The sequence below is a fragment of the Acinetobacter sp. RIT698 genome (assembly GCF_009668065.1).
In the GTDB taxonomy this organism is placed as follows: Bacteria; Pseudomonadota; Gammaproteobacteria; order Pseudomonadales; family Moraxellaceae; genus Acinetobacter; species Acinetobacter guillouiae.
This window is the reverse complement of sequence record NZ_WJYH01000013.1, coordinates 1-57671: the sequence shown is the minus strand read 5'-3', so window position 1 is coordinate 57671 and position 57671 is coordinate 1. Positions and strand designations below refer to the sequence as shown.

The following is a 57671-nucleotide window of genomic DNA, read 5'->3' as shown; positions in this document are numbered from 1 at the left end:
TTGGGAAAAATGGGCAACTTGAGATTAAGTGCCCTTCTACCACAACGCATTTAAATACGATTTTGATGCAAGAAGTTCCAGATGAACACATCCCACAAATCACTTGGCAATTGGCCTGCACTCGTCGTGAGTGGTGTGATTTTGTGAGTTACGATCCACGACTTCCTGAGCATTTGCAGCTTTTCATTAAGCGTATTTATGCGAAAGATTTGGATATTACAGGCATTGAGATGTCAGTGATTAATTTTAATCAATCTATCTACGAAGCTATGCGACAACTGGAATTAAAGGAGCTCGCAGCATGACCCTCCTAAAACTTTACTTTCAACTTTGGCAAATGGCGTGGTGGTTGTGATGGATATTAATAAAGAACGTGAATCTTTTGAAAAGCTACAGAATCCAAAATTTTTTAAACGTGCAGTCTACTTGGATAATTCCAATGCTTATGTTGTAAATGACGATTATAGAGATGATTTATTTTCACTCGAATGGGTCCTCGAAATTAATTATGGATGGTTAATGTGGCAAGCAGCCAAAGCCATCCCTGAAGGGTTTGTATTAATGCCAATGGTTCCGAGCGAAAGAATGGTTGTAGCTGTACGACATTGTTACGAGGGTGAATCATACTTGCCATATAGCTTGTATAGCGAATTTGTTAATCAAGCAATGATTGAAGCACAGGAGCAAAGTCATGACTAAGAAATGCGTGAACAATGGCAACTGGTTAAATATGTGTGAATCTTTAAAAGAAGTAACTACCCATCATTACGGTGATATTGAAGCGAACGTCATGACAACCAGTGATCGAAAATCCTCTCGTCTTGAAGTTGTGGCAGGTCGATTTAAGAAAAATCGCGTTGCTTTGAATTATTGCCCTTTCTGTGGTGTGAATATTGTGACTCAACACAAGGAGCCTAATCATGACAATTCAAACTGAAGAAATCCTTGAAACGGCTCATGAAATTGCAGATCAGTTAGCACCCTTTGTGATTAGTGGTGATGAAACAACTTTGAAGTTAAGTAAAAAGCAAGTTGATGATTTATACCACATTGCTATGAATTTCATCGTGATCAATGAAGTGAATGATTTACCAAGTGAAGTGGTTAAGAGTTTAGGAGAAGTGGCGTGATCGACTTCATTAGTGATGTTGAGTGGCAATATGAAAAATATTGCGACATAGCTGAAGAACATGGGTTCTTAGATCGAAATTCGGCAAAAACTGGGTTCAGATGCACAACCAAATCAAGCGAATTTAATGCGGGCTGGATAGCATTTACGGGTGCTGTGACAGCCCTACGAAATGAGTTTCATAAACTAAGAAACGAAAACGAGGCATTAAAGAAAAAGTTAGAAGAAAAGGAGGAAGGTTGAATGACAGGTGAACAATATTTAAGTGCAGCTCAACTTTGCGAAAAGTTTGGGAACATTTCAAAGCGCACTTTATTAAGATGGCAGGAAAAGAGAAACTTTCCAGCCCCAACAATCAGCTATCGGGGTGGTGCAAATTTATGGACTTTATCCGATGTTTTAGAGTGGGAGATTTCTCTTAAAAAACAGGATAAGGCGCAACAATCTCTTGAAGCCTAGTTATCCATTTTTGCAATGCTTCCCTTTGTTCTTCAATATAATCATGATGGTCATACACTCTAAACATTATAGGTAGTGCATGACCAATCATAATTTCTGCAATATGTGGTTCAGTCAATTTAGACATGTTAGTTCGCATAGTTCTTCGAATGTCATGTAGTGACCAGTGATCAATCTTTATATCTTCTTCTCTCGCTAAATATTCTGTTAAATCATAAGGTAGGCTAATTAGCGCACCACGACTTAAAGGCTGATTTTTGTTTTTACCACTGACAAATAAATAATTAGAATCATTTAATGTGGCAGCCAATTCAAATAGCTGTAAAGTCTCTTTAGTTAAAGGCCTTAGTAAAGGCTTGCCACTTTTTAAACCTGTTTTATGATTTTCAGCTGGAATGGTCCAAATCATTTTATCTTTATCAATATGAGATTTTTCAGCTACTCGAAGCTCACCGGATCTACAACCATACACAAAACATAATTGAACAAAAATTCTGTTGCGAATGAACATCCTACTTCTCATCAAAGATCGCCAAATGCTAGCAAGCTCAGGATCAGATAAAGTTCTATCATTGGGCACATATTCAATATGCAAATCAACTTTGGGATTAATATCTGCGAGAGGATTGTTTATGCAAACTTGACGCCTTACCGCCCAACTCATCATTTGCTTACCATTCGATACTATTCTCTCAGCAATAAAAGGCACTTGTTCAGCTAATGGTTCGAGCAAATCAAGCCAATGTTGCATGCTTATTCTATCTGCTGGCAAGTCACCAATCTTAGGGAAAACATGTAATTCAAAACTTCTAGTAATTTCTTGAGCACTCTTCTTATTTTTGAATAGATATTTTTCAGCCCAAGACTCATACAATTCTTTAAGGGTTAAATTTTGTGCAGTACTCTTATGCTTTTGAATTTTTCTCTCAAGTCTTGGATCTAAACCTTTTTCTATTTGTGCGCGAAGTTCTTGTGATTTTTCTCGAGCATCTTTAAGCGAGACATTTGGATAAGTACCAATATCAATTCGTGCTGCTTTGCCTTCCATTCTAAATCTTAACTGGAAGGTGATTTTACCTTTAGCAGACACTCTTACACTCATTGCATCCCTATCAGCAAACTCTTCTACTTTATCTCGTGCCTTATTGTAATTAGCTTTGAGCCATGTTTCGGTAATAGCCATGTGTACATAATCCAAATATCCTGTGTACATTGTGATTTATGTACACGAATTTGTACATAATGAGGCTGGCTATTTTTAGTAGTTAGGTGTCTTAACTTGTCGCATGTTTTATTATTAAATTAAAAGGCTTATAAATAAAAAGGCCTGCACTTGGCAGACCTTAGATTAAGTTGTCTTTAGATTAATTATCCATGTTATCAATGATTGCTTGACCAAATTCAGAACATCGAAGCAAAGTTGCACCTGGCATCAATCGCTCAAAGTCGTAGGTAACAGTTTTCGCAGCAATCGCTCCCGATACACCCTGAATAATCAAATCAGCAGCTTCAATCCACCCCATATCACGAAGCATCATTTCCGCAGAAAGAATAATAGAACCTGGATTTACTTTATCCTGGCCTGCATATTTCGGTGCCGTACCGTGAGTCGCTTCATACACAGAAATTGCACCACCAATATTTGCACCCGGCGCAATTCCAATACCACCTACTTCAGCTGCCAACGCATCAGAAATATAGTCACCATTTAAGTTAAGTGTCGCAATCACAGAATATTCAGAAGGACGCATTAAGATTTGCTGCAGAAAGGCATCTGCAATCACATCTTTAATAATGATCTCTTTACCCGTTCTTGGATTTTTAATTTTTACCCACGGGCCACCATCAATCAGCTCGCCACCAAAACGATCAATTGCCAGTTCATAACCCCATTCTTTGAATGCACCTTCGGTATATTTCATGATGTTGCCTTTATGCACTAAAGTTACACTTGGCTTATCATTATCAATCGCAAACTGGATCGCCTTACGCACTAAACGCTGAGTACCTTCTTTCGATACAGGTTTAATACCAATCCCACAATTATCTTCAAAACGAATCTTGGTTACACCCATTTCTTCTTTTAAGAATTTAATGACTTTTTTCGCTTCAGGAGAGTCCGCTTTCCATTCGATACCTGCATAAATATCTTCGGAATTTTCACGGAAAATCACCATGTCAGTCAATTCAGGGTGTTGAACAGGTGACGGTACTCCTTCAAACCAACGTACAGGGCGTACACAAACATAAAGGTCGAGTTCTTGGCGTAAAGCGACATTCAATGAACGAATACCACCGCCCACAGGCGTAGTTAATGGACCCTTAATCGAAACCACAAATTCTCGCAGCGCCTCAAAAGTTTCTTCAGGCATATAGGTACCGTAGATTTTATCTGCCTTTTCACCACAGTAAACTTCCATCCATTCGATCGAACGTTTACCACCATAAGCTTTTTGAATTGCGGCATCTACAACAGCTTTCATGGCAGGTGTAATATCAACACCAATACCATCCCCTTCAATAAAAGGAATGATTGGATGATTTGGAACATTCAGTGACAAGTCTGCATTTACAGTAATTTTGCTACCATCAGCAGGCACTACGATCTTCTGATAACCCATTGTTGAGGTTCTCCCTTTTATTATAGTTGGCAAATCCAAAATAATTGCCAAATAGACAATACTTCTAACCATTCTTAACGCATATCAGTCTAGTCTAATTCGTACATTTTTTGAGATTTATACGAGGAATAACAACATTTCTCTACTGAATAAAGCACAATGTTCCATTATTTAATGTCATTTAACCCATCATTTTTTATATAAATCAATATTCTCAATCATTCCTAATGCTTAAAAATAAAAGTATTAGCTATGCTTTTCCACACAAAGAAGTTTTCCAAGAGTCAGATCTTTTCCATGTTTCACACTGTAAACACAAGTAGTTAATTCTTATTTTTTAAATGATAATTACTCTATCCAACATATCAGCCGCCAAAATAACTACAAACTCACCCAATCAGATCTTTAAAAGTGAGAGTTAATATACGTTTTCACTATAAGCTTTATTTCCAATTTTTTGATTTGATATTCGCCATTTAATTTAAAAATCTATAACATTTTGACAATAGATTGATGACCAAACCAGTCACCTTAAAACCACAATATATTCATATATTTCATTGCATTAAATTATGCACCACAATAGATCACAAACAAAAAAACGTAATTTTATTTTTATTATTGGTGTTTTTTGCCATTGCTTTATATTTTAAAAAAATAATTTTCACAAAACCACAATCAAGTTAAGATTAATTACAAAAGTAATTCACTTTTACTATATGTTTTCACATGAATTTTAATGAAAAAATAAATCAAAATTCATTTTTTAATTCCTTCTGCCTATCCTATGGCCTCCAATCAAATTAACCATCTTTGCAATTATTATTTAGTCTTAAAATCTTTAACATTATTCCTGTTTTTTAAATCGTAATGAATTTTGAATTTATTGTGATTCAACCTATCTCATGGATGTAAATAATGGATAAAACTTACACTAAAGAAGAGAAGCGAGGCCGTATACGCGGTATCGTCGGCGCAGCTTCAGGAAACTTAGTAGAATGGTTTGATTTTTATATTTATGCTGTGTTTGCGGCATATTTCACTAAAGCATTAACTGCACCTGATATGGACTCCGGTACTCAAGCAATTTATGTATGGGGTGTCTTTGCAGCCAGCTTCTTTATGCGACCAATTGGTAGCTGGGTTTTCGGACGAATTGCCGATAAACATGGCCGTAAAAAATCAATGGTCATTTCCATCTGTCTTATGGCAGTAAGCTCTTTCTTATTTGCCGCACTCCCAACCTATGAACAAGTAGGAATGGCAGCGCCTTTCCTACTTTTACTTGTTCGCCTGCTACAGGGTTTATCTGTAGGTGGTGAATATGGTGCTGTAGCAACCTATATGAGTGAGCTTGGCTTAAAGGGTCAACGAGGCTTTTTTGCTTCTTTCCAATATGTCACTTTGTCAGGTGGTCAATTATTAGCAAGCTTGCTCGGTGTTATTATGTTGGCATTCCTATCAGAGCAGCAATTGCTTGATGGTGGCTGGCGTATTCCTTTTGTCATTGGTGGTATTGCTGCAATTATCTCCCTACTTGCACGTAGCCGTTTGGAAGAAACATTATCTAGCGAAGACAGTGATAAAGAAGAATCTGGAAGCTTAAGTGAACTGTTTAAAAATCACTGGAAAACCTTTTTATTGGTTGTAGGTTATACCTCTGCGGGTTCCCTCACCTTCTATGTGATTACAGTATATTCAAAGACCTACCTCACCAATATGGGTGTAGATAGTAAAACTGTCGGATTCATTATGACAGCTTCACTCTTTATCTTTATGCTTGCACAACCTGTATTTGGTGCTATTTCTGACCGCATTGGCCGTCGTGCTGCAATGCTTGCGTTCAGTGGTACTATGGCGATTTTCATCTATCCAGTCATGGTGATCTGGATGCCACATTTCAGTTATTCACCATTGATGGTTGCTCTGTTACTTATTTTCCTCATGATGTTGCTTAGCTTCTATACCTCTATCAGTGGATTGGTTAAGGCAGAAATGTTCCCACCACATGTTCGCGCATTGGGTGTTGGTTTCTCTTATGCTGTGGGTAATGCAATCTTTGGTGGTTCTGCACCATCTGTTGCACTACAGTTCAAAGCAGCGGGTATTGAAAGCACCTTCTTCCTTTATGTGATTGTCATGTTAGTGATCTGTTTCTTATGTAGTTTTAAATTACCGAAAGAACCGGAATATCTAAAACATGACCACTAAATAACATGGTTAAGCCCTTATTAATAGCTTGTGGTCACTGAATTTGAGATCTACGCTATTCAAAAAAGCTGTACTACCCAAAGGTGGTACAGCTTTTTTATTATAAGGCTTAGCTTCAATAGATGCTGTTTTCAAGTTGCCTATCTCAATTTCACGCAATGGTAAATTCTAGCAAGATAAAACCACCAATCCCCCCGCCTAAGAAAAATGTATTTACAACTCAGCCTTGGTAAATAAATAAAGTTGAAGAATACAAAGCGTAATCTGATATAGTAGCGCACATATCGTAGTCTTTATCTTTACCCAACTCTCTTCAAACGGGTAACTTTATCAAACTCAAAAATTTTATTGATATTTATTAGTGGTCTAAAGTGAAAATTGTCATTCTTAATAAACCTTATGACGTCCTCTCCCAGTTTCGTAAAGACGAAGCACATATGACGATGTCTGACTTCGTAGATGACTCGACTTTGCGTTTGGCGGGTCGTCTCGATATGGACTCTGAAGGTTTAGTTTTTTTAACTGATCATGGTGGTTTAAATCAATACATTACCAATCCTGCCAATAAGAAATTTAAAACTTATTTGGTGCAAGTTGATGGTGATGTGACTGAAGAAGCCCTAGAACAGTTGCGTAAAGGTGTTGAGCTAAAAGATGGTATGACTTTACCTGCTCAAGCGAATAAAGTTGAACAACCTGAATGGTTATGGGATCGTGATCCACCAGTACGTTTCCGTGCCAATATTCCAACATCTTGGATTGAAATTTCTATTTGTGAAGGCCGTAACCGTCAAGTCCGTCGTATGACTTCGGCTGTTGGTTTTCCAACTTTACGTTTGATCCGCACCAAGATTGGTGCAATTGATTTGGTTCAAATGGGTTTACAACCTGGTGAAACCAAAGAAATTGAACCATTACTTTATCCAGACTTCCAAAATATTCCAGCAGACGAACCTTATCGCTCACGCTCTTATGTGAAGAAACCTGGCGGTACAGGCGGAAAACCCATCGTTCGTAAGAATAAAGATGGTTCAACAAAGAAATCTGGAACTAAACGTATCTGGCAAATGGAAGATGGTGAAAAACCACGTCGTAAGACCAATGGTACCACCCGCCCAAATACCAAAGCACCACGTGGTCGTGGACGTAATAGTCGCTAGGATTTAGTCCTTCTAAGCTATAAAGCAATTGCCGCTTATTGTAAAAATGCCCAATGAATTTCATTGGGCGTTTTTATTTTATAACTAAAAAACTCAAGACCAATTAAAACCAATCGCCCCCTCATCATTTAAATTGATTCATGCGTAAACTTGCAAATAAATAACTTAAACAAAGATTTACTCCCTCAATAAAAAAGCCGATGCGTATGCATCGGCTTTTCTCACCAACAAGATCGTCGGTTTATAGCATTTAAAACTTAAACAGTTGCAAGTGTAGCGTTAAGCGTCGCACTTGGACGCATTACAGCTTCAACCTTAGCGGTATCAACTGCATAGTAACCACCAATATCCGCTGGCTTACCTTGAACAGCTGCAAGCTCAGCAAGGATTTTATCTTCGTTCTCATCCAATGCTTTTGCAAGTGGTGCAAACTTGGCTTTTAATTCAGCATCGTCATTTTGTGCAGCAAGTGCTTCAGCCCAGAACTTCGCAAGGTAGAAATGGCTACCACGGTTGTCAAGCTCACCTGTACGGCGTGATGGAGACTTGTCGTTATCCAACAATTGACCAGTTGCTTGATCCAATGTTTTCGCCAATAACTTAGCACGCGCATTGTCTTCTTTAATACCTAGCTCTTCTAAAGAAACAGCCAAGGCCAAGAATTCACCAAGAGAGTCCCAACGCAAGTGGTTTTCTTCTACAAGCTGTTGTACGTGTTTAGGTGCTGAACCACCCGCACCTGTTTCGTACATACCGCCACCCGCCATTAACGGAACGATAGACAACATTTTCGCAGAAGTACCCAATTCCATGATTGGGAACAAGTCAGTTAAGTAATCACGTAAAATGTTACCAGTCACTGAAATTGTATCTAAACCACGAGCAACACGTTCAAGCGTATAACGCATTGCACGTACTTGTGACATGATTTGGATATCAAGACCTGCTGTATCATGATCTTTCAAGTATTTTTGTACTTTCTTGATCAATTCATTTTCATGTGGACGGTATGGGTCAAGCCAGAAGATTGCTGGCATACCTGAGTTACGCGCACGCGTTACCGCAAGTTTTACCCAGTCACGAATCGGTGCGTCTTTCACCTGACACATACGCCAGATATCGCCTTCCTCAACGTTTTGTGACATCAACACTTCACCAGTTTCAAGATCTGTGATGTTTGCAACACCCGCTTCAGTGATCTCAAAAGTTTTGTCATGTGAACCGTATTCTTCAGCTTTTTGCGCCATCAAACCAACGTTTGGCACAGTACCCATAGTACGTGGGTCAAAGTTACCATTCCACTTACAGAAATTAATCATTTCTTGGTAGATACGTGCGAATGTTGACTCTGGCATAACAGCTTTACAATCATACTGCTTACCATCAGCACCCCACATTTTACCGCCACCACGAATCATCGCAGGCATAGATGCATCTACAATCACATCATTTGGTGAATGGAAGTTAGTAATACCTTTCGCTGAATCCACCATTGCAAGTGCAGGACGGTGTTCTTGGCAAGCATGAAGATCTTCAATGATCTCTTCACGTAATGATGTTGGTAAAGTTGCAATCTTCTCGTAAAGACCAGCCATACCGTTATTGACGTTAATACCTAACTCATCAAATAACTTAGCATGCTTTTCAAATGCTTCTTTATAGTAAATTTTTACACAGTGACCGAATACAATCGGGTGTGAAACTTTCATCATGGTTGCTTTTACATGCAACGAAAATAAAATGCCCGCTTCACGGCAATCATCAAGTTCTTTCTCATAGAAATCGCAAAGCGCTTTCTTGCTCATAAACATTGAATCGATGATTTCGCCATCAAGTAATGCAACTTTTGGCTTAAGCACAATGCTCTCACCATTTTTGGTGATAAGTTCCATTTTTACGTTACGCGCACGGTCAAGTGTCATTGACTTTTCACCGTGATAGAAATCGCCCTCATCCATATGCGAAACATGTGTTTGTGACCACTGTTTCCATTCGCTCATTGAATGTGGATGTTTCTTCGCATAGTTTTTCACTGCTGCAGGTGCACGACGGTCAGAGTTACCTTCACGTAACACTGGATTCACCGCTGAACCAAGGCACTTGCTATAACGTACCTTAATTGCTTTTTCTTCTTCAGTTGTTGGATTTTCAGGATAGTCTGGGATTGCATAACCCTTTGACTGAAGTTCCTTAATACATGCGCTCAACTGAGCAACAGATGCACTGATATTTGGGAGTTTGATAATGTTAGTGTCTGGATCTTGAGTAAGACGCCCTAAATGCGCAAGGTTGTCAGATACTTTCTGTTCATCGCTTAAGTATTCCGCGAATTCTGCAAGAACACGAGCAGCTACAGAAATATCAGTTTTGACAATCTCTACGCCAGCTGGCTTAGTAAAGGTCTCAATGATCGGCAGTAGCGAATAAGTCGCCAACAATGGCGCCTCGTCAGTCAGTGTGTAAATGATTGTTGACTTTCCACCAGCCATATATAGCCCCTTGCTTTAAATTGTGTTTTGAGAACCGAGCTTGTGACCCAGCCCTTACGAACCGACTTGCTTAAATTTAACCCCAAGAGTATCAGCCTTCCTGGTATTACAGTCAACGTAAGATCTGTGATAACGACATTTCGTAAAAAAATGGTACATCACAAATATTGCATTAATATCAATGTTTGCACAAAAATTAAGCATTTTCTTGTAAAAATAGCCATTCCGACCAAGAGCAACAACAATCCATGCCGTCTTCTGCTTTATTGTTTTAAACATTAAAAATTTTATCTTGCTGATTCTTACAGACTGAGCAGCAAATTGAAAGCCATTGAAAACAGATCGACGCGCTTCAGCGACATAAAACAAGCCAAACAGCACAAACAAAAATTAGCTAAATACTATTTAAATTTTAAATCATTCAAGTCTGCCTTAAGGTGAATGAGCAAATGAATGGAAAATTATTTATTCCCCTAATGCGCTGGTCACGATATGACAATAAATATTATTTGGTTAACTTATACTCACAAAACAACAATACTTTTACCTTGAATAGTAAGTCAAAAAATCGTTATTAATAAATTACATGTTTAATTTTCCATCACATCATTGATGGAAGAATAACCTTCAATGATGTATTTCCGATCCCAAAATTAATATTAAAACTGTAGAGGTAATATGTTAATGCTATTACTCATCGTAATACTTATTCAAATCATCTCACTCTGGGCCGTTTTCTTTTTTGCACTTCATCGAACAGTCGGAAGTATCACTACGATTGTCATTGCAATTCTGAGCGCTGTGATCAGCCCGTGGTCTCTCATCCTTGGTCTTCCGCTTATTCTCATCAGTTTAGTGTTACTGATTGAACCACTGCGAATGCAAGTTTTGACTAAACCGGCCTATAAAACATTAGCCAATGCAATGCCAAGCATGAGTACCACTGAACGTGAAGCATTGGATGCGGGTACCAGTTGGTGGGAAAAAGAATTATTTATGGGGGCGCCAGATTGGGAAAAATTTAACAATTATCCCTACCCGACGCTTAGTAATGAAGAGCAATCTTTTTTAGATCATGAGGTTGAACAACTCTGTCAGTTGCTAGATGAATGGGAAATTCATCAAAATAAAGACCTGAATGCAGAGACATGGCAATTTATTAAAGACAATGGCTTTTTTGGACTCATCATCCCTAAAACTTATGGTGGTCGTGAATTTAGCTCTTTTGCACAAAGTCGTATTATGAGCAAAATTGCTTCACGTTCTCTAACCACCGCTGTAACCTGTATGGTGCCTAACTCATTAGGACCAGGTGAGCTCTTACTGAATTATGGTACAGACGAACAAAAAAATCGTTATTTGCCCGGCTTAGCCAAGGGTGAGGAAATTCCTTGTTTTGGACTCACCAGTCCTGAAGCGGGTTCTGATGCTGGGGCGATTCCAGATACTGGCGTGGTTTGTTATGGGGAATTCGAAGGTCAACAAGTGCTTGGCTTAACAATGAATTTCTCAAAACGCTGGATTACCCTAGCACCCGTTGCAACAGTAGTCGGTCTCGCCTTCAAACTGTATGACCCAGATGGCTTATTGGGAGATAAAACTAAAACTGAGTATGGTATTACCTGTGCTCTTATACCCGCCTCTCATGCAGGCGTAGAGGTTGGACCAAGGCACCATCCGGGTGGTTCCCCATTTATGAATGGTACAGTCGAAGGTAAAGATGTCTTTATTCCGCTTGACTGGATTATTGGTGGCGCAAAAAATGCGGGGAATGGCTGGCGTATGCTGATGGAATGTCTGGCTGTTGGACGTGGTATTTCACTTCCTGCACTTTCTACAGCCGCAGGTGAAATGACGTATTTATCTGTAGGTGCATTCGCTAAAATTCGTCAACAATTTAAATTATCAGTAGGTAAATTTGAAGGGGTGCAAGAAGTTAGTAGTGACATCGTCAGCCATACCTATATGTTGGAAGCTTTTCGCTATTTAGTCACTTGCGGTTTAAATCAAGGTGGCAAACCCGCTGTTATGACCGCGATGGCAAAATACTATGCCACTGAAACGATGCGAAAAATCGTCAATCATGGTATGGACATCACTGGTGGTCGTGGTATTCAACAAGGTCCGCGTAACTTTCTTGCCAATATGTATCAAGCCATTCCGATCTCGATAACGGTTGAAGGGGCAAATATCTTAAGCCGTTCGTTGATGATCTTTGGTCAAGGTTCGATGCGTTGCCATCCTTATTTATTTGAGGAATTACAACTGTTACAGGCCGAAGATAAAGCCTCTGCCTTAAATACATTTAACACCATGTTATATCAACATTTAGGCTACACCTTAAACCGTGGCGCGCGTGCGTTCACTTATGGATGGTTTGGGGCAAGTAGTCAACGACCTGACTCATCAGATGCCTTTACTCAACCTTATTATAAAATCATCAATCGATTCAGTACTGACTTCGCCCTAACCGCAGATATGTGTCTTGGACTGTTAGCCGGTGATATTAAGCGTAAAGAAATGCTCTCAGGGCGATTAGCTGATATTCACTCCAAAATGTTTATTGCGACAGCCATTCTCAAATTTTATGAAAATGGTCAAAGATCTTCGCAAGAACAGGTACATGCCAAACTTGCATTGGACGAAATGCTTTATGATGCCCAAGAAGCATTTTTTGGCTTATTTGATAATTTTCCGATTCAAATTGCATCAAGTCTGGTTAAATTTGTTTGTTTCCCATTTGGTCGACCGATCAAAAAACCGAGTGATCGTCAAAAGAGTGAAGCAGCGGAACTGATCATGCAAGATAACCCGTTCCGAGATTATTTAAAAACGCAGGTTTATTATACTGTTGATCCGAACGATGCTTTTGGACGAATGGAAGCCACCTTTAATCTACTCACAACCGTTGAAGACGATTGGAACAGCTTTAAAAAAGCGGAATCTAAAGGTGAATATCAAGGGCTAACATTTGAAGAGCGCATACAGGATGCAGTCACTCGTGGCTTAATCAGCGATGATTTAGCCACAAAATTAACCCAATATAATGCACTTCGTTATGACAGTATGCTCACAGATATTTTTGATGAAAAATTAGAGCAGGTGTTGGTATTAGAAAATCCTCATCTTCACTCAACTTAAATCTATTTGGCAAATGCCATTTAAGAGATAAGGCAATATAAAACGTTGACCATAAACAGCGATTCACCATCGCTGTTTTTTAACATAGACATATTGCCAATGGGTTATTTGACTATTTCGGTATAGTGTTAAAAATATAATAGCTGAGGAAAAAAGACGATGTCTCAACAAGATTATGAAAATGGCTTAAAAGTCCGTACAGAAGTGATGGGAGAAAGCTTTGTAAAACGCGCTCAAGACAATACTGTTGCTTTTACAAGACCTTTGCAAGACTGGATCAATGAGCATGCATGGGGTTCAACTTGGCAACGTGAGGGTGTTTTACCACGTAAATACCGCTCTTTGATTACCATTGCATTTTTAGTTGCACAAAAAAGCCCAACCGAACTAAAAGGTCATATTCGTGGTGCATTGAATAATGGCGCAACAGTTGAAGAAATTCAGGAAGTGTTATTACACAGTTTACCTTACTGTGGCGCACCCACAACCCAAGAAGCATTTCGTGCAGCGCTCGAAGTCATCAATGAATACCAAAAAGAATCATAGACAAGCAATACGTTCTATTTTCAATATAGGCCATGCTAAAAACTATGGCCTATATTGCCGAGTTAATTCCAAAACACATTAAAGCTATAGAAAAACTCATCCACTTCAAAGCGGATATGATATCCCAATTGGGTTAACTCAGAAGAAAGCCCACGAATATCCTCTAAAGCTAGATGTTTAGGTAAAACTGTAAAAACAGCAGTATTGCCCTGCTTGGCATTCTCTTCAATCATTTGGGCTAAACGAACTTTATACAACTCTATATTTAAGTTTGAATTGGCTGCCAATCGTTTCGCATCTTCAGCATGAATAAACATTGTTTAATTTCCATATTATTGTTTTCAAAGGTGTCACTACAAGATATAAATAAATATCGGAATACGCTGTATGCTTTACTTTATGTTCGAAGGCATATACTAAAATATATAGTCACGATAAAAATCGTTGTAACTATAAAAAATCATAAGAAATTTTTTACACACTTTCTGGGTTCACTTCTAGCAAAAACCTACTCACAAAAATCAAAATAAATCCAGTGCTTTATTTCAATGAAATTTAACTTTTGTATTTAAAAAGTAAATGATAATTGTTATTATTTACTTAATTTTTAACCTTTCATTATTTGATTGCCTATGAATAGCCAGACTGAACTCGATGCACTTAGCGCGTCAGTTTCAACTCCGACTGTATCTACACGAGCTAAATCCGCACCGTCCCTCATACAATATCGTGTCATGATTTTCTATCGTTTTGCTCTGGCAATTCTTGGTGGTTATCTGCTTGCGTCTTTGTCCGCTATAGTGATTGCAAAAACATTTGCTGATTATCGTGCCACGGCTGCGATGAGTGCAACGCTACTTGCTTTCTGTATTCACTGTGCTGCATTCATTTGGGTTTTTATGGTCAATAAGACATCAAAAGCCAGCTTAGGCATACTGATTCCAAGTATCATTTTATTTGTCATTTATAAAATGATGGGGAATTAAGATGCGCGTAGATTCAAAAGTTGAAGGTCCACGCCAATCTATGTCATGGTTACATACATGGGCAAGCTTAATTCTTGGTTGGTTACTCTATGCAATTTTTTTGACAGGAACATTGAGTTTCTTTCAGTCTGAAATAACGGCTTGGATGAAACCAGAAATACATCAATCCGTTCCAAGTGATTCTCAAGTACAGCAAACCCAAGTTGCCTTAGATTATCTACAAAAGAACTATCCTGATGCTGGTAGTTGGACGATTCAATTACCCAATTCTAGACAGACCACAACTGAATTAAATATTCGTAAACAAGGTGAAGATCTACAAGCGCGTCGTGGTGGGGAAAGAATCACCATAGACAGTGCAACTGGACAAGTTATTGAAGCACGAGACACCCGTGGTGGTGGTTTTCTATATCGCTTTCACTTTGAACTGTATGGGTTTGATCGTATTTGGGCACGTTGGATCGTCGGTTTAGCTACCATGCTGATGTTTGTGGCAATTATCAGTGGCATTATCACCCATAAAAAAATTTTTAAAGATTTCTTTACGTTCCGTTCAGGTAAAGGCCAACGCTCTTGGTTAGATGCACATAATGCCACAGCTGTTTTTGCCCTTCCCTTTCATATCATGATCACCTTCAGTGGTTTGTTATTACTAATGTTTATGTTTATGCCTTGGGGAATCAACCAAGTCTATAAAGATCGACAAGAGTTTTTTCAAGAGATGCGCGGAGGTGCAGTTCAGCAAAATAATGCTCGCAATAGAAATGCTGAAAACCGTACTGGTTCTGCAAATACAAGTCAAACTCAAGGTCAAAATGAACAACGCTCACGAGGTGAAAGAGGCAAAAAACATCAACAAGATGTTGGTCATCCTGCGCCACTCACCGACTTAACCCCGCTTATTACAACCGCACAAGCGCAGTGGAAAGAAAATCCGATTGCTTCTATTCAAATCATTGCGCCAAATACATCCAATGCCACCATTGAACTTCGCGCTTTATATGCGAAGAGTGTAGTTCAGCGTGGTGTTTACCCCATTTTAAAATTCGATGGCGTGACTGGCAAAGACATCAGCGAAGCGGCTCAAGCAAACAATGCCTCTATCCCAATGGGGATTTACAATGTGGTGACTGTATTGCATGAAGCACGTGGTCTTGATTTAACCTTCCGCTGGTTATTGTTCTTCTCTGGTGTAATGGGCACATTAATGGTTGCAACGGGGCTGATCTTATGGTGCGTCAAACGTGCACCGCAACAACAAAAACAAGGCTATAAATCATTTGGTTATCGTTTTGTTGAAGTGATGAATATTGCCGCTGTGATTGGATTACCTATTGCATGTGCAGCCTACTTCTACGCCAATCGTTTCATTCCATTTGAAATAGAAACACGTTTAAATTGGGAAATTAGAGCCTTCTTTATTGTATGGTTAGCTACGTTAATTTATGCAGCGCTTCGCCCACATCGTCAAGCTTGGCTAGAACTTCTATTGTTCTCTGGTGTTGCTTTTGCCCTATTGCCTATTGTCAATTTTATTACGGGTGGTCAAGCACTTTGGAACAGTATTGCCAATGGCCAATGGATGATTGCGTCTTTTGATTTAATGACATGGGCGCTTGCGATTTTGTTTTTCTACTCATTTTATAAAGTTAAAAAACATAAAGGGCTTCCTGTCAAAAAAGCCAGACATGTACCTTCAAATAAGGAGATTTCAGCGTGATTTTCTTCTTATTAATTTGGTCTTTGTCTAGCTTGGCTTTTATCGCGCTTGCCAGCGCAATGTCAAAGCATCAAAAACAGTTCTATGGACATGAACTAAGCCCCAAACAAACCCAACTTGCTTCTATTGCTGGTTGGGCTTTACTGCTGATTTCACTGATCATTTGTGTCATGTCAGGGCAGCTTAGTAGCATGCTCAGCATTTGGGTTGGAGTACTGACCTTTTCAGCATTATTTGTTGGGGTGTTATTAAGCTATTACAGTTTAAAAATGAAATTGGCTGCCAGCTTTTGTGTGGGCATCAGCTTAATCACAAGTGTGATGCTACTCATTTAAACTGTTTCACAAAAATCAGTTATAATCATTAGCCAATCTACGGATTGGCTTTTTTTCTATCAAATTTATTGCCTTGTATTGGTATTTTTATGTCTAAACCACTTTCAATCCCTTCAGAATTACTCAATCGTGCGGCAATGGGCAATCCCGCTGCACAATTTGAACTTGCTGAAATATATATGCAAAGTGAAGATGAAGATAACAATCAACTTGCAGAAGAATGGGCACTCAAAGCAGCACAATTAGGCCATGTTGAAGCCATGTATTGGTTAGGTGAAGGCTATGCTTATTATGCAAAAGATATCCTTGAAGAAGATCCTAAAGAAGCCAAGGCTTATTTTGAACATGCCCACCGCTGGTTAGAGCAAGCGGCCAAACATCAGCATCCTGCTGCTATTTTAGAGTTATCCAATTTCTATCGTCGTGGCGATGTGGTTGAAAAAGATCTGGTGAAATCAGTAGAGCTGGTTGAGCAAGCAGCAAAACTGGGTGAAGTCCAAGCCATGCGTGATCTTGTTTGTATTTATGAACACGGGATGGGCGTTGAGGTTGATGAAGAAAAAGCTGATTTTTGGGCTGAAAAAGCCAAGTCAGCTGAAGACACCTCAGTATAATTTATAAATTTAAGCCCATATAAAATGGGCTTAAATTTGATTCACTTATTTAATTACGTAAATGCACAAAAATTACATCTAAATCTTGTTTAGGTACAAAGTTTTTCTCAACCATTTGGAATTGTGTCGGGTTAATTTTATTGACTTTACCTTTCCAACAAAACGATACCAACTCTCCCTGATCACGTTCAATGGTCAATTTAAAGTTTTCAATCGGTTTCGCCCAATTTGCCCCAGTAGTCAAGATATAACTCAGTGCATTAAAAGGCGAATGTTCCGACTGTGCTTTTTTCAAGCCTTTCTTAAAATTACTGTCCATACAAAATTGTTGATTATATTCATCTGGATATAATGCAACCGAACCACCCACTAAAGGTTTATATTGATGTTTTACCTGTGTAATTGAATTGGCTTTAAAAGTTTGCTTCCAGCTATAAACCACTTGTGATGACCAGTTGATGACTTCGTCTGGATTTTTAGGCAAAATGCTTTTTACTTTAGGGTTTGAGCAGCTTTTTAGTTTCTTTTCAAATACCCCATATTCATCACTTTTACGATTCCAAGGATTTAACATTTCAGTTTGTGAAAAACCACATTGTTTAAATAACTCAGTGACATCAATCGCTTTAGACTTTTCGTCTCTTTGTATAAATGTCTGCACATGCATTGTCGGTTGAACCGCTTTTCCATTAACCTGAATTTTAAAACTTTTTAATAAATCCTCAGTGTGGGCAAAATCGGATTCAAAAGTATTATCAACTCGTGGTAAAGGGAAAAAAACAGTTTCAGTAATATCCTGATTACTGAGGTTTTTAAATTGATAATCGACCTTAATTAATTTTTTACTAATAAATAAGTCTTCACCTTGCATGGCAATATTTTTATTTTTAAGGTACTCAATTCCCCCTGTTCCCACATAACCTGTAGAATCATTGGCAAAAGCTGATGTCGCTGTCAGAATCGATGTGATCAATACGATTTTTTTCATTCTCTTTAATCCAAATCAGGAAATTCTATTGTTTGATAATGCACACAATAAATGGATTCATCAAAAATAATATGTCTAGCAATCTGTTTGATAATCTGTTCTTGTAAAAGAATTTCTTTTTCTAAAACTTCATTCCAATAGATTGAGTTTTCTGAAAAATTCTCATAATAATCCAATACTTCAATCATCGCATTAAACAAAGCCACTAAATGCTGGCTTTTGTTTTGATTTGACACCATCAAGAAAAAGGCATCCAAAGAAATCACTTCAATGGCCGCTAATTCCTCATAATCATCGGCATATTCATCTACTAAAGCATTTAATTGTCGAATTTGCTTTTGATAATCAATTAAATTTTCTTGATCAACATCCTGAAACAATTGTTTTTTATCAATTTTAATTTGATAATTTTGTTCAATAGCAGATTGAAACGTTGGTAATTTTTCAAAAAAAGCAAAAACAGCTTTCACCAAACTTTTCCGCTGTTCAAGAGAAGCCTGCTCAATGGCTTGTCGTAATGCAAAGCTATGCTGATCTATTATTTTTACAATATCCATAAATTTAATGTTCCCGATATTCACTTTTTAAACCCAAAAAAACCAGATATAGAAAAAGCAAAGCACGCATCATAATCACAAATACTGCAATCATCGTTGCACAGCTCTAGCACTTGGCAAACGCTTAAACGCATCATCTTGATTTTATTTCTGTTTATATATCAGTAAATACTGATCATATTTTTGCATAGCTTAGCGATTCAAAAACAATTCTATCTTTTAGTTGAATATTAACCAACTACATTTGAACTCTATTAAAATCTAGGTACAATAGTCGCCAGTCGAGGGATGCTGCGACTTTTTCACAGGCACATAAATGTGAAATCGCTAGGCTCGACGATTCGGTCAGACCTTCGTGCTGATCAACAACGGCATCCGCGAACTGAATGATCAATATTTTTTTAATATAAAGGAGATCGTGATGAACGCGGTTAATGCTTCATTTACAGATTATAAAGTTGCAGATATTTCCCTCGCTGACTACGGTCGTAAAGAAATCAAACTTGCTGAAGCAGAAATGCCAGCGTTGATGGGCTTACGTAAACGTTATTCAGCAGCAAAACCTCTTGCTGGCGCAAAAATTCTTGGTTGTATTCATATGACCATTCAAACTGCTGTTTTAATTGAAACACTGGTTGAATTAGGCGCAGAAGTACGTTGGACTTCATGTAACATCTTCTCAACTCAAGACCATGCAGCAGCAGCAATTGCAGCATCTGGTGTTCCAGTATTCGCTTGGAAAGGTGAAACTGAAGAAGAATACATGTGGTGTCTTGAGCAACAAATCAATGTTAATGGCACGCCTTGGGATGCCAACATGATTCTTGATGATGGTGGTGATTTAACTGCTGTTGTTCATGAAAAATATCCTGAACTTATTGCTAAAATTCATGGTATTACAGAAGAAACGACTACGGGTGTTCAACGTCTAAACGAAATGTTCCGTGATGGTACTTTAAAAGTTCCTGCAATTAACGTGAATGATTCAATCACAAAATCTAAAAACGACAATAAATATGGTTGCCGTCATTCATTAAATGATGCAATCAAACGCGGTACAGATATGTTGTTATCTGGTCGTCGTGCGCTAGTAATTGGTTATGGTGATGTTGGTAAAGGTTCTGCTCAATCACTTCGCCAAGAAGGTATGATTGTACGTGTAACTGAAATTGACCCAATCTGTGCAATGCAAGCATGTATGGACGGTTATGAAGTTGTTTCTCCATATAAAAATGGTGTACAAACAGGTAAAAAAGAAGACATTAACCTAGACCTTCTTCAAAATACTGATTTGATCGTAACAACAACTGGTAACTACCACGTATGTGATTCTGCAATGTTAGATACATTAAAAGCAGGTTCAGTGGTGTGTAATATCGGACACTTTGATACTGAAATCGATACAAACTATTTACGTGGTTACAAGTGGGTTGAAGTTAAGCCTCAAGTACACCAAGTGTATCGTACAGAAAATGAAAATGATTACCTGATTCTTCTTTCAGAAGGTCGTTTGGTTAACCTTGGTAATGCAACAGGTCACCCTTCACGCGTGATGGATGGTTCTTTTGCGAACCAAGTATTAGGTCAAATGCACTTATTCGCAGAGAAATTTGCTGATCTTCCAGAAGATCAAAAAGCAGCACAGATCCGTGTTGAACTGATTCCTAAGAAATTAGATGAAGAAGTTGCTGCTGCAATGGTTGCTGGTTTTGGTGGTGTATTGACGCAATTGACTCAAGTTCAAGCAGATTACTTGGGCGTTGCAGTTGAAGGTCCATTTAAATCTGAGGCTTATAAGTACTAAGTTTTAATCCCCTCTCCCTAGCTTTCTCTCTTAGGGAGAAAGCAATATTCATTAACGTATTAATGAATATAAAGGCAAGGTCCTCTCCTTTTAGGAAAGGACCTCGGAGAGGCTAAAACAAATTAAAAAAGTATGAATAAAAAAGGATTTAACCATGACCAAACGTGTTCCAATTTCGTTTGAGTTTTTCCCGACCAAAACTGATGCAGGGGCGGAAAAACTTAAGCTTGTTCATCAAGAATTACAGCTTTTAAATCCAGAGTTTTTCTCGATAACTTATGGAGCTGGTGGTTCTACTCGTGAACGTACACTAGCCGCAATTGCTGACTTTAATGGTAAAGGCACACCTGTTGCCCCTCACCTTTCATGTATTGGTGATGACAAAGTCCGTATTGCTGAATTACTCGATATCTATAAAGCTCAAGGGATTGATCGTATTGTTGCACTTCGAGGTGATTTACCTTCAGGTCAAGTCGGCCTAGGTGAACTGCCTTATGCGACTGATTTGGTCCGTTTTATTCGTGAACACTCAGGTGATCATTTTAAAATTGAAGTTGCGGCATATCCTGAAATGCATCCACAAGCTGACAACTTTGATGCAGACATTCAGCACTTTGCAGAAAAAGTCAAAGCAGGTGCAAATGCAGCCATCACTCAATTTTTCTTTAATCCAGATGCCTATTTCTATTTTGTAGAGCGTATCCAAAAACAAGGAATTGATATTCCTGTTGCGCCAGGAATTATGCCAATTACCAATGCCAGCAATTTAATCCGCTTTGCAGATGGGACAGGTGCAGAAATTCCGCGCTGGATTCGTAAGCAACTTGCGACCTATGGTGATGACACTGCAAGTATCAAAGCCTTTGGACATGAAGTTGTGATCAAACTGTGTGAACGCCTTATTGCAGGAGGTGCACCAAGTTTGCATTTCTATAGCATGAATCATACTGAGCCAAACCGCCAATTGGTACTTGATCTCGGTTTAGCTTAAATCAAAATTGCATCATCAACTTGTGAGTAATACTGCATGCCCCGTTTTTATATTGAAACTGATTTAGCTGTCGAAACTACGGTTGAACTCACTGAAACAGTATTTCATCATTGGGTCAAAGTATTGCGTGCACAAGTGGGTGAAAAAGCCACCTTGTTCAATGGACAAGGGGGTGAATATGAAGTGACTTTAACAGCGGTCGCAAAAAAATCTGCTTCTGTTTTAGTCAATTCATTTAATCCAGATAACCGTACCCCTGCTTTTACAGCCCTACTTGGACAAGTCATGAGTAAGGGCGATCGTATGGATTATGCGATTCAAAAAGCTGTGGAATTGGGCGTATCTCAAATTCAATTGCTCACATCAGAACGCTGTGAAATGCGTTTAAAATATGATCGAGATCAAAAGAAATTAGATCATTGGCAAGCTATAGCGATTGCAGCTTGTGAACAATGTGGTATGAATCTTGTTCCGCAGATTTTAGCGCCTCTAAGCCTAAACGAATGGATCAAAACTGAATTACCGCAGAGCAAATTTGTCCTTGCGCCTGAAAAAGAGCAGACAGATGTACTGAAAGATATAAGCCCTGATATTGCCCTTTTGATTGGCCCTGAAGGTGGCTTAAATGAAGCTGAAATTGATCAGGCCAACCAATATGGATTTAAAAATTGGTGCATCGGTGATCGTATTTTAAGAACTGAAACAGCCCCTGTAGTTGCTTTATCAATTTTGAATTATCAAAGCTTTAAAAAGTGATGTATGTCATGTAAAATAATTGCAAATTGGATGATTTCACAGTATTTTAATTCCAAAGAAACTATTAATTAGCAAATTTTAAATAGTTGCTCCGTTAAACCTACACATTCTAAAAATAGCAGAGGTGCAAGCGCTAATGAATGATGTTCAGGAAGAGCTTCTTTCATATGATGTGAATTCGTCGAACATCAGAAAGATAACCAAAGATATCCGGATATTTTTTATCTGGGTATTTTTTACGTGTATCTGTGACGCTTTAATCTATATTTACTTATTTAATACTTCTTCTGAATTATTAAGTGGTTGGTTTATTCTGACTATTTTATTTATATTATCGGGATTTTTTTCTTCTACCTATCTTTTACAGCAAAATAAAGTCCAAGAATTTAAACATCTTGATCTTTTTTTTCAGTTTTCTTGTTTGATCTTAGGAAGCTTATTTGGGATTGGCGTTTATATCATCAATTTAGAATTTATGATGATGCCAAATGTGGTTGACCCATTTTTTTCATTTCTATTATCTAGCTTTTTACTGAGTTTTTCATATGTTTTAGCAATGAATTTTCTCAATCAAAGATTTAGCTATTTTATTGCTTTATTTGTGCCTTCTGCGATTCCGGTGCTCACGCTCCCCCTGCTTTTTCCTCAAAATACCAACGAAATCTATAGCACTATTTTCATTGTTTGGTTCTCTTTATTATTCTTTAGCACTTATGCTTCACATAAAATTTATATTAATTCTGAAATATTAGACCTGAAAAATAAGTTTTTATTTAAGCAATCACAAGAACAACTTGCAAATTATAAAGGCTTAGAAATACAACTCAAAAATGAAATCTCAAAAACACAGGTCATGAAAAGTGAATTGCAGTTACATAATCATTTATTAGAACAAAAAGTAAAAGAACGAATTTTCGATTTTAAACAGATGAATGACCGTTTAGAAAATCATCAGGCCAACTTAGCTTTTGCCCATGAAACCGCGGGTATTCATTCTTGGGTCTGGAATATTGAAAAAAGAACTTTTGAAATTTCCGACTCAAAAAGCGGTGCAGAATTCAAACAACTCAACCTAAAACACAATAGCGTAGATGAATATGTTCATCCTGATGATATTGTCAATTATAAAACCATCCTGAAACAACATCTCAAAGGTAAAACTGAGCGCTTTGAGGCAATCTACCGTGTTAAGCGAGATGGTCAATGGTGCTGGATTCAAGACATTGGCAAAGTGGTTTCTAAGAACATCAATAACAAACCGCTCAGAATGGTGGGAATCCAACGCGACATTCAAAAAGAAAAGACTGACCAAGAAAAGCTAAAACTCGCAGCAAATGTATTAGCACAAGTAGCTGAAGGTGTTTTCATTTTAGATAATAATTTATGCTACTTAGAAGTGAACCCTTATTTTGAAAAGCTCTTAGATTATAAACAACACAATATCGTTGGAAATCATCTATTTGATATCACGATCAATAATAATTCTCGTACCCAACAGATGTATAACGTGATTACCCAAAGTTTAATTCAAAAGGGAGAATTTGAGTCTGAATTACAGATTGATTTTACCTCTGGGAAAAAACTTGCACTCTGGGTACACATCAATGCAATTTATGATGAAAAAAATAAATTTTGCAACTATGTCGGCATTATTACCGATTTAACTGATCGTAAAAAACAAGAACAACGACTCTCGTATTTAGAACATTATGACATCCTGACCGATTTGCCAAATCGCTTTTATTTCAAACAACAACTGCATAATTATTTAATTCACTATTCTGATTCATTTAAAAATTTTGCGGTTTTACGTATCAACATTGACCGTTTTAAATTATTCAATGAATTTATGAGCCATAAAGAAGGTGATGAATTATTAAAGCAAGTCGCTCACAGATTAAGATTATGTTGTCCAAATGCCTCTTTGATCGCTTATTTAAATAATGATGATTTTGCAGTGATCTATAATTTAAGCAGCAATAACATCAATATTCATCAACATACACAACATATTTTAGATGCGTTTAAACAACCTTTTGATGTTAAAGAACAAGAACAAACCATCACCATTTCTATTGGCGTTGCGCTATATCCAGAGCATGGCTTACAGCTTGACAGTCTCAATGGTCATGCAGAATCAGCATTACACGAAGCCAAACGTTTAGGCGGAAACACTGTATATTTTTATTCAAACAAAAAAACTCCGTTGCTCAATCAAGGGATCAACTTAGAAAACGAATTAAGAAAAGCCATAAAACATAAAGAACTGACCGTGCATTATCAACCTAAAATCTGTGTTAAAACTCAACGTATTTATGGTTTTGAAGCATTAGTCCGCTGGCAACATCCAACTTTGGGTTATATCTTGCCAGACATTTTTATCCCGCTTGCTGAAGAAACCAGCCTCATTTCAGATATTGGTTTAATTGTATTGCATGAAACCTGTAAGCAAATACAGCAGTGGCAATCCCTTGGTTTTGATCATTTTAGGGTTTCGATCAATATTGTGGCACAACAAATTTACCGCGGACAGTTGGTTAAAGATATCGATTATGCCCTTAAAAAATATAATATTTCAGGTGATATGCTTGAACTGGAACTTACTGAATCTTCTTTGTTTGATAAGTCAGAAGAAGTTAATTTTCTCCTACAACAATTAAAAGATCGCCATATTTCTATTTCTTTGGATGATTTTGGAACAGGCTACTCATCTTTAGCTTATCTAACCAGTTACCCTTTTGATATCTTAAAAATAGATCGTGCTTTTATTTCAAAAATTGGACAAGAAAAAGACGAAGCAATCGTCAATGCGATTATTGCTATGGGCAATGCAATCGGCATTACCTTAGTGGCTGAAGGCGTTGAAACTAAAGAGCAAGCGTTATTTTTACAAAAACACGGTTGTTATATTTTACAAGGCTTTTACTTTTCCAAAGCATTGTCATCTGCGGACAGCACAAAATATTTGGAACAGCATAAACTTATAAAGATTTGTTAATTTTTTTAGACTTTATATCTATTACTTTGTTTGAAATAACTATTTTTTGACTGTCGGTATCGCTCAACAAATGTTATATTCGATGAAATTTAGTCAAACCACCAGCCTCGCTGGAACATGTAATAATCGAGATTCAGATGGATGATCAATCTTTAAAACAGCAAGCCCTTTACTATCACGAATTTCCAACACCAGGAAAAATTAGCGTTACGCCAAGTAAGCAACTTGTCAATCAACATGACCTTGCGCTTGCTTACTCACCAGGTGTGGCAGCGCCTTGTTTAGAAATTGAAAAAGACCCTTCAAAAGCAGCGCTTTATACTGCTCGTGGCAACTTGGTTGCAGTGGTCAGTAATGGTACAGCCGTTTTAGGTCTAGGTAATATTGGTCCATTAGCATCTAAGCCTGTAATGGAAGGCAAAGGCGTATTATTTAAAAAGTTTGCTGGTGTAGACGTTTTTGATATTGAAATTGCTGAAAATGATCCTGACAAAATTGTGGATATCGTTGCGGCTTTAGAACCGACTTTTGGTGGTATTAACCTCGAAGATATTAAAGCACCAGAGTGTTTTTATATTGAGCAAAAGCTTCGTGAACGCATGAAAATCCCTGTGTTTCATGATGACCAACACGGTACTTCAATTATCGTAGGTTCAGCCCTTCTCAATGCTTTGCAACTCAATGGCAAAAAAATTGACGAAATCAAAATTGTTGCTTCAGGTGCAGGTGCTGCGGCACTTTCTTGTTTAGACTTGCTATGTGCAATTGGTGCTAAAAAAGAAAATATCGTGGTTGCTGACTCACGCGGTTTATTGACCACTAAACGTGAAGGCTTGGATGAGTCTAAAAAGCGTTATGTGCAAGATATTGAGGGTACTCAACTTGCAGATGTGATTGCAGATGCAGATATGTTCCTTGGCCTTTCTGCGGCAGGCATTTTAACCAAAGAAATGGTTAAAGTTATGGCGGCTGATCCAATCATCTTTGCATTGGCAAACCCAGATCCAGAGATTTTACCTGAACATGCGCATGAAGTACGTCCAGATGTAATCATGGCTACTGGTCGTTCAGATTATCCGAACCAAGTAAACAACGCGCTTTGCTTCCCTTATATCTTCCGTGGTGCGCTAGATGTTGGCGCTACGACGATTAATGAAGAAATGAAAATTGCTTGTGTACATGCAATTGCACGTATGGCACATGTTGAAGCGGATGCCGCATCTTATGGTGAAAAATCTGCATCATTTGGTCGTGATTACTTAATTCCACGTCCACTTGATCAACGCTTAATTCTTGAAATTGCTCCTGCTGTTGCACAAGCTGCAATGGATTCAGGTGTTGCAAGTCGCCCAATTGCGGATTTCTCGGCTTATCGTCAACGTCTATCTGAATTTGTTTATAATTCAGCATTGATGATGAAACCAATTTTTGCACAAGCGAAAACTGCACCTAAACGTATTGCATATGCTGAAGGTGAAGATCTACGTGTATTGCGTGCGATTCAAATCGCAGTAGATGAAGGTTTGGCACAACCTATTTTGGTCGGTCGTACTGCAGTCATTGAAGCAAATATCAAAAAATTAGGTTTGCGTCTTGAACACGGTGTAAATATTACCATCGTCGATCAAGAAAAGAATCCTGATTACGATAAGTTTGCAGATGACTATTACAACTTGATGCAACGTAAAGGTGTAACGCCTGAGTATGCACAACGTGAAACACGTCGTCGTTCTACCTTGATTGCAGCAATGTTGGTTCGTCATGGTCTTGCAGATGGTATGCTATGCGGTACTTATGCAAGTTATGATATCCATTTAGACTTTGTGAGAAATGTGATTGGTTTAAAAGAAGGTCGTAATAACTTCTTTACGCTTAATGCATTAATGCTTGAAGATCGCAATATCTTTATGGCAGATACATATGTAAATACTAACCCGACTGCTGAACAGCTAGCTGAAATGACTATTTTAGCGGCTGAAGAAGTTCGTCGTTTCGGTATGACGCCAAAAGTTGCATTACTTTCGCATTCTAGCTTTGGTTCAGATCAAAATGATCCAAGTGCACAAAAAATGCGTAAAGTATTTGAAATCTTGACTGAAATCGCACCTGAATTAGAAGTAGATGGTGAAATGCATGCAGATGCTGCACTTGATGAAAATATTCGTCATTTTGCATTCCCAAATTCACGCTTCAAAGGTTCAGCGAACTTGTTGATTATGCCAAATCTTGATGCAGCAAATATTTCATTCAACTTGTTAAAATCAACATCAGGCAATAATGTGACTATTGGTCCTATCTTGCTTGGTGCTGCTAAACCTGTGCATATTTTAACACCTACAGCGACAACACGTCGTTTAGTTAATATGACAGCTTTAACCGTTGCTGAGATTCAACAAGCTGAAGGCTAAGCTTGAAGTCAATTTAACATCAATACCGCAGAACTTTAGTCAATCACTCAAGTTCTGTACTTGAGAAAACCTCTATTCTGTTGCATGATGGCAGTAAGAATAGAGGTTTTTTCATGCAAGTTTATTTAGTAGGCGGTGCCGTTAGAGATCATTTACTCGGTCATCCCTATCACGAAAAGGATTATGTTGTTGTTGGCGCCACGCCAGAGCAACTTCTTGCCCAAGGTTATCAACCCGTTGGGAAAGATTTCCCTGTGTTTTTACATCCCAAAACAAAAGAAGAATATGCCCTAGCCCGTACTGAGCGTAAATCAGGACACGGTTATCATGGATTTGAGTTTTTTACCGATCCAGATGTCACCTTAGAAGAGGATTTAATTCGTCGTGACTTAACCATCAATGCCATTGCGATGGATGAAGCAGGTCAAGTGTATGATCCTTATCATGGACAAGATGATTTAGCAGATAAAATCCTACGTCACGTTTCAGACGCTTTTGCAGAAGATCCGTTACGGGTACTGCGTGTGGCTCGTTTTGCTGCTCGTTATGCACAATATGGTTTTCGTATTGCCGATGAAACACTTGCATTGATGCGTCAACTGGCTGAATCTGGCGAATTAGAAGCACTGACACCTGAACGTGTTTGGAAAGAAACCTCTCGTGCTTTAATGGAACGTCATGCCGATGTTTACTTTGAAGTGTTACGTGAGTGTGGTGCATTAAAAGTGCTCTTTCCTGAAATAGATGCCCTGTTTGGCGTTCCACAACGACCTGAATATCATCCTGAAATTGATTGCGGTATTCACACATTGATGTCTTTACAGCAAGCATGTAAAGCCAATTATTCTTTAGATGTTCGTTTTGCAGTATTGGTACATGACTTAGGCAAAGCTTTAACACCGAAAGATGAATTACCTCGTCATATCATGCATGAAGAACGTGGGATTCAGCCTGTCACAGATGTATGTGATCGTTTACGTGTGCCCACTCAAACGAAACAGCTTGCTCTAGCAGTATGTAAAGAACATTTAAAATGTCATCAGGCTTTTACTTTAAAACCAGGCACCTTATGGCGTTTGTTACAGCGTTTAGATGTGCTGCGTCGTCCTGAGCGGGTCGAAGCTTTTGCGCAAGCCTGTGAATGTGATGCTAAAGGCCGTTTAGGCTTAGAAAATCGCGAATACCCACAAGCGCATTACCTATTAGATGCAATGAAAACTGTACGCACGATTAAAGCATCGGACTTACCCTCAGATATTCAAGGTCCAGATATCGGTGAAATGTTGATTCAAAAACGTATTGAAGCGATTGCTGATTTAAAGCATGAGTTAGGTCATCATCATCATACGGTATAAAAAAATGCCTCTCAGTAATGAGAGGCGTTTTTTTATAAATTCAAAATGCTTAGCTAAAAGGGTTTGGGGTATTCCACGGCTCATTTCTATAAATAATTTTTCCGTCTTCTACACAGAGTATCCATGTGAAAAAGAATTCTTCACCTAAACCTCGGCTTTCAAAACTTGCTTGAGGTAATAACGGTACAATTTTCACTAATAATTCAAATAGATAAAGTGAATGAACTGCAAAATCTGCTTTTCCCTTGCTAAAAGCATTCAGTAAATCAACATACACATCCTCATGAATAGCATCTTCTTTTAAAATTTCAAGAATTTTCTGCTTATGCTTAGAGATATCAATTTCTTCAAAGTCATTATTGTGTATATGTAATTCTGTATAAAAACTCATAATCGACTCCTTTAATCATTTTACTGATATTTAAATAATCGCAAAATTCTCATTTATCCAAGCTTGTGCTAATTCTTCTGATTCAAATTCTCTGATAGTAGCTTGATCAGAATCTATATAGATGATCTCAAAATACTTAAAAGTATTGTTTTCATAAATAGAGTTGATATGTGAAATTTTATCCCTATCCAATGCTGTATGTATTTCTGTATGGATTAGATCAGACATTTCAAATGCAAATAGCTCTTTGTTTTCGCATTTATATGTATCAGAAATCAAATCAAATTTTGGATATAAACAAATAAAGTTATTCATCCAACTACGCACATCAAGAGTATCTATTGATTTTTTACTCTCTAATCCTCCATTATTTTTAGCCTCTTTTATGCTTGATAATACAAAAAAAGAGGCTAAATTAGAAATTTTCACAACAAAGATATCAAAAATATAATCTGGATTTAAGTAATTTGCATCATCATCTTGTATAAAATATGGTTTCATTCGGTCATTCTTTAATTATTTGTTTTATTCAAATAATCATATATTAATCAACGCATTATTGCATACCTAATTAAAAGCTAACTAGGCATGCTAAATTAACTACGACACATCCGCAGGAAATGTAATCACCCTTTCCAACTTCATTTGGTTCATCACCACCATTAACAAACGATCAATTCCCAAAGCAATACCCGCACAATCTGACATATTCGGTAAAGCAGCGAGCAAATATTCATCGATTGGCATCACATGTAAACCCAGTTTTTCACGCTCAGTATTATCTGCTTGAAAACGACTACGCAAAACCTCAGCATCAATTAACTCATCATAGGCATTGGCAAGTTCTAACCCTTCAATATAGAGCTCAAAACGTGCAGCAACTAACTCACCGTCCTCATCCAGTTTGGTCTTTGCCAACGAGGCCAATTCTGGGGGGAAATCAGTTAAAAATACCGGCGTATCAAAACCTAAACTTGGCTCAACCATATGAGAAAATAACAAATCAATATAGGCTAAACGATCATCACCCAAATCAAGATTGAGTCCTACACGGTGTGCTGCATCTTTTAATTGTTGCAATGTTGCTTGCAGTGGATTCAAGTCCAAACGATCGATAAATGCATGTTTATAACTGAGTACGGTTGGTCGAACTTCACCAAAACGTTCAGCCAAAACCACATTTAATAAATCAGTGACTTCTAGCATCAAATCTTTCAAGCTGAATTGCGGACGATACCATTCCAACATGGTAAATTCACTATTGTGCTTACGCCCATGTTCATCATCTCGAAAAACTTTACAAATTTGATAAATCGCACCACTACCACTCGCCAATAAACGCTTCATGGCAAACTCTGGTGAAGTTTGTAAATAATGCGTTTGTTTTTTGCCATGTACGTGACGCTGAGCCTGTACAGAAGCCAGATGGACATCAGTTACACCCGCTTGAGACAAGATCGGAGTTTCAACCTCTAAAACATCACGCTCAATAAAAAATTGGCGAATTTGTCTATAGAGTTTTGCTCGTGCTTTAAGCGCCTGAATATCACATGTTGGTTTAAAATCTATGCTCATGCTTTTGGCCCTCCATGAGCAGCCCATTCACGGCGCAAAGGATAAGTTTTACGAAGGTAATCAAAGGCTTTTTGATCCACCTTGCCGTCCTTTAAGCAATCTCTTAAATTTTCATCATCTCGCTGAATATTGTAAATTTCAGCTAAGTATTTTTTTAACGTTTGTTTAATGTTATTGCCATAAAAATATTGTTCACATGCCGGTAATTGTGATTCAAATTTCTTATGTGCGGTATAGGCAAATGTTTTACAAAATGCGTCATAAATCATCTGAGTACCACGTGCTTTACCTTCCAAACTGTAACCCGCAATATGTGGCGTCACGATTGTAATTAAATCCAGTAGACGTTGTGAAATCTCAGGCTCATGTTCAAAAACATCCAACACCATTTTACGACGTGTTTTTAAGATATCTGCCATTAATGCTGCTTCTTCAACAACAGCACCACGCGCTGAATTAATTAAAATGGTCTCTGGCTGCATTAGCGCCAATGCATTAGCATTGATTAAATGATGTGTTGCAAACGGCCCTGTTTGGGTTAAAGGCACATGTATGCTGATCGCATCGGCTTTCTTTAATAAAGCGTCAAATTCAACTTGCTGAACATTTTCTCGTTGTACCAAGGGATCATAGCCAATTACATTCCAGCCCAACAACTGAGCCATATATGCTAATCGTGTTCCCACATTGCCTAGACCAATAATGCCTAAAGTAAACTTTTTCCCTAAATCTAGAAAATCCTGATTGAGATGCAATAAAGCTGTAATCACATATTCTGCAACGGCTTGTGCATTGCAACCTGCTGCATTTGACCATGCGATTTGGTGCTTTTCTAATGCTGAAATATCTAGATGATCTGTACCTATGGTTGCACTACCGACAAATTTTAGTGCTGTATCTTGGACCAACTGTTCATTGACTTTTGTTATAGAGCGTACCAATAACGCATCTGCATCATTCACATCATGATGAGTCAAATTGCGTCCTGCTGCTTGATGAATGGTTCCGAATTCTGAAAAGAAATATTCAGTAAATGCTAGATTTTCATCTGCAACAATTTTCATAGCGTCATCCACAAGTTTAACTGCCGCTATGATAAACCTTTGAACCACTTAAGACTATGCAGTTCACACATCAAATCTTTTAAATATGGCATAAAAAAACCCGCAAGATCACTTACGGGTTTTTAATTCTGAAGATTTGTTTAGAACAAACGATTCATACCATTCAATGTTGCAACACGATAGGCTTCTGCCATTGTTGGATAGTTAAATGTCGTTTCAACAAAATACTTAATGGTATTGTTTCCACTTTGCATCACAGCCTGTCCAATATGGATAATTTCAGCCGCATTATTACCGAAACAATGCACACCTAATAACTCTAAGGTATCACGATGGAATAACAGTTTAAGTTCACCAACTGTATCTCCTGTAATTTGCGCACGTGCCAAATGACGGAATGATGCTTGTCCAACTTCATATGGAATTTTTTCAGCAGTTAACTGACTTTCAGTTTTACCAAAAAATGAAATTTCAGGGATGGTATAAATCCCCGTTGGAATATCTTTCACTGGTTTAACATTTTCTTCGCCGCTCATATTTGAACCAGCGCAACGACCTTGATCATATGCTGCAGAAGCAAGGGATGGCCAACCCACAACATCGCCAGCCGCATAGATATTTTCAACTTCGGTTTGATATTGGTCATTTACCGCAAGTTGCCCACGGCTGTTTGGTGTAATACCAACATTTTCAAGGCCTAAACCATCGGTATTTCCTGAACGACCATTACACCACAGAATGGCATCAGCTTTAATTTTTTTACCACTTTGCAAATACAAGACCACATGATCATCAAACGTTTCTAAATGATCAATTTGCTCATTGTGACGCATCAACACGCCTTGTTCACGTAAGTGATAAGACAACGCGTCTGCAATTTCATCATCGAGATAACTGAGCAGCTGATGTTGTGTATTGATCAAGTCAACTTTATGGTCTAAACCAATAAAGATAGATGCATATTCACAACCAATTACACCTGCGCCATAAATGATAATTTTATGAATTGGATAATCCAGATCTAAAATTTTATCTGAATCAAATACACGCGGATGATTAAAGTCTAAACCTTGTGGGTGATAAGGACGGCTACCTGTTGCAACCACAAGCTGTTTGAAAACTAAAGTTTCTTTAACACCATCTTCGCTAAAAATAATCACCGTATTTTTATCTTGGATATATGCGCGACCGTGAAATACATCGATATGGTTACGGTCATAAAAACGTGAATGTGTATCAACTTGCTGTTGAATCACTTTATGCGCATTACGCAAAACTTGCTTCATAGTGAATTGTTTCCAATCCCCTACTTTTTTAAACATTGGATCACGTTGGTAACGGATAATACTTGAAACTGTCTGACGTAAAGCCTTACTTGGGATGGTGCCGACATGGGTACAGTTACCACCAAGTTGCTCACGAATATCTACAATTGCAACACGCTTACCCGATTTAGCAAGCTTCATTGCCGCGCCTTCACCAGCAGGACCAGAGCCAAGTACGACCGCATCGTATTTCACAAATTTCCCACTAACGACTTCTTTCTTACGTGGCATTCAAAGCTCCTTAGAGTAAATTCAGTCTATATCTTGTCTTATGCGATATTATGACCTAAACCAAAACAATTTTCTGTATTTCGCATGCATATATTCTGTGATAACGACATTTAGTATATGAATAGTGTTTTTGCCCTATCTTTTTGCATTTCCGCTATAATGAGCATAATCTCCCCCGTAGAAAACAGTGGAAAAGTTGAATATGTCAGAGAACCGTAAACCAGAACAGGGTGTCAAATTACGTGGCGCGGAAAAAGTTGCTCGTATACCTGTAAAAGTTATTCCCACGGTTGAAGCACCACGAAAGCCAGACTGGATTCGTGTCAAAATGGCTGCGCCTGATGAAGTTCAACGAATCAAAACCACTTTACGTGCACAAAAATTACATACTGTGTGTGAAGAAGCAGCTTGTCCTAACCTTCCAGAATGTTTCGGTGGTGGTACTGCAACCTTTATGATCATGGGTGATATTTGTACCCGTCGCTGTCCGTTCTGCGATGTTGCACATGGTCGTCCAAATGCACTTGATCCTGATGAACCTCGTCATATGGCAGAAACCATCGCCAATCTCGGTTTAAAGTATGCAGTGATTACCTCTGTAGACCGTGATGATCTTTTAGATGGTGGTGCGCAACATTTCGTTGATTGTATTCAAGAAGCACGTCAACTCAGTCCAAAAACATTATTAGAAATATTGGTTCCTGATTTTCGTGGTCGTATGGATATTGCACTGCGTATCATGACTGAATGTCCACCAGATGTATTTAACCATAACATCGAAACGGTACCTCGCCTCTATAAAGCGATGCGCCCGGGTTCAGACTATCAACATTCTTTAAACTTATTAAAAATGTTTAAAGAATACTGCCCTGATGTGCCAACAAAATGTGGTTTGATGGTGGGTATTGGTGAAACCGAAGAAGAAGTGATTGCCCTATTAGATGATCTACATGCACACGGTGTTGATTATGTGACAATTGGTCAATACTTACAGCCTTCTAAAGAACATGCACCAATTGACCGTTTTGTCACACCAGAAGAATTTGAGCGTTATACTGCACACGGTCACAAGCTTGGTTTCAGAAATATCTGGGCTGCTCCAATGGTTCGTTCAAGCTATTTTGCAGATCGTCAATATTATGGTGAACCTGTTCCAGTGGTACGTCGTAAAGTTGATCCTGCGAAAAAAATTGCGGTACAAGCCATCGAAGCTTAAGTCATTGTTCAAAAAATTTAAGCGTCAAAAAAGCACTCAATATTGAGTGCTTTTTTTACAAATATTTTTGATCTTTAACGACACTTCCCTGTAGTTTTACCTTCAACACTACTCATACTGCTTTGTAGTTTCGTCAGTGTAGAGCATTGTAAATTTCCTGAAATAATTGATTTATTTAAGCTCAATGTTGACGAAACCTGACCTGCAAGCACATCCCCCTCAACAGAAGAATTGACCAATTTCAATACTTTGGCGGTATTGGCTTGCACATTTCCACTCACTGAAGAATTATTTAAAATCAAACTCCCACCATTGAGTACATTCACATTTCCCTCAACGGATGTACTATTTAAAGTACATGTTGCACCTGCTGGGACAGTTAAGTTTGCCACAGCATTATTGCTGATTGTACTTGAACAATTTGCAGCAAATCCAAGAGGAGCTATGCCTAAACCACATGCAATTGTGAAGAACTTTAAGAAACGCTTTTTCATTGACATTACCCTTTTGTATTATGAATTTAGAATAAATTTATTGTTGGATGATTTTAAAATATACAGTTAGAAAGTTTAATGACAAATATGTTGATTTCTTTTAACTGGGAATCATGAATATAAAATGGATGACGCTTTAGCTTATTTACCTCGTTTTACTGTTGTTGCAGATTTCGGTTGAAATAAATCATTGCTGATTTATCGACTTAGCGACTTTGACTGATTTCAAAATCAGAAAGTCGCTTAAATTAAAATAAATGTCTTTATTTTACTTTCTGCTTAAGTTCCTCAACGTAGTCTGCGTAATTCAACATTAAGCCCTTTCCAGTTAGATCCTTAGGGAGTAATTTAGTACAAAACCAATTGTCGGTCCAAGTATGATTTTGTGGGAAATATAAGCTTACTAGCTCACCTTTAACTTCTTTTTTGATCTCAGCAATAACCTTCTTTGTTTTTGCTGTCCCCATTTGTTTACTAAGATATTGAATATCAGCTGTTGCAATTCCTTCTGGTAACGCCCGTGCTGTTGATACCACTGATCATACAAGTGTTGTAGTTCTGGCTCTGTCGATGGATCAAATTTCTTACATGAAGCAAGTGTTTTTGGAAACAAGGCTGGTACATCTAAATAAGCCGTATATAGAAACTGTAGTTTGCCTGTACCGTCTGCACGTGCAACAGATGTCGCCAAGAGCAAAACGCAACACAACACTATCCGTGGAATGTTGAAAAGAGATTTTTTCATATTATATTTTCCTTCTCACTGTCGAATGTATGATTCGCACATCGTGTTAGACCACGACAAAACATATATAGGACAAGATTTAAGTATTAACTACAAATAATTGGTTAATATTTTATTTATATAAACTTAACAATAGGCTTTGACTATAGCATTTAAAAAACCACAAGGCTAAGGTTTGATTCAGTTTTTTGGCTGCCTCGAATCACATTATAATTAGTCTTATAAATCGCCAAGGACAGTATGTAAGTTTAAATCTGAAAAAATTTTTATAGGGTATTTATCCAGTCAAATCGGTTTCTAACTTATACAAGCATCTAAATAAAATACGCATCGTTTTTTAGACTGGCTCGTTTGCAAGCCTAAGCATTTCATTTAGAAATCTCTCAACGATACTGTTTTATCTATTATTTTAATTATCTATCTAATTGTTAAATAAAAATTATTTAACTCCTCATACATCGTTAAATTTTAACAATTAATATAATTTTACATTTTTTTAACGGCAACACCTCAACTTGACCTTAACATAGTGATTTTAGTCTTAGTAAAAATTGATGATGAAAAAATTAACTTTAGCTATTTCAGCAACCCTATTTTCTGGGATTTGTTTTGCCCAAAATCCATTAAGCGTACATGTATTAAATCTTGAAAATGGCTTACCTTCAAGCAATGTTAAAGTCATTCTCGAAGCGCAACAAAAAGATAAATGGGTAAAAATTAATGAAGGAAGCACAGACAGTAATGGGCGAATTTCATCCTTATACCCTGAAAACAAAGTATTAGATAAAGGTGTCTATAAGGTTACTTTTCAAACTGGTGAATGGTTTAAACAAAATAACCAACGTGCTTTTTTCCCAGAAGTTCCAGTGGTTTTTGTGATTGATGGAAGTCTTGAACATTATCATATTCCACTGTTGATTAGCCCTTATGGATATTCAACATATCGTGGTAATTGATTGATCATACCACGTTAAATTTTAGGCGTAAAAAAACCGATGTTTTTTAACATCGGTTTTTCTTGGTACAGAACTTAATTAAGCCTTTAACCATTTCTCAGCTTTGGCTTGATCTAATACATTCAACTCAACCGTTGTCAATGCAACTTCGCCGCCTTGCAACTCAAATTGCAAAAACTCATCACGACGGAATGCATAAACCGTAAATTGACCTTGCTGTTTTGCATATTGGTTTAAAAGTTTTTCAGACGCTTTTAAACCATCAATCGCAATGATCACATCATTGGCAGACAACCCCGCTTTAGCACCAACACCATCACGACGCGCTTGCTGAATGATGACACCCTCAGCTTTTTCAGCAACTTTCAAACCAAATGGAAGTGCTTTGTCATTTTGCAAGCTATAGCTCAAACCAAATTCAGGGAACAATTGATCCAGTGGTAATTCATCTGTGGTATTAATCAAATGATTAATCTGTTCGATCCAATTATCACCAGTCAGTTCATTGCACAGTTCGACAATCGTACGCTCATTGACTTGCATGCCCTTTTGGGTATTTTCATACAAACGGCGCATTAAGGCATCCAAACTAGAACCACGTAAACGTAGACCTAAATCTAAACTGAGTGCAACTAAACAGCCTTTATTGTAATAACTGGTTCCAGCATTATTTGAATTTTCATCCTGACGATAAAATTTAATCCAAGCATCAAAACTAGACTCTGAAACAGATTGAATAAAACGTCCTGGATTTTGTAGATAACGATCAATTTGCCCTTTTAACAACTTTAAATAAGATGCTTGAGAAATCACACCACTGCGATACAGAATCAAATCATCGTAATAAGAGGTGAAACCTTCAAAAATCCATAACAGTGAGGTATAGCCTTCCTGATCCAAATCATAATTTGCAAAATTTTCAGGGCGGATAAATTTAACCAACCACGAATGAAAATATTCATGGCTACACAACCCAAGGAAGCGTTGATAATCCGCAGAAGGCTCTACAGGTTCATTTGCTTTAGGAAAATCATCACGTGGTGAAATCAGACTGGTACTATTAGGATGCTCTAAACCACCATAACTATTGCCAGTTGCCATAGTCATAAAAGTATAGTTTTCAAAAGGCGCTGAACCAAACATTGAAATTTCTGTACTACAGATTTTTTCAAGGTCTTGCTTCATACGCGCTGCATTCATTGTATGCTGACCAGAAACCACAAATTCATGTGGAATCCCGTTCGCTTCAAAACTAAAACGGGTTTGATCCGCCAATTCAAATGGTGCATCAATCAATTGTGCATAATTGTTGGCTTTTAAGGTATAGCGCCCTTTCACCAAGCTTCTTGATTCTAAACCTGTGGCAATTTGAAAATGCTTTAATTCTTCAGGTAAAAATACTTCAACTTCGATTGCTGATTCTTCTTGGTCTTGTAGCCCTAGGCAGACACAAGCAGGATTGACATATAAACGGGTTTGATCGACATACGCGCCACGTACCGAAAGGTCATAGGCATAAACATCATATTCAACAGTAATCAGTTCATGGTCGGTGTTATATAAACGCCATTTATTTTTTTCAAACTTATTAATTTGCAGTTGACGACCCGCTTCATCATAGGCTTTCACAGATTCGATATGTTTAGAAAATTCACGGATCAAATAGCTACCAGGAATCCATGTAGGAAGTGACAAAACTTGGGTAGGGTTCGCCAGAAAGCGCAATGTGACATGAATGAGGTGCTGACGGTAATCGTCAAATTCAATCTGATAATGCAACATAAATATATATTCGAAAATAGACAGTGAGAAATTACCAATTAGATTAGCATTTTTTTACAAAGTCAGGCGATTTTAGTCGAAATTGTCTACGATTCTGACTAGCGAAGAGTGCAAAAAAGGCATAGCATTCGCAAAGTTTATGCACTCTTGCCATAGGATTGGCTTAAAGGTAAATCTGTTGAAAATTCTTGCTTCTTTTATCGCGATAACTGGCTTGGTTTGCTCCACGTTTGTTAACGCCGCTTTACTTAATATTAATCCGCAATCTGTTGAAGCTGAAGCTTGGACAATATTAGATACGCAATCGGGTCAAACCATTGCTGAATATAATAGTCATGTACAGCGCGCACCAGCATCCATGACCAAAATGATGGTCGCTTATATTGCGTTGAAAGAACTCAAAGCGGGTCATATCAAAAAAGAAGAGATTATTACTGCAACCCCTGTGGTTCAGATGGTGCAATGGGATGAATCTCAAATGTACCTAAAGCAAGGTGAGCAAATCTCAATTGACCAACTTCTTGCTGGATTGATTGTGATGTCTGCCAATGATGCAGCAGTAACACTGGCAGAACGTATCTCAGGTAGCGTACCTGCATTTGTTGCTCGTATGAATCAAGAAGCACAAGCCTTGGGAATGAAGGATACTCATTTTGCCAATCCTCCCGGTATTACCATGCCTGATCATTTTTCGTCAGCTCATGATATGGCGATCTTAGGTCAAGCAGTGACATCACAAACCCCTGAATATATGCATTATTCAGTGATGCCAAGTTTTAGTTATAACCAACATTTTCATCATGCCACCAACCTTGTTTTAAAGTCTGATCCAAGTGTAGATGGTTTAAAAACAGGTTTTACCAAAGCAGCCGGCTATAACTTAGCACTGACAGCGCATCGTCCTTCTGCCATTACAGAGTCTCCTGATCGTCGTTTAATTGTGGTGGTGATGGGTGCAAAAAGTGCAGTTAAACGCGCGGAAATTGCACATAAATTGTTAAACTTGGGCTATGCCTACACCCGTGATGAAGTCGCAATTAAAGACAAACAGCTGATTGCTGAGCTTCCTGTAGTTAAATCCACCTTGAAAATGTTTAAGGTTGAAGCAAAAAAACCTCAACTCATTACCACATCTTTATATAACGATGCGACACCAATTGATTTAGCGACTTTTGATGTTGTAAATAGCCGTATTATGAAAACTGAAGCAAATGGTTTATTGGCAACAGTTGAACCGCTTACAACAACTCAAACCCATTTGAATGTTGAACTGAATGAGACATCACTTACCGCACCTTTAGAAAAGATCATGCATTTGGCAAAAGTGAATGTTTACCAAAACAATCAACTGATTCAAAGTTTTGATATTGAAGATGAAGTGCATATCGAACAAGCCTCTTGGTTTGAACGCTTAATGGAATGGATCAAGTCAATTTTTGGAATTTAATTAAAACCAACCAATTTACTTAGATTTATTATAATTATGTAACCTGTAATACAAAAAAAACCTAAACAATTAAATAGAATGGCATATTTATGCCATTCTATTTTCATAACAACAATTTAGGTTTTCTATGTCAAATCTACATCATATCGTGATTGTTGGTGGTGGCGCTGGTGGTTTAGAACTGGTGACACAACTCGGTGATACGCTTGGAAAGAGTAAAAAAGCCAAAATCACCCTTGTTGACCAAAAACTCACCCATATCTGGAAACCATTGCTGCATGAAATTGCGGCTGGTACCATGAACCCAAGTGATGAAGAAACCAATTATTATGCGCATGCAGCCAAGCATCACTATGAATTTGTCTTGGGCCGTTTTGAACATTTAGATCGTGATAACAAAACCATCGAGCTTAGCAAAACCCAAACCAGTAAATATGAATCCAATCAAGAGCAAATCACACTGCATTATGACACTTTAATTCTGGCCGTCGGCTCAGTCTCCAATGACTTTAATACGCCTGGGGTTAAAGAGTTTTGTCATTATCTCGACAGTCGACAACAAGCAGAAGTCTTCCAGCAGGACTTACTGCACTTGTATTTAGATGCACAAAATAAAAATATTGATCGTGAATTACACATTGCCGTGATTGGTGCAGGCGCAACAGGTGTTGAACTTTCAGCTGAGTTGGTTCAAGCCAAACAGAACTTTTATAAATATGGTTTAAATAAAATTAACCCAAACAATGTCAAAATTACTTTGGTTGAAGGCGCTGATCGTATCTTACCTGCACTTTCTGAAAAAATGGCTGAGCATGCCACACAGCAATTACAACGAATGAAAATAGATGTATTAACGGGCAAACGTGTTGAAAAAGTAGATGCTGAAAAAGTCTATTTTAGTGATGGCACTTCCGTAGAAGCGCAATTAAAAGTTTGGGCAGCAGGGATAAAAACCCCTAAAGTGATTGCCAATTTAGCAGGCTTTGAAAAAGATCGCATGGGGCGTTTAAACGTATACGCAACCTTACAGACTCAGGCTGATCCAAACATTTTTGCCTTTGGTGATTGTGCCCACTGTATCTTAGATGCAAGAGAAGCACCACTTGGTCCACGTGCACAAGTCGCAAGTCAACAAGCTTCGTTTCTTGTAGATGCAATGAATGCACGTATCAAAGGACGGCCACAGCCAATGTTCCAGTTCGCAGACAAAGGTTCACTGGTATCACTCAGTGAAAATAAAGCGGTCGGTGAGCTACTTGGTCAGGTCAATGTTCAAGGCTTTGTGGCAAAATCGATGTATGTGTCTTTATATCGTATTCATCAAGCGACGATATATGGCTATGCTCATGCAGGCTTGTTAACGGCTAAAGATTTTGTTACACGAAAAATCGCACCAAAAATAAAATTGCATTGAAATTTAAATTTTTGCCCATATTTATGAAAAAATGGTCAAAATACAGATGAAAATGCAATTTTTTAGTAATTTTAGTCTACAAAAATTGCTTTTCACTTTATGATGTAGCCTTAAAATTATCGATTACCGAATGGATCAATAACATGACTGCTATTGCAAATAACAACGTGGTTTCTTTCCACTATACGCTGACTAACGCTGAGGGTGAAACTCTCGATAAATCACAAGGTGAACCACTTGCATATTTACATGGCGCAGGTAACATCATTCCTGGTTTAGAAAAAGCTTTAGAAGGTAAAACTGTAGGTGACAAATTTACAGTCACTATCCCAGCTGCTGAAGGTTATGGCGAATACAACCCTGACCTCGTTCAAGAAGTTCCTGCTCAAATGTTCCAAGGTGTTGAGAACATTGAAGCTGGTATGCAGTTCCAAGCTCAAACTGATGATGGTGTTCAAATCGTTACTGTTAAAGCAATCGAAGGTGACAACATCATCGTTGATGCTAACTTCCCATTAGCTGGCCAAGATCTTACTTTTGAAGTTGAAATCGCAGAAGTTCGTGATGCTTCTCCAGAAGAATTAGAGCACGGTCATGTACACGGTGCAGGTGGCCATCACCACTAAGATCTGCTTGATCGGATCGAAAAGGCAAAGTTTTTACTTTGCCTTTTTTATGCGTATTGGTTTAAATTGATGAAAACCTAGTGTGAATGAATCCATTCCTATCAATCCTATGCAAAAACAACTTCTTTGGTTCCGTCAAGACTTACGTATTCAAGACCATACTGCCCTATGGCATGCAGCGCAAAGCGGTCCTTTAATTGCACTGGTGATTCTCTCACCTGAACAATGGCGGATGCATGACGATGCACCAATTAAGCTTGATTTCTATTTACGTCAAATTCAAGCCATTCAACAAGAACTTGCTTCTATTCAAATTCCGCTGATTATCCGCACTGTTCCCTTATGGGAAAACATTGCAACAGAGATCGATCAACTCTGTCAAAAACTGAACATTGAAAATGTACACGCCAATATTGAGTGCGGTGTTAATGAGTTAAATCGAGATTTCCAAGTTCAAAGACAACTGAATCAAAGTAACCGTGATTTGGTTTTATATCATGATCGCACTTTGTTCCCTGTCGGTTCAATTCGCAATAAATCCAATCAACCCTATCAAGTCTTCGGTGCATTTAAAAAATATTGCTATGAACAATTCAGTATTTCGATCCCGCAATGCTTCCCTATTCCTGAGACTCAAGCTTTAAATGATGCAATAGATGTGGGCGAGTTGGATAACAATAGCCTGCCGACTTTGGTCGAGCTTGGTTTTACATTCGATCCGAATCGGATCGACAAGCAGTGGCAAATTGGCGAACAATATGCTTTAAATGTCTTGGATGATTTTATTGAAAACAAAGTCCATCATTATCAACTCGAACGTGATTTCCCCCAAATTGAAGCCACCAGCCAGCTTTCAGCCTATTTAAATATAGGCATCCTTTCAATTCGACAATGTTTCAATGCCCTCTTTCGAGCACAATTTGGACATTTTTCTATTGATCATGTTGGTCAACAAACATGGCTCGATGAGCTACTTTGGCGTGAGTTCTATCAGCATATCCTGTTTGATTTCCCGCGTGTGTCAAAGCACTTGCCCTTTAAAATGCCCACACAGCAGCTACAATGGCGCGATGCTCCAAATGATTTAAGCGCTTGGCAAACTGGTCAGACAGGGATTCCTATCGTCGATGCAGGTATGCGCCAGTTACTTCACACAGGCTGGATGCATAATCGGATCCGTATGGTTGTCGCCATGTTTCTCACCAAGAACCTATTGATTGATTGGCGTTTAGGTGAGCAATGGTTTATGCAACATCTTATTGATGGGGATTTGGCTGCCAATAACGGCGGATGGCAATGGTGTGCATCCACAGGAACTGATTCCGTACCTTATTTCCGGATTTTTAACCCTATCAGCCAATCGCAGAAATTTGATGCACAAGGTGATTACATTCGACAATGGGTTCCAGAACTTGCACATTTAGACGCAAAAACCATTCATGAACCTTATGCAAAAAATCCCAATATTGAGCTCAATTATCCAAAGCCAATTGTGGATTTAAAACAAAGTCGTATTCGAGCAATTGAAGCTTTTAAGCAGATCTAAAGTCTCACTTAAAAGCGTTTCAATGGTTTGATTAAATCGCGTGTTGAAACAATTTAAACGGATTTTGAGGATGGTTTTTTGGGCGTTCAATCGATTCAAAATAGCAGTAATATTTAAAGATGCGATCCAAAGAAACATAAAGCACTTTTTGTTCTGAAACTGACCAGATTTGCGCATGGTTAGAACCTGATAAGGTACTTCCACTCAATTGAAACAGATAAAAATCTTGTGTACGTTGAACTGGTTTTTGAGTAGCTTGCGTGTCTGAGCTTGATGAAATCTGACTGGATGAATTTAATAATCGACATGGTGTATTAATGAGCCATTTTTCACTAAACCAAAGTTGTAACAGATCACCCAAATACAGTTTTTTTTCAGTAAATGGCCAAACATCTAAATAGGCTTGTTCAACTTGGATAAAATATTGTTCAGGATCTTGCAAGATTGAAAGGTAGTTTTCTTGATAGAATGAGAAGTTTTCAAAAATTTGAGAAATAGTAAGCGTATTCATTCGCTGTCTCCTATTTAGCCATTTAGTGCTGGCAAGTTGGTTTTAAATCCACACTGTTTAAGTCAAACTTAAACACTCTTTATGGTTTTAATCTAACAAGACCGTTTCACTATTGCAACTGTCAGAATCAATTTTTTTAATTTATCTATAGATTGCTCAAATAAAAACCATACAGTGTACAAATGAAGAAAAGATGACAGGAAAGGCTTGACCCATAAAGATATATCCTTATAATCGCATTCAGATTCTCCAATAGCTCAGTCGGTAGAGCGACGGACTGTTAATCCGCAGGTCCCTGGTTCGAGCCCAGGTTGGAGAGCCAAATTCTAAAAGCCCACTTTGATAAGTGGGCTTTTTTTATTTCAAGACTAGACACTGGGTGTGACAAACTAAAGCAACAGTTCCATCTGGTTTTTCTTAAACAGCCCAACGAAATAGACCAAAGCAATGCTTTGGTCTATTTTTTAAATTCAGTTTTTAATTAGGCAAGCAGTTAAACCGGCACACCACTATGGAAACGGAAAGTCTTATCAGGCGTTAAAATCAAATCCTTCTCTACTTCACGAATCAATTCGATGCGTTGCTGAATATCCTCTTCTGGATCTTTTAATTTAGCAGTTTTAGCAACATCTAAAGCCAAAGCTAAATAGTCCTCATAGTGACGAGATTCAGATTTCAGCAAGTAACGGTAATAACGACCCAACTCATCATCTACCAATGGCGCTAAGGCATAAAATCGTTCACAAGAACGTGCTTCAACAAACGCACCAATCACCAAAACATCAATCAACGCTTCTGGTTCATAAGTACGAATTTCCTTACGCAAACCACCTGCGTAACGACCTGCACTCAGACCTTTCCATTCTTGACCACGTTTGCTCATAAACTCTAACACTTGTTCATAATGCAACATTTCTTCACGCACAAGTTGCGCTAATTTGATCTGCAAATCGGTAAAAAAACTGTAGCGAAACATCAAGTTCATTGCTGTTCCAGCCGCTTTCTTTTCACAATTCGCATGATCCTGCATGAGCAATGGGAGATTGTTCAATGCCTCATCCAACCATGCCTTTGGCGTTTCACAGCCTAAAAAAGCAATCACAGGTTGCATGAGTTCATCATAATTCATATTCGACATGATCAATATTCAACAACGTAAATCAAAAATTAAATTAACCAGCTGCATGAAGTGCGGCCTTCATGTCCTTTACTGCTTGTTCCAAACCGACAAAAACACTTTCGGCAATAATCGAATGTCCAATATTGAGTTCATGAATCTGAGGAATTGCAGCAATTGCAGCCACATTGTCCAAATTCAAACCATGACCAGCATTGACGACCAAACCTTTAGATGCGGCGTACTCTGTACCTTTAATAATTCTTTCAAGTTCAATCTGTTGAGCTTCAGCAGTTTTAGCGTCTGCATAAGCACCCGTATGTAATTCGATGGTTGGTGCACCACAAGCAATTGCAGCATCGATTTGCGCAAAATCAGCATCAATAAACAAAGATACATCACAACCAATTGCAGTTAATGCCTGAGTCGCAGCTTTAACATCTTCAAAATGCCCAAGCACGTCTAAACCACCTTCTGTGGTGATTTCTTGACGTTTCTCTGGCACAAAACACACATGATGTGGTTGAATCTCTTTTGCAAATACAACCATTTCATCGGTTACAGCGATTTCCAAGTTCATTCTTGTCGTCAATACAGGTCGCATACGGCGCACATCATCATCTTGAATATGACGACGATCTTCACGTAAGTGTAAAGTGATGCCTTCCGCCCCTGCTTGTTCGCAAATTAATGCAGCTTTCACAGGATCAGGATAAGTCGTTCCACGTGCTTGTCTGAGTGTTGCAACATGGTCAATGTTTACACCTAGCAATGCAGCCATAACATTCTCCTAATTAACCAATAAAATAAAATTAACGACTCAACGTTTTAGATTGAGCGTTTTGAACCCAAAGCTGACGACTTTTTAATGGTCGATCACCTAAAAGTGAAGTAATCATTTGTCGATAGAGTTTAGCCAATAATTGTAACTGTTCTGGGCTAAAATCCCTACCCTTTTCATAATTTGCCATGCTTAGAATTTGTTGGCCCAGCAACGTCCCAGACGAGGTATATGACACTGGTGTAAAGCCTTCGGCCAATTGAAATTGATAACGTTGGGTCAGCATAATCTCTTGTTGATTTGAATCATGCCCATAATCCAGTGGATAGCCCAACTCTTCTAACAGTGCGTGTTCAAACTGGCGTAAAATTTGTCGAAGAAATAAATCAGCTTGCGGATGTTCAGCCAATTTTTGTAAATGTTGTAAAGTTAAATGGTATTGCTGAAATGTTTCAGACATCATTTCTTCAAGCGGACATAAACGAAGCAGCAGTTCATTTAAATAAAAGCCCGAAAAGAAAGCATCCCCATAAAAGAAAATCGGTTGATTAAGTATTTCGAGTTTTGAAAAGTTTTTAAGTTCGGATTTTCCCGACGCTTGTAAAGTAATCGGTTGGTATTGTGGTGGTGGGGTTTGTCTAAGAATACCGTCGACACGACCATGCTCTTGTGTAAATAAGTGCACAATATGACTACGTTCTCTGTATTTTCGATGATGGATTAAATAACCATGCAAGATTTCATTACGCATCTAGCTTGAACTTAATCATCCTTTTGTTTTTTCTTATCATCGTCATCATCCCCGTCAGGGATAACAGCGCCTACAACCGCAGCAGTGCCTTTAACCACGCCTTTTGTGGTTTTATAAGCAACTTTGACGGGAACTGTCACAATTTTAGTGATACAGCCTTGTAACATGATTATGCAAGCAAGAATTGCTATAACTCGAATCATTTCAGTTCCCAAAAAGTCAATTAAATATCGCTGTAGCCTAAACTTTTTAAAGCACGTTCGTCATCAGACCAACCGCCTTTAACTTTCACCCAAAGTGTTAGCATGATTTTTTGCTCAAACATTTTTTCCATGTCGACACGAGCATCCATACCAATTTTCTTCAGCTTAGCACCTTTTTCACCGATCACGATGGCTTTTTGCCCAGGGCGATCAACAAAAATTGTAGCATCAATATAAGTACATGCAGCTTTAGGACGACCAGTTTTTTCATTCACTGTCGCTTCTTCTGTTTTAAATGATTCAATTTGAACCGTTAAATCATAAGGCAGCTCTTCGCCTAACTGACGCATAATTTTCTCACGAATGATTTCACTGGCAAGAAAACGTTCTGAACGGTCAGTTAACTGTTCTAAAGAATATAATGGTGGCTGGAATGGTAGATACTTTTCAATCGCTTCACGCAAATGATCCAAGTTTGCACCACGTAAGGCTGAAACAGGAACAATTTCAGCAAAATTCATCAACTTCGCACGTTCTTGGATCAACGGTAAAATCATACGCTTATTTTCTAAGGTATCGATTTTATTGATAATCAAAACGACTGGCATTTCTGCATTTTGCAGTTTTTCTAAAACCAAGTCATCATTTGGTGTCCATTTCTGGGCATCTAAAACAAATAGAACCAAATTGACATCACGTAATGCAGAATGTGCAGCTTTGTTCATCATTTTATTGATCGCACGCACTTCTTTCTTGTGCATCCCCGGTGTATCAACAAATACAGCCTGAGACTTTTCACGACTATCAATACCAATGATTTTATGGCGTGTCGTTTGTGGCTTACGTGAAGTAATTGACAACTTTTGACCCAATAAATGGTTCATCAATGTCGATTTACCCACGTTTGGACGTCCTACAATTGCAACAAATCCACTTCGATAATCCGAAGGGATTTCTGTACCTTGTGAGCTAAAAAATTGATTAATTAACTCATTACCGCTTTCAGACGGTTCGTGATCAGCATCATTGTGATCGGAATGTGTACTCATGCAGTTTACTGCTCCAATATCTTTAAAAAATCCGCCGCGACTGCTTGTTCTGCAAAACGGCGACTTGATCCCTCACCCATCATTTTAGGCAAGCCATCTACTGTACATTCTACTTTAAAATGCTGGTTAGGTGCATCACCCTGAATATCTACGACCTCATAAACTGGGAGATGCTTTTTACGAGCTTGTAGATATTCTTGCAAACGTGATTTTGGGTCTTTGAGTTGATCTGTCGGTTCGATATGATCTAAATACGGTTCATACCATTTTAAAACAATCGATTCCAACAAAGGCAAATCTCGTGTTTCGGTATAAATCGCGCCAATAATTGCTTCAACTGTATCCGCTAATATTGACTCACGATGATGACCGCCTGATTTCAATTCACCTGTACTTAAAATTAAACTTTGACTTAGCTTTAAATCATTGGCAATTTTACCCAGTGCTTCTTGGCGTACCAAAGTTGCGCGCATACGCGTCAAACGTCCTTCATTTTCATGAGGGTACGCATGATATAAGTAATTTGCGATGATCATACCCAACAATGCATCACCTAAAAACTCTAGGCGCTCATAGTTGTATTTGTGACTCACCGAGCGATGAGTCAGCGCGAGTTGTAATAACTCGTATTGTTTAAACTGGTAACCGATTCTACTCTGTAAGCGAGGATCACTTACTTTCAACTGACCTTTGATCAAAACTCTTCTCGAAAGTGAGGACTAAATCTATATTCAGCATGAAATTTTTTCGTACTTCATATTTTTTAGTCACTTGTAAACCATCTTTAGTTGATACAGTCGCAATATCCTCAAGTTTAGTATCTCGGATATTGTTCATTTCTAACCGTTTATCAACTTCTGTTGCAAATTTCATTGGTGTGATTTCAGCAGAGCTATTCTTTATCTGCTCTACAATTTGGTTATTAATCACACGATCATCCCAGTATAAAGGCCATACAGCAACTATGATTTTCAACATAAAAGCTAAAGCAATTATCCCCAGTAAAATTCCAATATATGAAGCGCCTTGTTGATTTTTACGCATTTTTTTTATCCAACAGCTCAGAATGAATAATCTTTAATCGCAATTGAAAATAATCATATAATTGAGTCAAATACACTGCTGCAGACTCACTGATCATTTTCAATTGTTATAAATTTTTTATCCACTGCAAACCCTGGTGTGATAAAAAACTTTACCGCGCTATTATCCTTGAAACTGCATCAAGTTGCTAGTTTAAATCATTTGTTCTATTTCATTTTTCTTATAAATCAAGACAACTTTATAGCTTTAACAGATAAAAATAAAGGTCAATAAAAATTGACCTTTATTTGATTTTCTAAACTGTAGTCGATTAGTTAATTGCACCGTTGCGACTAAATGAAGGCATTTTTAAACCAGGTTCCTTATGCATCCACACATATATTGCATGACCAGTTAAGTTTTCTTCAGGTACAAAGCCCCAAAAACGACTGTCTGCACTTTGGTCACGGTTATCACCCATGGCAAAATACTGGCCTTTTGGAACAGTCACTTCCCAACTTTGACCATTTGATTTTACAAAGCGGTCATTTGCAGTTGCTACATAAGGTAGGTCTTGTTTTTTCTGTGCATAATTAAATGCTGAAACCAAAGTATTTTGACCTTCCAACAAACGAACTAAATGCTTATGCGTACCCATCGTTTCATAATAGTAGATTGACTTAGGCGTATCTAAAATATCTTTTTCACGACTAAACTCAGCAGGTACTTGCTCAACATTTTTACCATTGATTGTAAGTTGACCATTATTGAATTCAAGATGGTCACCCGGTAAACCAATAATACGTTTGATATAACTTATTTTGGGATTTTCTGGATAACGGAAAACAGCAACATCACCACGTTGTGGCTCACCAATATCAATTATCTTGGTATTGGTAATCGGTAAACGCACACCATACTGGAACTTATTCACCAAAATATAATCACCTGTTTCTAAAGTCGGTACCATAGAATCAGAAGGAATATTAAACGGTTCAAATAAGAATGAACGCAATACCAAAACTACTGCTAGAACAGGCCAGAAATCATATGCCCATGAAATGATGACATTTTCATTCCCCTTACCTTTTGTTGCACGTTGTTTCAGTACAAACTTATCCAGTAACCATAGCCCAAAAAATATAAGCGTTGCAGGAACGAGAATTAAATTAAAATCAAAATCCATGAGCAATAAGACCTCTAGTTTTTATCTTTCTACTTTTAACACAGCAAGGAACGCTTCTTGTGGGATTTCAACACTACCCACTTGCTTCATGCGTTTCTTACCTTCTTTTTGTTTCGATAACAGTTTCTTCTTACGAGAAACGTCACCACCATAACATTTAGCCAATACGTTTTTACGCATCGCTTTAACTGTTGAACGTGCAATGATTTGTGCACCAATTGCAGCTTGAATCGCCACATCAAACATTTGACGCGGAATCAAGTCTTTCATTTTTTCAACTAAAGCAATACCACGGTGACGCGCATCATTACGATGACAAATCATTGCCAAAGCATCAACCTTATCACCATTAATTAACACATCAACCTTAACTAGAGATGAACTCTCAAAACGCACGAAATTGTAATCCAGTGAAGCAAAGCCACGTGAGCAAGATTTCAATTTATCAAAGAAATCCATAACCACTTCTGCCATTGGAATTTCAAAGGTAATTGATACTTGGTTACCCAAGAATTTCATATCTTTTTGCACACCACGGCGCTCGATACATAAAGTCATGACATTACCCAAGTATTCTTGAGGCACTAAAATATGACATTCAGCAATCGGCTCGCGTAAATCTTCAACTGTTGAACCATCAGGCATTTTAGATGGGCTATCGATATAAATCGTTTCGCCATTTTTCATCAATGCTTCATAGATTACGGTTGGCGCAGAACTGATTAAGTCTAAATCATACTCACGCTCTAGACGTTCTTGTACAATTTCCATGTGTAGCATTCCCAAGAAGCCACAACGGAAACCAAAACCTAAAGCATCTGAGCTTTCAGGTTCAAAGAACAACGCAGAATCGTTAATTTGTAACTTATGTAGCGCTTCACGGAATGGTTCAAAATCACTGGCATCAATTGGGAATAAACCCGCATATACCTGTGGTTTTACCTTTTTAAAACCCGGTAAAGTTGCAACATCAGGTGTGGTTGCCAAGGTAATCGTATCACCAACTGGCGCACCAAAAATGTCTTTGATCCCTGCAATGATAAAGCCAACTTCACCCGCTTCTAAAATACCGGTATCGGTATGTTTTGGATTAAAAATACCAACCGAAGTGATAATGTGTGATTGACCTGTTGATTTCATCAACATTTTATCGCCTTTACGCACACGACCTTGTTTGATACGAACTAGTGATACAACACCTAAATAGTTATCAAACCAAGAGTCAATAATTAAGGCTTGTAAAGGTGCGTCACGGTCACCTTGCGGTGCTGGAATAATGTCGACCAATGTCTCTAAAACAGACTCTACACCTAGACCTGTTTTTGCCGAACATGTTGGTGCATGTGTTGCTTCAATACCGATAATTTCTTCGATTTCATGAATAACACGTTCAGGTTCGGCTTGTGGCAAATCGATTTTATTCAGGACAGGTAGTACTTCTAAACCCTGCTCAATTGCGGTATAGCAGTTTGCAACAGATTGCGCCTCAACCCCTTGTGCAGCATCGACAACCAACAATGCACCTTCACAAGCTGCAAGAGAACGCGATACTTCATAAGAGAAATCCACGTGTCCCGGTGTATCAATAAAGTTTAATTGATACTCTTGCCCATTTGGATGGGTATAGTACAAGGTTACAGAAGCCGCTTTAATGGTAATCCCACGTTCACGCTCAAGCTCCATAGAGTCTAGGACTTGAGCCTGCATTTCACGGTCTTGCAATCCACCACACATTTGAATGAAACGGTCTGCAAGTGTCGACTTGCCGTGGTCGATATGAGCGATAATCGAAAAATTACGTATATTGTTGATATTAACGGATTTCTTAGCTACTGCCATACACTACTCTAAAAATATGTACACAATCATGTACTCAATATCAAAAGTACTTATGACGTGCAAAAAATGAAATATCTTAATTGCTGCACAGTATAAGCAGAACATGGTCAAAAATATAGTAATTACATATAAAAATAAGACCTGCTGTGTATTGTTTTATCAACTGTGTCAATCCATGCTTTTAATCTGGTGACTCACAAGAACGAGCAGAACCAAGCGCTTTTTCTTGATACTTATGCATCCTGACACTTCTATTCTTAGCTAAATAGTGTTCCAGCATACTTGATGCATAGATGGATAATTATCTTTATAGATGGATAGTTATCTTTAACGCTGCATCAATCATTAGCCTTATGTTTTTTCATTGATGTCACCTTAATCATAGGAGATAAATCATTCGCTAGTGCAGAAATGAGCGATGTTCATTCTGTACATAGAATCTGTAATCCTGTACATAGAATCTGTACTCGTCTTTTTAATAAAAATAGGATCGGACTCATAAAAAGTTTGAGCCAGACTATAAAAAATAACTGATTAAATCTCATGATAAAAAAGAATGATCCAGCAAAATATCAATAAAACACATAAAATAACTGAAGCAGCTTCAAACAAAATTAAAATTATTTACAACTTTTTGACTCTTTTTATATTCCTCAATCGTTTTAGTAATAGCTTATCTAAACAAAAACATTAACGTGGTGCTGTGCAGATAGAAATTAACCTTATTGGCGAATCTAAAGCACTTGATTCAAGCTCAATAGAAATCTTTGTTCAACAACAGATTACAGTGACCCCAAAATGACAAAACAGTCAGGTCATTGATATGAATATTATCCTTTTAGGTTGCAACGGCCATACCGCTGTGACCATGATTGAATGGTGAGACAATTTGAATAAAGACCATGATCCTAAGCCTAACATGCAACAGACCCAACTGATTACTCTGGCAGAACAGCTTCGCCCTGAACTGCATCGCTACTGTTCGCGACTGATGGGCTCTGTCATTGAAGGTGAAGATGTTGTTCAGGATACGCTTGCACGGGCATTGCTTGTGATTGACAAAATACAAGATTTTCAGATGTTACGTGCCTGGTTATTCCGTGTAGCACATAACCGAGCACTTGACTTACTCCGAAGTCGAGCCATTCGAATAACAGAAGCTGTAGATACTACTACTGACGATATTGAAGATATAAATACCTCTGATCCGATGGAGATGCTGATGCGCGAGGAAACAATTAAAATGGCCGTTTCACGATTTATGCAACTCCCAGTACTTCAGCGCAGTGTCATCATTCTTAAAGATGTTCTTGATGAGCCTCTTGTAGACATTGCTACCCTACTGAATCTCTCAGTAGACTCAGTAAAAGCCCATCTTTCCCGTGGGCGTGCTCGACTGCGCGAAATCAACATAACCACTAAAGAAGCACAAATTGCCCGACCAACATCTGATGCAGTAGCAAACTATGTAAAGCTGTTTAACCTACGCGACTGGGATGGGCTAAAAGCATTACTTTCTGATGATGTCAAACTCAGTCAGTCTACTCATCCTATCCGTGTTGGCGCTGCCGATGTCTCCATGTTCTTTGGTGCCTACGCAAAAATTGACCATATCTGGCTAGTTCCCGCATGGCTTGGAGATCGTGAGGTCATTGCGGTCTTTGAAAACCGTATAGACCTCAAACCAAGTTATATCATGTGGCTGGAATGGCAAGAAGGCAAAATTAGCTTTATTCGAGATTATCGCTATGTGCGATATGTTGCCGCTGATGCAGAGCTGATATTAACCCCAAATAAATAAACAATTAGGCTCTTCATTATACTTAAACCAACTTTGCGTTGAGTACATAGCTATTTGTGATGAGCCAGATGCCTTAAGGAGAATACTATGAAAGCACAAGCAATCCGTATTCCAGATCTAGCACGTAAAGTATGCCCATTGGAAAATATTGGTTATGAAGATGCTTTTAGCATTAATATTGCTAATCCCATGATGAATAAAAAGTACAGCGCTGAAAAATGGGCATATGAGATTTTTGCCAATGCCCCTCCAGCTATAAATCAGATTGTTAGTCAATCATGGAATACATTGGGTTTTAAATCCAAATCTGAATCACACTGGCAATCACTAAAATCAGGAACTGTGATTAAACAAGAAGATTTAATCATGATGGTTGTTCATTCAGATTCAGTTGATATTCAAATATGTATGGTCATCAACGTGATGGAATCTCAAGTGATCTTCTCCTCTTTCTTTAGCCGGGGTTATAAATGGTTATCAGCACCCACTTTGAAAATGATGACAGTTCCGCATCGCCTGATTGCACCATATTTACTTAATACTGCGGCTGAACGTATGAAATTAAAATCATTGATTTTTGTCGTTTAAAAATAGCACATCTCAAAATTGAATCATTTCACTCATACAATCACATGTGCATTTTTACAGATAAGCTCTCCATTGAGAGCTTTATTTTATTTATTCCGAAGCATATATTTCATTCAAATCGATGTTTGAACTTTTCCCTAGCATAATTAAGCATTACCAGGACATTCTCCTATCTATTCAACTGTAGACCATGATTTAAAGTTAATGAATGCAAATTAGAAAACTTTATCTTGCCTAAAAATCTTTTCAAACACCGTCCCATTGCATTTGCTTAATCTTGCTGATTTATCAATCCGTATCCGTATGATCAAACTGTTCAGCGGCGAATTAAATTATATAAAAAGCCAAATCGAAAGCACTTCACTCAATCAAATTAAAATAATTTATAAACTTTTTGACTCTTTTCTGAGGCTTCAATCGTTTTAGTAGTACATCACTTCATTAGACATTGGAGAAATCGTCATGAATCTGAAAGATAAAAAAGTTGTGGTTACTGGTGGTAGTAGTGGTCTCGGTTTAGGTCTAGTTGAAGCGCTGGTTGATCAAGGTGCAAAAGTAACTGTGGTTGCACGTAATGCCAAAGATCTTGATGCTGTCGCTGAACGGTTAGGGGTTGATACAATTTCTGCGGACATCACAGATGAAGCTGCGGCACATCGTATCATTGCAGACATTCGTCCAGATGTCCTTGTGTTAAATGCTGGAGCAGCGCCGCGAATGGGGCTTCTGGATGAATTAACTTGGGAAGAGTTTTCTATAAATTGGGAAACTGATGTCAAAGCAGCCTTTTTCTGGTTTCAAGCTGTATTAAAAACACCGCTAAATCCAGGCAGCCGAGTTTTAGTGGGATCTAGTGGTGCAGCTGAGTCTGGTTCTCAGATGACAGGTGGCTACGCCAGTTCTAAACGTGCGCTTTGGTTCATGACCAAATATGCCAATTTGTTTGCGCAAGATAAAAATCTTGGTATTCAGTTTCAGGCCATCGTTCCTCGCATGATGATCCTTGGTACGGGCGTTGGTGACTCAGCAGCAGGTGCTTATGCAGCAGCCATGGGAATTACACCTGAAGAATTTGTCTCCCGCTTTGGGGCACCTATGCCACCGAGAGCTTTTGGTGATCATGTGATTTCAATACTTAAAGAGCCTCAATTTGCTGAGAGTATGGTACTGGGACTCAATGGTAATGATGGCGTGACGGTTATCGATTTATAACCACCACTCAAAAGATCAGGGTTATACAGCCTGCGCTAAGTGAAGCTGTTATCTCCCTGATCATAATTTAAATCAGTTGATTTTCGCTCAAAACCTTATTAAGGCATCATCCTATGATCCACCTACATTACTGGCCAACGCCAAATGGCCATAAGATCACTATTTTTCTTGAGGAAGCAGGACTTAAATATGATGTAATACCTGTGAATATCGGTCGGGGGGATCAGTTAAAATCAGCCTTCCTTGCTATTTCACCCAATAACCGTATTCCAGCAATCATCGATGATAGTCCAGACGATGGTGTGGCGAGCCTTTGAGTGTGTTTGAGTCTGGCGCAATTCTTCAATATTTGGCTCAAAAGAGCGGATTATTTCTCTCCAGTGAACCCAGAGCACGAATCATGGCATTGGAATGGCTGTATTGGCAAGTCGGTGGGCTCGGTCCAATGTTAGGTCAGAATCAACATTTCGCAAAGTATGCACCTGAAAAAATTCCTTATGCAATCGAACGTTATGTCAATGAAACCCGACGCCTCTATAAAGTGTTGAATACTCATCTCGACGGACGTACTTTCATTACAGGTCAAGATTACTCAATTGCCGATATGGCAGCATATCCTTGGATCGTTCACCATGAAGAACATGGCATAAAGCTTGCTGATTTCCCTCATATTAAAACTTGGTTTGAAACAATCCGTGAACGCCCTGCTATTCAGCGTGCATATAAAGTAGCTGAGGAGGTACAAGTGATGGATCCAACTCAGGACAGCTTGGCACACAAAATATTATTTGGTTTGACTCAATAAAGTCAGGTCGTAACGAAATGAATTTGTTGCTGAACGATACATTATTTAGCAATAGTGTAAATGAGTCCTGAGATGCATGTCGTTACGATCAAATCCACTATACATTTACGACTCTGAAAATTTATTTCTCTACTGGTCTTTTTCTAAACAATTTTTTGAAAATTTATGCAAATCACAATTGAAACCCGCACTTATATTTTAGATCCAGGAAAGCTAGGTTATTATAATGGAAACACGTATATTTATAATGAATGGCTAATTGGTCCACAACATAAACAAAGCTACCAAATCGATTATGAAAAATTGATAATATTGATCAATGTCGCTCAATATACCCCATTGATCAATGCAACGATTCCGCAAACGCTGATCTATGATCAGTTTCTCAGCCCAAAATTAAATAAATTACTGAATGGTTTAAAAAAACTGGATATTGAATTAAGCATTCAACAAGGTGAAACAGTTTTATTGCCAAGTGATATACAAATAGATCTGGGTATGCAGGATACTGCAGTTAAAAAAGAATTTAGTAGAAATATGCTGATTAATATATTGAATTCAGGAGCTGAATTTTTCTTAATGCGAACAGGACCTTCCCTTAATTAATTTTTTATTATCAAATAGATATTTGATCAATCCTTTTTATAAAGAAGGAACTTTCAGTACCAATATAATTCAGTTAACATGATTATTTTTTGATTTATAGAAGCGGTTTCATAATATTT

The 57671-nt window shown here is 38.1% G+C and carries 54 protein-coding genes, 1 tRNA gene and 1 pseudogene (1 of these 56 running past the window's edge); 32 read left to right on the top strand and 24 right to left on the bottom strand.

Annotation, left to right across the window (positions count from 1 at the left end; translation table 11 throughout):
• The 6 genes in view from GJV03_RS08015 to GJV03_RS07990 are tightly spaced (at most 49 nt apart) and all read left to right on the top strand, a layout consistent with a single transcriptional unit that may run on beyond the window.
• On the top strand, positions 1-305 hold the 3' end of the coding sequence (locus GJV03_RS08015) for a lambda exonuclease family protein (RefSeq protein WP_154129821.1). 313 nt of this gene lie to the left of the window's left edge; 305 of the gene's 618 nt are visible here — the last part of the coding sequence; its start codon lies off the left edge, out of view; it ends in the stop codon at positions 303-305.
• Positions 306-354: 49 nt separating this feature from the next.
• Complete coding sequence (locus GJV03_RS08010; RefSeq protein ID WP_154129820.1) at positions 355-699, top strand: hypothetical protein; 345 nt, start codon at positions 355-357, stop codon at positions 697-699.
• A complete protein-coding gene (locus GJV03_RS08005) occupies positions 692-937 on the top strand; it encodes a hypothetical protein (protein WP_154129819.1) in 246 nt (81 codons plus the stop codon). Before GJV03_RS08010 ends, GJV03_RS08005 begins: the two co-directional genes overlap by 8 nt.
• Entirely contained in the window at positions 921-1130 is a 210-nt protein-coding gene (locus GJV03_RS08000) for a hypothetical protein (RefSeq protein ID WP_154129818.1), read from the top strand. Before GJV03_RS08005 ends, GJV03_RS08000 begins: the two co-directional genes overlap by 17 nt.
• The gene (locus GJV03_RS07995) at positions 1127-1372 is read left to right on the top strand and encodes a hypothetical protein (protein ID WP_154129817.1); all 246 of its coding nucleotides are present in this window, start codon (positions 1127-1129) and stop codon (positions 1370-1372) included. The genes GJV03_RS08000 and GJV03_RS07995 overlap by 4 nt, the downstream gene beginning before the upstream one ends.
• A complete protein-coding gene (locus tag GJV03_RS07990; protein ID WP_154129816.1) occupies positions 1373-1588 on the top strand; it encodes a hypothetical protein in 216 nt (71 codons plus the stop codon).
• Here GJV03_RS07990 and GJV03_RS07985 read toward each other — a convergent pair.
• Both GJV03_RS07985 and icd read right to left on the bottom strand, forming a co-directional pair.
• Entirely contained in the window at positions 1548-2771 is a 1224-nt protein-coding gene (locus GJV03_RS07985) for a site-specific integrase (RefSeq protein ID WP_154129815.1), read from the bottom strand. The two genes, GJV03_RS07990 and GJV03_RS07985, sit on opposite strands and share 41 nt — an antisense overlap.
• A 181-nt stretch (positions 2772-2952) precedes the next feature.
• Complete coding sequence (gene icd, locus GJV03_RS07980; protein WP_004716997.1) at positions 2953-4209, bottom strand: NADP-dependent isocitrate dehydrogenase; 1257 nt, start codon at positions 4207-4209, stop codon at positions 2953-2955.
• Between the two features lie 918 nt (positions 4210-5127).
• Between icd and GJV03_RS07975 the strand changes: the two genes are divergently transcribed.
• Together GJV03_RS07975 and GJV03_RS07970 are read left to right on the top strand one after the other, a co-directional pair.
• Positions 5128-6420 carry an MFS transporter gene (locus GJV03_RS07975; protein ID WP_004823065.1) on the top strand — a complete coding sequence of 431 codons (1293 nt, stop codon included), beginning with the start codon at positions 5128-5130 and terminating at the stop codon, positions 6418-6420.
• A gap of 371 nt (positions 6421-6791) precedes the next feature.
• Complete coding sequence (locus tag GJV03_RS07970) at positions 6792-7580, top strand: pseudouridine synthase (RefSeq protein ID WP_354666843.1); 789 nt, start codon at positions 6792-6794, stop codon at positions 7578-7580.
• A gap of 257 nt (positions 7581-7837) precedes the next feature.
• Here GJV03_RS07970 and GJV03_RS07965 read toward each other — a convergent pair whose 3' ends face one another.
• Entirely contained in the window at positions 7838-10069 is a 2232-nt protein-coding gene (locus GJV03_RS07965; RefSeq protein WP_004823068.1) for an NADP-dependent isocitrate dehydrogenase, read from the bottom strand.
• Between the two features lie 678 nt (positions 10070-10747).
• On the opposite strand from GJV03_RS07965, the gene GJV03_RS07960 reads away from it, so the two are divergent.
• Together GJV03_RS07960 and GJV03_RS07955 are read left to right on the top strand one after the other, a co-directional pair.
• Positions 10748-13210 (top strand): acyl-CoA dehydrogenase, encoded by a 2463-nt coding sequence (locus tag GJV03_RS07960; RefSeq protein WP_171501844.1) that lies wholly within the window; start codon positions 10748-10750, stop codon positions 13208-13210.
• 159 nt (positions 13211-13369) lie between these two features.
• Positions 13370-13756: a carboxymuconolactone decarboxylase family protein gene (locus tag GJV03_RS07955; RefSeq protein WP_004823072.1), complete on the top strand. Its 387-nt coding sequence runs from the start codon at positions 13370-13372 to the stop codon at positions 13754-13756.
• A 62-nt stretch (positions 13757-13818) separates the two neighbouring features.
• Here the strand turns inward: GJV03_RS07955 and GJV03_RS07950 are convergent, their stop codons facing one another.
• Entirely contained in the window at positions 13819-14073 is a 255-nt protein-coding gene (locus tag GJV03_RS07950) for a hypothetical protein (RefSeq protein ID WP_004717008.1), read from the bottom strand.
• A 315-nt stretch (positions 14074-14388) separates the two neighbouring features.
• Between GJV03_RS07950 and GJV03_RS07945 the strand changes: the two genes are divergently transcribed.
• The 4 genes from GJV03_RS07945 (at position 14389) to GJV03_RS07930 (ending at position 17411) form a co-directional block, all read left to right on the top strand.
• The gene (locus tag GJV03_RS07945; protein WP_004717011.1) at positions 14389-14742 is read left to right on the top strand and encodes a hypothetical protein; all 354 of its coding nucleotides are present in this window, start codon (positions 14389-14391) and stop codon (positions 14740-14742) included.
• A 1-nt stretch (position 14743) separates the two neighbouring features.
• Complete coding sequence (locus GJV03_RS07940) at positions 14744-16462, top strand: PepSY-associated TM helix domain-containing protein (protein ID WP_154129814.1); 1719 nt, start codon at positions 14744-14746, stop codon at positions 16460-16462.
• Complete coding sequence (locus GJV03_RS07935) at positions 16459-16797, top strand: DUF3325 domain-containing protein (RefSeq protein ID WP_105713649.1); 339 nt, start codon at positions 16459-16461, stop codon at positions 16795-16797. The genes GJV03_RS07940 and GJV03_RS07935 overlap by 4 nt, the downstream gene beginning before the upstream one ends.
• Positions 16798-16886: 89 nt before the next feature.
• Complete coding sequence (locus GJV03_RS07930; protein WP_056513590.1) at positions 16887-17411, top strand: tetratricopeptide repeat protein; 525 nt, start codon at positions 16887-16889, stop codon at positions 17409-17411.
• A gap of 49 nt (positions 17412-17460) precedes the next feature.
• Here GJV03_RS07930 and GJV03_RS07925 read toward each other — a convergent pair whose 3' ends face one another.
• Both GJV03_RS07925 and GJV03_RS07920 read right to left on the bottom strand, forming a co-directional pair.
• Positions 17461-18399: a DUF4424 family protein gene (locus GJV03_RS07925; RefSeq protein WP_154129813.1), complete on the bottom strand. Its 939-nt coding sequence runs from the start codon at positions 18397-18399 to the stop codon at positions 17461-17463.
• A 5-nt stretch (positions 18400-18404) separates the two neighbouring features.
• Complete coding sequence (locus GJV03_RS07920; protein WP_154129812.1) at positions 18405-18956, bottom strand: hypothetical protein; 552 nt, start codon at positions 18954-18956, stop codon at positions 18405-18407.
• Between the two features lie 421 nt (positions 18957-19377).
• Between GJV03_RS07920 and ahcY the strand changes: the two genes are divergently transcribed.
• The 6 genes from ahcY (at position 19378) to GJV03_RS07890 (ending at position 29268) form a co-directional block, all read left to right on the top strand.
• Entirely contained in the window at positions 19378-20760 is a 1383-nt protein-coding gene (gene ahcY / locus GJV03_RS07915; protein ID WP_004717024.1) for an adenosylhomocysteinase, read from the top strand.
• Positions 20761-20914: 154 nt separating this feature from the next.
• On the top strand, positions 20915-21751 hold the full coding sequence (gene metF, locus GJV03_RS07910; protein WP_154129811.1) for a methylenetetrahydrofolate reductase [NAD(P)H]: 837 nt from the start codon (positions 20915-20917) through the stop codon (positions 21749-21751).
• Between the two features lie 36 nt (positions 21752-21787).
• Positions 21788-22507 (top strand): 16S rRNA (uracil(1498)-N(3))-methyltransferase, encoded by a 720-nt coding sequence (locus tag GJV03_RS07905; protein ID WP_154129810.1) that lies wholly within the window; start codon positions 21788-21790, stop codon positions 22505-22507.
• Positions 22508-22643: 136 nt separating this feature from the next.
• A complete protein-coding gene (locus GJV03_RS07900; RefSeq protein WP_154129809.1) occupies positions 22644-25505 on the top strand; it encodes an EAL domain-containing protein in 2862 nt (953 codons plus the stop codon).
• 137 nt (positions 25506-25642) lie between these two features.
• Entirely contained in the window at positions 25643-27913 is a 2271-nt protein-coding gene (locus GJV03_RS07895) for an NADP-dependent malic enzyme (RefSeq protein ID WP_004717035.1), read from the top strand.
• A gap of 113 nt (positions 27914-28026) precedes the next feature.
• Entirely contained in the window at positions 28027-29268 is a 1242-nt protein-coding gene (locus GJV03_RS07890; protein ID WP_154129808.1) for a multifunctional CCA addition/repair protein, read from the top strand.
• A gap of 49 nt (positions 29269-29317) precedes the next feature.
• Here GJV03_RS07890 and GJV03_RS07885 read toward each other — a convergent pair whose 3' ends face one another.
• The 5 genes from GJV03_RS07885 to sthA all read right to left on the bottom strand — a co-directional run bounded on the left by GJV03_RS07885 (position 29318) and on the right by sthA (position 33854).
• Positions 29318-29659: a hypothetical protein gene (locus GJV03_RS07885; protein WP_004717040.1), complete on the bottom strand. Its 342-nt coding sequence runs from the start codon at positions 29657-29659 to the stop codon at positions 29318-29320.
• 30 nt (positions 29660-29689) lie between these two features.
• The gene (locus tag GJV03_RS07880; RefSeq protein WP_004717043.1) at positions 29690-30160 is read right to left on the bottom strand and encodes a hypothetical protein; all 471 of its coding nucleotides are present in this window, start codon (positions 30158-30160) and stop codon (positions 29690-29692) included.
• A gap of 99 nt (positions 30161-30259) precedes the next feature.
• Positions 30260-31234, bottom strand: coding sequence for an EF-P lysine aminoacylase EpmA (epmA, locus tag GJV03_RS07875; protein ID WP_004717044.1), 975 nt, complete (start codon positions 31232-31234; stop codon positions 30260-30262).
• Complete coding sequence (locus GJV03_RS07870) at positions 31231-32298, bottom strand: 4-phosphoerythronate dehydrogenase (protein ID WP_154129807.1); 1068 nt, start codon at positions 32296-32298, stop codon at positions 31231-31233. Before GJV03_RS07870 ends, epmA begins: the two co-directional genes overlap by 4 nt.
• Before the next feature lie 140 nt (positions 32299-32438).
• Positions 32439-33854 (bottom strand): Si-specific NAD(P)(+) transhydrogenase, encoded by a 1416-nt coding sequence (sthA, locus tag GJV03_RS07865; protein ID WP_004717049.1) that lies wholly within the window; start codon positions 33852-33854, stop codon positions 32439-32441.
• Between the two features lie 202 nt (positions 33855-34056).
• Between sthA and lipA the strand changes: the two genes are divergently transcribed.
• Positions 34057-35070, top strand: coding sequence for a lipoyl synthase (gene lipA, locus GJV03_RS07860; RefSeq protein WP_004717052.1), 1014 nt, complete (start codon positions 34057-34059; stop codon positions 35068-35070).
• 74 nt (positions 35071-35144) lie between these two features.
• Here the strand turns inward: lipA and GJV03_RS07855 are convergent, their stop codons facing one another.
• A complete protein-coding gene (locus GJV03_RS07855; protein ID WP_154129806.1) occupies positions 35145-35564 on the bottom strand; it encodes a hypothetical protein in 420 nt (139 codons plus the stop codon).
• A 403-nt stretch (positions 35565-35967) separates the two neighbouring features.
• A complete protein-coding gene (locus GJV03_RS21720; RefSeq protein ID WP_252720687.1) occupies positions 35968-36255 on the bottom strand; it encodes a hypothetical protein in 288 nt (95 codons plus the stop codon).
• A 608-nt stretch (positions 36256-36863) separates the two neighbouring features.
• Here GJV03_RS21720 and uraH point away from each other — a divergent pair.
• Positions 36864-37265 (top strand): hydroxyisourate hydrolase, encoded by a 402-nt coding sequence (gene uraH / locus GJV03_RS07845; RefSeq protein ID WP_154129805.1) that lies wholly within the window; start codon positions 36864-36866, stop codon positions 37263-37265.
• Between the two features lie 78 nt (positions 37266-37343).
• Here the strand turns inward: uraH and GJV03_RS07840 are convergent, their stop codons facing one another.
• Positions 37344-39047: a M61 family metallopeptidase gene (locus GJV03_RS07840; RefSeq protein WP_154129804.1), complete on the bottom strand. Its 1704-nt coding sequence runs from the start codon at positions 39045-39047 to the stop codon at positions 37344-37346.
• Positions 39048-39225: 178 nt separating this feature from the next.
• Here GJV03_RS07840 and GJV03_RS07835 point away from each other — a divergent pair, with 178 nt between their 5' ends.
• From GJV03_RS07835 to GJV03_RS07820, 4 genes are all read left to right on the top strand, one after another.
• The gene (locus GJV03_RS07835) at positions 39226-40494 is read left to right on the top strand and encodes a D-alanyl-D-alanine carboxypeptidase PBP6B (protein WP_016539611.1); all 1269 of its coding nucleotides are present in this window, start codon (positions 39226-39228) and stop codon (positions 40492-40494) included.
• A 127-nt stretch (positions 40495-40621) separates the two neighbouring features.
• Positions 40622-41908, top strand: a complete 1287-nt coding sequence (locus GJV03_RS07830) for an NAD(P)/FAD-dependent oxidoreductase (RefSeq protein ID WP_004717064.1) — start codon at positions 40622-40624, stop codon at positions 41906-41908.
• A 143-nt stretch (positions 41909-42051) separates the two neighbouring features.
• Positions 42052-42534 carry a peptidylprolyl isomerase gene (locus GJV03_RS07825; RefSeq protein WP_004717066.1) on the top strand — a complete coding sequence of 161 codons (483 nt, stop codon included), beginning with the start codon at positions 42052-42054 and terminating at the stop codon, positions 42532-42534.
• Between the two features lie 109 nt (positions 42535-42643).
• Positions 42644-44080: a deoxyribodipyrimidine photo-lyase gene (locus tag GJV03_RS07820; protein WP_154129866.1), complete on the top strand. Its 1437-nt coding sequence runs from the start codon at positions 42644-42646 to the stop codon at positions 44078-44080.
• 31 nt (positions 44081-44111) lie between these two features.
• Here GJV03_RS07820 and GJV03_RS07815 read toward each other — a convergent pair whose 3' ends face one another.
• Positions 44112-44591 carry a hypothetical protein gene (locus tag GJV03_RS07815; RefSeq protein WP_154129803.1) on the bottom strand — a complete coding sequence of 160 codons (480 nt, stop codon included), beginning with the start codon at positions 44589-44591 and terminating at the stop codon, positions 44112-44114.
• Between the two features lie 246 nt (positions 44592-44837).
• Between GJV03_RS07815 and GJV03_RS07810 the strand changes: the two genes are divergently transcribed.
• A tRNA-Asn gene (locus GJV03_RS07810) sits at positions 44838-44913 on the top strand.
• A 171-nt stretch (positions 44914-45084) separates the two neighbouring features.
• On the opposite strand, the gene GJV03_RS07805 is transcribed toward GJV03_RS07810, so the two are convergent.
• The 9 genes from GJV03_RS07805 to lepA all read right to left on the bottom strand — a co-directional run bounded on the left by GJV03_RS07805 (position 45085) and on the right by lepA (position 52540).
• On the bottom strand, positions 45085-45729 hold the full coding sequence (locus tag GJV03_RS07805) for a tRNA-(ms[2]io[6]A)-hydroxylase (RefSeq protein ID WP_034616324.1): 645 nt from the start codon (positions 45727-45729) through the stop codon (positions 45085-45087).
• 34 nt (positions 45730-45763) lie between these two features.
• The gene (gene pdxJ, locus GJV03_RS07800) at positions 45764-46489 is read right to left on the bottom strand and encodes a pyridoxine 5'-phosphate synthase (protein WP_151956938.1); all 726 of its coding nucleotides are present in this window, start codon (positions 46487-46489) and stop codon (positions 45764-45766) included.
• 31 nt (positions 46490-46520) lie between these two features.
• Positions 46521-47240: a DNA repair protein RecO gene (gene recO / locus GJV03_RS07795; RefSeq protein WP_004717082.1), complete on the bottom strand. Its 720-nt coding sequence runs from the start codon at positions 47238-47240 to the stop codon at positions 46521-46523.
• A gap of 11 nt (positions 47241-47251) precedes the next feature.
• Positions 47252-47443 (bottom strand): NF038104 family lipoprotein, encoded by a 192-nt coding sequence (locus GJV03_RS07790; RefSeq protein ID WP_004717085.1) that lies wholly within the window; start codon positions 47441-47443, stop codon positions 47252-47254.
• A 20-nt stretch (positions 47444-47463) separates the two neighbouring features.
• Entirely contained in the window at positions 47464-48492 is a 1029-nt protein-coding gene (gene era / locus GJV03_RS07785; RefSeq protein ID WP_004717086.1) for a GTPase Era, read from the bottom strand.
• Between the two features lie 5 nt (positions 48493-48497).
• Positions 48498-49190, bottom strand: coding sequence for a ribonuclease III (gene rnc / locus GJV03_RS07780; protein WP_004717088.1), 693 nt, complete (start codon positions 49188-49190; stop codon positions 48498-48500).
• Positions 49162-49536, bottom strand: coding sequence for a DUF4845 domain-containing protein (locus tag GJV03_RS07775; RefSeq protein WP_004717090.1), 375 nt, complete (start codon positions 49534-49536; stop codon positions 49162-49164). The genes rnc and GJV03_RS07775 overlap by 29 nt, the downstream gene beginning before the upstream one ends.
• A gap of 310 nt (positions 49537-49846) precedes the next feature.
• Complete coding sequence (lepB, locus tag GJV03_RS07770) at positions 49847-50701, bottom strand: signal peptidase I (protein ID WP_056513541.1); 855 nt, start codon at positions 50699-50701, stop codon at positions 49847-49849.
• A 21-nt stretch (positions 50702-50722) separates the two neighbouring features.
• Positions 50723-52540 (bottom strand): translation elongation factor 4, encoded by a 1818-nt coding sequence (gene lepA / locus GJV03_RS07765; RefSeq protein ID WP_004717093.1) that lies wholly within the window; start codon positions 52538-52540, stop codon positions 50723-50725.
• Positions 52541-53429: 889 nt separating this feature from the next.
• Between lepA and GJV03_RS07760 the strand changes: the two genes are divergently transcribed.
• From GJV03_RS07760 to GJV03_RS07740, 5 genes and pseudogenes are all read left to right on the top strand, one after another.
• A complete protein-coding gene (locus tag GJV03_RS07760; RefSeq protein WP_252720686.1) occupies positions 53430-54341 on the top strand; it encodes a sigma-70 family RNA polymerase sigma factor in 912 nt (303 codons plus the stop codon).
• An 87-nt stretch (positions 54342-54428) separates the two neighbouring features.
• Positions 54429-54929 (top strand): hypothetical protein, encoded by a 501-nt coding sequence (locus GJV03_RS07755; protein WP_154129802.1) that lies wholly within the window; start codon positions 54429-54431, stop codon positions 54927-54929.
• A 462-nt stretch (positions 54930-55391) separates the two neighbouring features.
• On the top strand, positions 55392-56141 hold the full coding sequence (locus GJV03_RS07750; RefSeq protein WP_154129801.1) for an SDR family oxidoreductase: 750 nt from the start codon (positions 55392-55394) through the stop codon (positions 56139-56141).
• 113 nt (positions 56142-56254) lie between these two features.
• Positions 56255-56946 (top strand): annotated as a pseudogene (locus GJV03_RS07745) (glutathione binding-like protein).
• A 165-nt stretch (positions 56947-57111) separates the two neighbouring features.
• Complete coding sequence (locus tag GJV03_RS07740; RefSeq protein WP_154129800.1) at positions 57112-57552, top strand: hypothetical protein; 441 nt, start codon at positions 57112-57114, stop codon at positions 57550-57552.
• The last annotated feature ends 119 nt before the right edge of the window (positions 57553-57671 follow it).

Bases quoted from the DNA above. Each gene is read 5' to 3' on its own strand.
- GJV03_RS08010 (WP_154129820.1), top strand. From the start codon at position 355: ATGGATATTAATAAAGAACGTGAATCTTTTGAAAAGCTACAGAATCCA.
- GJV03_RS08005 (WP_154129819.1), top strand. From the start codon at position 692: ATGACTAAGAAATGCGTGAACAATGGCAACTGGTTAAATATGTGTGAA.
- GJV03_RS08000 (WP_154129818.1), top strand. From the start codon at position 921: ATGACAATTCAAACTGAAGAAATCCTTGAAACGGCTCATGAAATTGCA.
- GJV03_RS07990 (WP_154129816.1), top strand. From the start codon at position 1,373: ATGACAGGTGAACAATATTTAAGTGCAGCTCAACTTTGCGAAAAGTTT.
- GJV03_RS07985 (WP_154129815.1), bottom strand. From the start codon at position 2,771: ATGGCTATTACCGAAACATGGCTCAAAGCTAATTACAATAAGGCACGA.
- icd (WP_004716997.1), bottom strand. From the start codon at position 4,209: ATGGGTTATCAGAAGATCGTAGTGCCTGCTGATGGTAGCAAAATTACT.
- GJV03_RS07975 (WP_004823065.1), top strand. From the start codon at position 5,128: ATGGATAAAACTTACACTAAAGAAGAGAAGCGAGGCCGTATACGCGGT.
- GJV03_RS07965 (WP_004823068.1), bottom strand. From the start codon at position 10,069: ATGGCTGGTGGAAAGTCAACAATCATTTACACACTGACTGACGAGGCG.
- GJV03_RS07960 (WP_171501844.1), top strand. From the start codon at position 10,748: ATGTTAATGCTATTACTCATCGTAATACTTATTCAAATCATCTCACTC.
- GJV03_RS07955 (WP_004823072.1), top strand. From the start codon at position 13,370: ATGTCTCAACAAGATTATGAAAATGGCTTAAAAGTCCGTACAGAAGTG.
- GJV03_RS07950 (WP_004717008.1), bottom strand. From the start codon at position 14,073: ATGTTTATTCATGCTGAAGATGCGAAACGATTGGCAGCCAATTCAAAC.
- GJV03_RS07945 (WP_004717011.1), top strand. From the start codon at position 14,389: ATGAATAGCCAGACTGAACTCGATGCACTTAGCGCGTCAGTTTCAACT.
- GJV03_RS07940 (WP_154129814.1), top strand. From the start codon at position 14,744: ATGCGCGTAGATTCAAAAGTTGAAGGTCCACGCCAATCTATGTCATGG.
- GJV03_RS07930 (WP_056513590.1), top strand. From the start codon at position 16,887: ATGTCTAAACCACTTTCAATCCCTTCAGAATTACTCAATCGTGCGGCA.
- GJV03_RS07925 (WP_154129813.1), bottom strand. From the start codon at position 18,399: ATGAAAAAAATCGTATTGATCACATCGATTCTGACAGCGACATCAGCT.
- GJV03_RS07920 (WP_154129812.1), bottom strand. From the start codon at position 18,956: ATGGATATTGTAAAAATAATAGATCAGCATAGCTTTGCATTACGACAA.
- ahcY (WP_004717024.1), top strand. From the start codon at position 19,378: ATGAACGCGGTTAATGCTTCATTTACAGATTATAAAGTTGCAGATATT.
- metF (WP_154129811.1), top strand. From the start codon at position 20,915: ATGACCAAACGTGTTCCAATTTCGTTTGAGTTTTTCCCGACCAAAACT.
- GJV03_RS07905 (WP_154129810.1), top strand. From the start codon at position 21,788: ATGCCCCGTTTTTATATTGAAACTGATTTAGCTGTCGAAACTACGGTT.
- GJV03_RS07900 (WP_154129809.1), top strand. From the start codon at position 22,644: ATGAATGATGTTCAGGAAGAGCTTCTTTCATATGATGTGAATTCGTCG.
- GJV03_RS07895 (WP_004717035.1), top strand. From the start codon at position 25,643: ATGGATGATCAATCTTTAAAACAGCAAGCCCTTTACTATCACGAATTT.
- GJV03_RS07890 (WP_154129808.1), top strand. From the start codon at position 28,027: ATGCAAGTTTATTTAGTAGGCGGTGCCGTTAGAGATCATTTACTCGGT.
- GJV03_RS07885 (WP_004717040.1), bottom strand. From the start codon at position 29,659: ATGAGTTTTTATACAGAATTACATATACACAATAATGACTTTGAAGAA.
- GJV03_RS07880 (WP_004717043.1), bottom strand. From the start codon at position 30,160: ATGAAACCATATTTTATACAAGATGATGATGCAAATTACTTAAATCCA.
- epmA (WP_004717044.1), bottom strand. From the start codon at position 31,234: ATGAGCATAGATTTTAAACCAACATGTGATATTCAGGCGCTTAAAGCA.
- GJV03_RS07870 (WP_154129807.1), bottom strand. From the start codon at position 32,298: ATGAAAATTGTTGCAGATGAAAATCTAGCATTTACTGAATATTTCTTT.
- sthA (WP_004717049.1), bottom strand. From the start codon at position 33,854: ATGCCACGTAAGAAAGAAGTCGTTAGTGGGAAATTTGTGAAATACGAT.
- lipA (WP_004717052.1), top strand. From the start codon at position 34,057: ATGTCAGAGAACCGTAAACCAGAACAGGGTGTCAAATTACGTGGCGCG.
- GJV03_RS07855 (WP_154129806.1), bottom strand. From the start codon at position 35,564: ATGAAAAAGCGTTTCTTAAAGTTCTTCACAATTGCATGTGGTTTAGGC.
- uraH (WP_154129805.1), top strand. From the start codon at position 36,864: ATGATGAAAAAATTAACTTTAGCTATTTCAGCAACCCTATTTTCTGGG.
- GJV03_RS07840 (WP_154129804.1), bottom strand. From the start codon at position 39,047: ATGTTGCATTATCAGATTGAATTTGACGATTACCGTCAGCACCTCATT.
- GJV03_RS07830 (WP_004717064.1), top strand. From the start codon at position 40,622: ATGTCAAATCTACATCATATCGTGATTGTTGGTGGTGGCGCTGGTGGT.
- GJV03_RS07825 (WP_004717066.1), top strand. From the start codon at position 42,052: ATGACTGCTATTGCAAATAACAACGTGGTTTCTTTCCACTATACGCTG.
- GJV03_RS07820 (WP_154129866.1), top strand. From the start codon at position 42,644: ATGCAAAAACAACTTCTTTGGTTCCGTCAAGACTTACGTATTCAAGAC.
- GJV03_RS07815 (WP_154129803.1), bottom strand. From the start codon at position 44,591: ATGAATACGCTTACTATTTCTCAAATTTTTGAAAACTTCTCATTCTAT.
- GJV03_RS07805 (WP_034616324.1), bottom strand. From the start codon at position 45,729: ATGTCGAATATGAATTATGATGAACTCATGCAACCTGTGATTGCTTTT.
- pdxJ (WP_151956938.1), bottom strand. From the start codon at position 46,489: ATGGCTGCATTGCTAGGTGTAAACATTGACCATGTTGCAACACTCAGA.
- recO (WP_004717082.1), bottom strand. From the start codon at position 47,240: ATGCGTAATGAAATCTTGCATGGTTATTTAATCCATCATCGAAAATAC.
- GJV03_RS07790 (WP_004717085.1), bottom strand. From the start codon at position 47,443: ATGATTCGAGTTATAGCAATTCTTGCTTGCATAATCATGTTACAAGGC.
- era (WP_004717086.1), bottom strand. From the start codon at position 48,492: ATGAGTACACATTCCGATCACAATGATGCTGATCACGAACCGTCTGAA.
- GJV03_RS07775 (WP_004717090.1), bottom strand. From the start codon at position 49,536: ATGCGTAAAAATCAACAAGGCGCTTCATATATTGGAATTTTACTGGGG.
- lepB (WP_056513541.1), bottom strand. From the start codon at position 50,701: ATGGATTTTGATTTTAATTTAATTCTCGTTCCTGCAACGCTTATATTT.
- lepA (WP_004717093.1), bottom strand. From the start codon at position 52,540: ATGGCAGTAGCTAAGAAATCCGTTAATATCAACAATATACGTAATTTT.
- GJV03_RS07755 (WP_154129802.1), top strand. From the start codon at position 54,429: ATGAAAGCACAAGCAATCCGTATTCCAGATCTAGCACGTAAAGTATGC.
- GJV03_RS07750 (WP_154129801.1), top strand. From the start codon at position 55,392: ATGAATCTGAAAGATAAAAAAGTTGTGGTTACTGGTGGTAGTAGTGGT.
- GJV03_RS07740 (WP_154129800.1), top strand. From the start codon at position 57,112: ATGCAAATCACAATTGAAACCCGCACTTATATTTTAGATCCAGGAAAG.